At 40.2% G+C, this 57,671-nt stretch carries 49 protein-coding genes (2 of these 49 only partly in view); 31 read left to right on the forward strand and 18 right to left on the reverse strand.

Features of this window, described 5'->3' with window-relative positions:
• A protein-coding gene (locus MUN88_RS10845) for an amidohydrolase family protein (RefSeq protein WP_244714894.1) crosses the window boundary here: on the forward strand, window positions 1-354 show its 3' end. It extends 870 nt beyond the left edge of the window; 354 of the gene's 1,224 nt are visible here — the last part of the coding sequence; its start codon lies off the left edge, out of view; its stop codon occupies window positions 352-354.
• Between the two features lie 113 nt (window positions 355-467).
• On the opposite strand, the gene MUN88_RS10850 is transcribed toward MUN88_RS10845, so the two are convergent.
• Together MUN88_RS10850 and MUN88_RS21885 are read right to left on the reverse strand one after the other, a co-directional pair.
• Window positions 468-1,697, reverse strand: coding sequence for a DUF2207 family protein (locus MUN88_RS10850; protein WP_369809879.1), 1,230 nt, complete (start codon window positions 1,695-1,697; stop codon window positions 468-470).
• 87 nt (window positions 1,698-1,784) lie between these two features.
• On the reverse strand, window positions 1,785-2,165 hold the full coding sequence (locus tag MUN88_RS21885; protein WP_369809880.1) for a DUF2207 domain-containing protein: 381 nt from the start codon (window positions 2,163-2,165) through the stop codon (window positions 1,785-1,787).
• Window positions 2,166-2,409: 244 nt separating this feature from the next.
• Here MUN88_RS21885 and MUN88_RS10855 point away from each other — a divergent pair, with 244 nt between their 5' ends.
• The 12 genes from MUN88_RS10855 to MUN88_RS10910 all read left to right on the forward strand — a co-directional run bounded on the left by MUN88_RS10855 (window position 2,410) and on the right by MUN88_RS10910 (window position 14,702).
• Entirely contained in the window at window positions 2,410-3,168 is a 759-nt protein-coding gene (locus MUN88_RS10855; protein WP_244714896.1) for a PAS domain S-box protein, read from the forward strand.
• 667 nt (window positions 3,169-3,835) lie between these two features.
• Window positions 3,836-4,378 (forward strand): hypothetical protein, encoded by a 543-nt coding sequence (locus MUN88_RS10860; protein WP_244714898.1) that lies wholly within the window; start codon window positions 3,836-3,838, stop codon window positions 4,376-4,378.
• A gap of 685 nt (window positions 4,379-5,063) precedes the next feature.
• Window positions 5,064-5,312: a hypothetical protein gene (locus MUN88_RS10865; protein ID WP_244714900.1), complete on the forward strand. Its 249-nt coding sequence runs from the start codon at window positions 5,064-5,066 to the stop codon at window positions 5,310-5,312.
• Between the two features lie 105 nt (window positions 5,313-5,417).
• A complete protein-coding gene (locus MUN88_RS10870) occupies window positions 5,418-6,155 on the forward strand; it encodes a DUF5808 domain-containing protein (protein ID WP_244714902.1) in 738 nt (245 codons plus the stop codon).
• Between the two features lie 26 nt (window positions 6,156-6,181).
• Complete coding sequence (cysQ, locus tag MUN88_RS10875) at window positions 6,182-6,982, forward strand: 3'(2'),5'-bisphosphate nucleotidase CysQ (protein WP_244714904.1); 801 nt, start codon at window positions 6,182-6,184, stop codon at window positions 6,980-6,982.
• 534 nt (window positions 6,983-7,516) lie between these two features.
• Window positions 7,517-8,077 (forward strand): sigma-70 family RNA polymerase sigma factor, encoded by a 561-nt coding sequence (locus MUN88_RS10880; RefSeq protein ID WP_244714906.1) that lies wholly within the window; start codon window positions 7,517-7,519, stop codon window positions 8,075-8,077.
• The gene (locus tag MUN88_RS10885; RefSeq protein WP_244714908.1) at window positions 8,064-9,041 is read left to right on the forward strand and encodes a hypothetical protein; all 978 of its coding nucleotides are present in this window, start codon (window positions 8,064-8,066) and stop codon (window positions 9,039-9,041) included. Before MUN88_RS10880 ends, MUN88_RS10885 begins: the two co-directional genes overlap by 14 nt.
• Window positions 9,042-9,216: 175 nt before the next feature.
• Window positions 9,217-10,149 (forward strand): LCP family glycopolymer transferase, encoded by a 933-nt coding sequence (locus MUN88_RS10890; RefSeq protein ID WP_244714910.1) that lies wholly within the window; start codon window positions 9,217-9,219, stop codon window positions 10,147-10,149.
• Between the two features lie 33 nt (window positions 10,150-10,182).
• Window positions 10,183-11,064, forward strand: a complete 882-nt coding sequence (galU, locus tag MUN88_RS10895) for a UTP--glucose-1-phosphate uridylyltransferase GalU (protein WP_244714912.1) — start codon at window positions 10,183-10,185, stop codon at window positions 11,062-11,064.
• Between the two features lie 43 nt (window positions 11,065-11,107).
• Window positions 11,108-12,202, forward strand: a complete 1,095-nt coding sequence (gene wecB, locus MUN88_RS10900) for a non-hydrolyzing UDP-N-acetylglucosamine 2-epimerase (RefSeq protein ID WP_244714914.1) — start codon at window positions 11,108-11,110, stop codon at window positions 12,200-12,202.
• Window positions 12,203-12,652: 450 nt separating this feature from the next.
• Window positions 12,653-13,819: a nucleotide sugar dehydrogenase gene (locus MUN88_RS10905; protein WP_244714916.1), complete on the forward strand. Its 1,167-nt coding sequence runs from the start codon at window positions 12,653-12,655 to the stop codon at window positions 13,817-13,819.
• Window positions 13,820-13,967: 148 nt separating this feature from the next.
• The gene (locus tag MUN88_RS10910) at window positions 13,968-14,702 is read left to right on the forward strand and encodes a nucleotidyltransferase family protein (protein WP_244714918.1); all 735 of its coding nucleotides are present in this window, start codon (window positions 13,968-13,970) and stop codon (window positions 14,700-14,702) included.
• A 47-nt stretch (window positions 14,703-14,749) separates the two neighbouring features.
• Here MUN88_RS10910 and ade read toward each other — a convergent pair whose 3' ends face one another.
• Together ade and MUN88_RS10920 are read right to left on the reverse strand one after the other, a co-directional pair.
• Window positions 14,750-16,516, reverse strand: coding sequence for an adenine deaminase (ade, locus tag MUN88_RS10915; RefSeq protein WP_244714920.1), 1,767 nt, complete (start codon window positions 16,514-16,516; stop codon window positions 14,750-14,752).
• A 15-nt stretch (window positions 16,517-16,531) separates the two neighbouring features.
• Window positions 16,532-17,836 carry an NCS2 family permease gene (locus MUN88_RS10920; RefSeq protein WP_244714922.1) on the reverse strand — a complete coding sequence of 435 codons (1,305 nt, stop codon included), beginning with the start codon at window positions 17,834-17,836 and terminating at the stop codon, window positions 16,532-16,534.
• A 165-nt stretch (window positions 17,837-18,001) separates the two neighbouring features.
• On the opposite strand from MUN88_RS10920, the gene MUN88_RS10925 reads away from it, so the two are divergent.
• The 3 genes from MUN88_RS10925 (at window position 18,002) to MUN88_RS10935 (ending at window position 23,456) form a co-directional block, all read left to right on the forward strand.
• Window positions 18,002-19,243, forward strand: coding sequence for a M20 family metallo-hydrolase (locus tag MUN88_RS10925; RefSeq protein WP_244714924.1), 1,242 nt, complete (start codon window positions 18,002-18,004; stop codon window positions 19,241-19,243).
• Window positions 19,244-19,574: 331 nt separating this feature from the next.
• Window positions 19,575-21,077 (forward strand): extracellular solute-binding protein, encoded by a 1,503-nt coding sequence (locus MUN88_RS10930; RefSeq protein ID WP_244714926.1) that lies wholly within the window; start codon window positions 19,575-19,577, stop codon window positions 21,075-21,077.
• Window positions 21,078-21,194: 117 nt separating this feature from the next.
• On the forward strand, window positions 21,195-23,456 hold the full coding sequence (locus MUN88_RS10935; protein WP_244714928.1) for a helix-turn-helix domain-containing protein: 2,262 nt from the start codon (window positions 21,195-21,197) through the stop codon (window positions 23,454-23,456).
• A gap of 43 nt (window positions 23,457-23,499) precedes the next feature.
• Here MUN88_RS10935 and MUN88_RS10940 read toward each other — a convergent pair whose 3' ends face one another.
• Entirely contained in the window at window positions 23,500-25,020 is a 1,521-nt protein-coding gene (locus MUN88_RS10940) for an extracellular solute-binding protein (RefSeq protein WP_244714930.1), read from the reverse strand.
• 241 nt (window positions 25,021-25,261) lie between these two features.
• Here MUN88_RS10940 and MUN88_RS10945 point away from each other — a divergent pair, with 241 nt between their 5' ends.
• The 3 genes from MUN88_RS10945 (at window position 25,262) to MUN88_RS10955 (ending at window position 28,790) form a co-directional block, all read left to right on the forward strand.
• Window positions 25,262-26,128: a helix-turn-helix transcriptional regulator gene (locus tag MUN88_RS10945; protein ID WP_244714932.1), complete on the forward strand. Its 867-nt coding sequence runs from the start codon at window positions 25,262-25,264 to the stop codon at window positions 26,126-26,128.
• Window positions 26,129-26,185: 57 nt separating this feature from the next.
• Window positions 26,186-28,456, forward strand: a complete 2,271-nt coding sequence (locus MUN88_RS10950) for an Ig-like domain-containing protein (protein WP_244714934.1) — start codon at window positions 26,186-26,188, stop codon at window positions 28,454-28,456.
• 100 nt (window positions 28,457-28,556) lie between these two features.
• Window positions 28,557-28,790, forward strand: a complete 234-nt coding sequence (locus MUN88_RS10955) for a TM2 domain-containing protein (protein WP_244714936.1) — start codon at window positions 28,557-28,559, stop codon at window positions 28,788-28,790.
• Window positions 28,791-29,004: 214 nt separating this feature from the next.
• On the opposite strand, the gene MUN88_RS10960 is transcribed toward MUN88_RS10955, so the two are convergent.
• From MUN88_RS10960 to MUN88_RS10975, 4 genes are read right to left on the reverse strand one after another with little or no spacing between them, the layout of a single operon-like run.
• The gene (locus tag MUN88_RS10960) at window positions 29,005-29,520 is read right to left on the reverse strand and encodes a DUF3156 family protein (RefSeq protein ID WP_244714938.1); all 516 of its coding nucleotides are present in this window, start codon (window positions 29,518-29,520) and stop codon (window positions 29,005-29,007) included.
• Window positions 29,521-29,532: 12 nt separating this feature from the next.
• Window positions 29,533-30,948 carry an APC family permease gene (locus MUN88_RS10965; protein WP_244714940.1) on the reverse strand — a complete coding sequence of 472 codons (1,416 nt, stop codon included), beginning with the start codon at window positions 30,946-30,948 and terminating at the stop codon, window positions 29,533-29,535.
• A gap of 17 nt (window positions 30,949-30,965) precedes the next feature.
• Window positions 30,966-31,436, reverse strand: coding sequence for a hypothetical protein (locus tag MUN88_RS10970; RefSeq protein WP_244714942.1), 471 nt, complete (start codon window positions 31,434-31,436; stop codon window positions 30,966-30,968).
• Window positions 31,437-31,447: 11 nt separating this feature from the next.
• Window positions 31,448-33,373: a primary-amine oxidase gene (locus MUN88_RS10975; protein WP_244714944.1), complete on the reverse strand. Its 1,926-nt coding sequence runs from the start codon at window positions 33,371-33,373 to the stop codon at window positions 31,448-31,450.
• A 269-nt stretch (window positions 33,374-33,642) separates the two neighbouring features.
• Here MUN88_RS10975 and MUN88_RS10980 point away from each other — a divergent pair, with 269 nt between their 5' ends.
• Window positions 33,643-34,449 carry a helix-turn-helix domain-containing protein gene (locus MUN88_RS10980; protein WP_244714946.1) on the forward strand — a complete coding sequence of 269 codons (807 nt, stop codon included), beginning with the start codon at window positions 33,643-33,645 and terminating at the stop codon, window positions 34,447-34,449.
• A 165-nt stretch (window positions 34,450-34,614) separates the two neighbouring features.
• Here the strand turns inward: MUN88_RS10980 and MUN88_RS10985 are convergent, their stop codons facing one another.
• Entirely contained in the window at window positions 34,615-35,055 is a 441-nt protein-coding gene (locus tag MUN88_RS10985) for a YtoQ family protein (RefSeq protein ID WP_244714948.1), read from the reverse strand.
• Window positions 35,056-35,539: 484 nt separating this feature from the next.
• Between MUN88_RS10985 and MUN88_RS10990 the strand changes: the two genes are divergently transcribed.
• Entirely contained in the window at window positions 35,540-36,520 is a 981-nt protein-coding gene (locus MUN88_RS10990; protein ID WP_244714950.1) for a tRNA dihydrouridine synthase, read from the forward strand.
• A gap of 66 nt (window positions 36,521-36,586) precedes the next feature.
• Here MUN88_RS10990 and MUN88_RS10995 read toward each other — a convergent pair whose 3' ends face one another.
• Together MUN88_RS10995 and htpX are read right to left on the reverse strand one after the other, a co-directional pair.
• Window positions 36,587-37,144: a YqaA family protein gene (locus tag MUN88_RS10995; RefSeq protein WP_244724459.1), complete on the reverse strand. Its 558-nt coding sequence runs from the start codon at window positions 37,142-37,144 to the stop codon at window positions 36,587-36,589.
• 188 nt (window positions 37,145-37,332) lie between these two features.
• On the reverse strand, window positions 37,333-38,238 hold the full coding sequence (gene htpX, locus MUN88_RS11000; protein WP_244714952.1) for a protease HtpX: 906 nt from the start codon (window positions 38,236-38,238) through the stop codon (window positions 37,333-37,335).
• A gap of 136 nt (window positions 38,239-38,374) precedes the next feature.
• On the opposite strand from htpX, the gene MUN88_RS11005 reads away from it, so the two are divergent.
• The gene (locus MUN88_RS11005; RefSeq protein WP_244714954.1) at window positions 38,375-38,950 is read left to right on the forward strand and encodes a YdcF family protein; all 576 of its coding nucleotides are present in this window, start codon (window positions 38,375-38,377) and stop codon (window positions 38,948-38,950) included.
• 490 nt (window positions 38,951-39,440) lie between these two features.
• Here MUN88_RS11005 and MUN88_RS11010 read toward each other — a convergent pair whose 3' ends face one another.
• Together MUN88_RS11010 and MUN88_RS11015 are read right to left on the reverse strand one after the other, a co-directional pair.
• Window positions 39,441-40,226 (reverse strand): SDR family oxidoreductase, encoded by a 786-nt coding sequence (locus tag MUN88_RS11010; protein ID WP_244714956.1) that lies wholly within the window; start codon window positions 40,224-40,226, stop codon window positions 39,441-39,443.
• A 98-nt stretch (window positions 40,227-40,324) separates the two neighbouring features.
• A complete protein-coding gene (locus MUN88_RS11015; RefSeq protein ID WP_244714958.1) occupies window positions 40,325-40,591 on the reverse strand; it encodes a hypothetical protein in 267 nt (88 codons plus the stop codon).
• A 176-nt stretch (window positions 40,592-40,767) separates the two neighbouring features.
• On the opposite strand from MUN88_RS11015, the gene MUN88_RS11020 reads away from it, so the two are divergent.
• Window positions 40,768-41,289, forward strand: a complete 522-nt coding sequence (locus MUN88_RS11020) for a GNAT family N-acetyltransferase (RefSeq protein ID WP_244714960.1) — start codon at window positions 40,768-40,770, stop codon at window positions 41,287-41,289.
• 284 nt (window positions 41,290-41,573) lie between these two features.
• On the opposite strand, the gene MUN88_RS21720 is transcribed toward MUN88_RS11020, so the two are convergent.
• The 3 genes from MUN88_RS21720 to MUN88_RS11040 all read right to left on the reverse strand — a co-directional run bounded on the left by MUN88_RS21720 (window position 41,574) and on the right by MUN88_RS11040 (window position 46,134).
• Window positions 41,574-44,495 (reverse strand): rhamnogalacturonan lyase family protein, encoded by a 2,922-nt coding sequence (locus tag MUN88_RS21720; protein WP_305852462.1) that lies wholly within the window; start codon window positions 44,493-44,495, stop codon window positions 41,574-41,576.
• Window positions 44,496-44,792: 297 nt separating this feature from the next.
• Window positions 44,793-45,641, reverse strand: a complete 849-nt coding sequence (locus MUN88_RS11035) for a hypothetical protein (RefSeq protein WP_244714962.1) — start codon at window positions 45,639-45,641, stop codon at window positions 44,793-44,795.
• On the reverse strand, window positions 45,631-46,134 hold the full coding sequence (locus MUN88_RS11040; protein ID WP_244714964.1) for an RNA polymerase sigma factor: 504 nt from the start codon (window positions 46,132-46,134) through the stop codon (window positions 45,631-45,633). Before MUN88_RS11040 ends, MUN88_RS11035 begins: the two co-directional genes overlap by 11 nt.
• 186 nt (window positions 46,135-46,320) lie before the next feature.
• Here MUN88_RS11040 and MUN88_RS11045 point away from each other — a divergent pair, with 186 nt between their 5' ends.
• Complete coding sequence (locus MUN88_RS11045) at window positions 46,321-47,616, forward strand: purine/pyrimidine permease (RefSeq protein WP_244714966.1); 1,296 nt, start codon at window positions 46,321-46,323, stop codon at window positions 47,614-47,616.
• A 221-nt stretch (window positions 47,617-47,837) separates the two neighbouring features.
• Here the strand turns inward: MUN88_RS11045 and MUN88_RS11050 are convergent, their stop codons facing one another.
• Window positions 47,838-48,740, reverse strand: a complete 903-nt coding sequence (locus tag MUN88_RS11050) for a polysaccharide deacetylase family protein (protein WP_244714968.1) — start codon at window positions 48,738-48,740, stop codon at window positions 47,838-47,840.
• Window positions 48,741-48,929: 189 nt separating this feature from the next.
• On the opposite strand from MUN88_RS11050, the gene gloA2 reads away from it, so the two are divergent.
• The 7 genes from gloA2 to MUN88_RS11085 all read left to right on the forward strand — a co-directional run.
• Window positions 48,930-49,313, forward strand: coding sequence for an SMU1112c/YaeR family gloxylase I-like metalloprotein (gloA2, locus tag MUN88_RS11055; RefSeq protein WP_244714970.1), 384 nt, complete (start codon window positions 48,930-48,932; stop codon window positions 49,311-49,313).
• A gap of 24 nt (window positions 49,314-49,337) precedes the next feature.
• Window positions 49,338-51,566, forward strand: a complete 2,229-nt coding sequence (locus tag MUN88_RS11060) for a putative bifunctional diguanylate cyclase/phosphodiesterase (RefSeq protein ID WP_244714972.1) — start codon at window positions 49,338-49,340, stop codon at window positions 51,564-51,566.
• Window positions 51,567-51,858: 292 nt separating this feature from the next.
• Entirely contained in the window at window positions 51,859-52,836 is a 978-nt protein-coding gene (locus MUN88_RS11065) for an NAD(P)H-quinone oxidoreductase (protein ID WP_244714974.1), read from the forward strand.
• Window positions 52,837-52,852: 16 nt separating this feature from the next.
• On the forward strand, window positions 52,853-53,710 hold the full coding sequence (gene dat, locus MUN88_RS11070; protein WP_244714976.1) for a D-amino-acid transaminase: 858 nt from the start codon (window positions 52,853-52,855) through the stop codon (window positions 53,708-53,710).
• Window positions 53,711-53,806: 96 nt separating this feature from the next.
• Entirely contained in the window at window positions 53,807-55,456 is a 1,650-nt protein-coding gene (locus MUN88_RS11075) for an L-lactate permease (protein ID WP_244714978.1), read from the forward strand.
• A 209-nt stretch (window positions 55,457-55,665) separates the two neighbouring features.
• Window positions 55,666-57,519: an O-antigen ligase family protein gene (locus MUN88_RS11080; RefSeq protein WP_244714980.1), complete on the forward strand. Its 1,854-nt coding sequence runs from the start codon at window positions 55,666-55,668 to the stop codon at window positions 57,517-57,519.
• Window positions 57,520-57,609: 90 nt separating this feature from the next.
• A protein-coding gene (locus MUN88_RS11085) for a sensor histidine kinase (protein WP_244714982.1) crosses the window boundary here: on the forward strand, window positions 57,610-57,671 show its beginning. It continues 1,660 nt past the right edge of the window; only the first 62 of its 1,722 coding nucleotides appear in the window; it begins with the start codon at window positions 57,610-57,612; its stop codon lies off the right edge, out of view.

The raw sequence follows: 57,671 nt of genomic DNA on the forward strand, positions 1-57,671 counted from the left end.
ACACCCGTCAAGTTATTATTAGAAAAAGGAGCAAATGTTAGCTTCGGTACGAATAATATACAAAATCCTTTTACTCCATTTGGTACTGGTGACCCGTTAGACATCGCTTTATTGCTCGCTCACGTAGCCCAATTAGGAACCCGGCAAGATGCTGAGCTATTACTCGACATGGCCACGGTACAAGCTGCCAAAGCGATCGGCCTAAAGGACCATGGTATCGCACTATACAACAAAGCCGATTTCATTTTATTCGACACCACCAATCCTAGACAAATTCTGTTAGAACGACCTCCACGACAAACTATCTGGAAACGAGGAGTGAAACAGAGGACAATAGTGACAGAAAGACGGTAGTTACAGTTCATGCAACAGAGAATAGTCATTGATGATTCAATTCAAGCTGAGATGTGAGAATTTGGCACACATTCAGCTTGAATTCTTTGATGAGCGCTATGCTTTGCTTACTATTAAAAAGCACCTGAACCGCCACCTCCACCACCGACTCCAGCGCCTCCACCGGCACTGCCACCACTACTGCTTGCAGTAGCCGAAACGGTGGTATCTGCTTTGTCAAATTCATAGGTCAGTGTACTAGCTATCAACACTAACATCACTATGTCATTGGTTTGCGAGTTAGTGTCAGTCAAAGCAGTTGCTGTGAAGCTCTTACTAAGGTGTTCGCTTTTCTTCTGCATTACCTTATGATCAGTACCAATCGCATAAATATAAGCTTGCATTTGTTGATCGCTCATCCAGTCATTCCACTCTCGTTCACTGATATTACTGTATTTTGAATGAAGTTGTTCCCATTGTTGTTTGATGCGTAATCCTTCCACTGTTTTAGGCTGATAGACGACCGCAAATAGTAATAAGATTAAACTGAGAACGATGGAGAAAACCATTGGCATGAAAACGGAATGCACACCAAGAATGATACTGAATGGGATAAGTAAAAGACCAACGATAGCTGTTATCCAGCGCAAGCTTTTTTGTTTGTCAATCAGCGGGTGTTGTTTTATCTCTTTTGTTACAGCTTGGACCCACTTGTGAAAATCACGGTGGTAGTCTGAGTGGTTGTGTTTATCTTGTACATAAGCATTAAGAGCCGATAAGGAGAACACACCATTATTACCCATTTTATGGAATAGCCAATTCATTAAAATGCTTTCATGCTGGTAATCTTGCTTAGAATTGACGCTGACAAATGTACGGTCACCATCTCGTTTGACATATCCTTTTCTAACAAGGTCTAGTAATGCTGCAGATAGCAATTCGCTTTTTGCAGACATATTTCTCATATAAAGTATCGTCGCAGGCAGACTCATCACTAAATTTGATAGATATAGCGATGGAGAATTGCTGCGTTCTGCTTCCCATAATCGTTTTTTCTTTCTTTGCCAAGCCGTCATGAGTAGTATGAGTAAATATATCGTAACGCCACTTACTATATAAGGCGAAATACGTCTCAAAAGCTCCTGTCTATTTTCATAGGCCGCTGCCTCTTCTGCCAATTTTGTCTGAGCCGCTTCCATCTCTTCGCGAATTGTACCTTCGATCATAGTGGAAGCAGAGAACAGTGATGCATCATAAGCCACTCGGATATCTCCATTCCTTTCACTGGGCACTTTACCCATGGCGAAATGGACAACACCGTCTGAAGCAATAGTTGATGTTGCGTAAGCTTCATCATATCCCAAGGCTAGTGCCTCTTCCGTAGATTGGGGCGGGTGGACGTAAATATCCAAGTTTTGATAAGCAGATTCATTGCTGCTGTCAAAGAATGGTCAGTAAAATTGTGCCAGATCTGTGTAAACTTCTACTCCATTCGTAATCGTGTAAGAAAGATCCACGGTAACCTCCTGATCCGACCCGCTTCGATAGATTTTATATAGATTTTTTTCCTGTTCCTCATGTAACGATGTGTTGTTCTCCAATGCTTGGAAATCTATTATTTGTGTCTTTTCTTTCGGAATAAGTGTCCGGGTGATGCCATTAAACTCATCTTCAAATTGATAGGTGTGCTGCTCGGTTACTTCCACATCACCATTTTTCTGTAAGTAAGCGTTGATTTCTGTATTTTCTATAGAATAGTCCACGGCAAAAACATGTCCTGGTAGTGCAAACATTGAAACAAGAATAGCAAGTAGTATCACTATTTTTTTCAAATCGTTCCAACTCCTCTCTATGCTTTATACGGCCGAATGGTATGAAAGGTTTCACCTGGCTTGCGGTGACAAAAGGACTTTGTGTAAAGATACAAGGCGTTTCAGCTTCTCATTATGGAGAAAAACGAGATATGGGTCAACAGAACCGGTCCCCTTTCAAAAAAGAAGGAACTAAGGTCTCTGGAATATTCTTGTCAATATGATAAAATGATAAGAATATTCTAGCTGTCAAGGAGTGATTCCATTGGTTTCTTCTGATAAGCAATTAACGATTCCGGAAAGGGAAAGAATGCATCATCATATTGTGGAGTGTTCTTTTGAAACAACGGTTATCCATTCTAATCATACCATTCTCTACATAAATGAAGCTGGCGCTGAATTTTTCGGCGGGAATAAAGAGCAATTAATTGGTGCGAATGTGGTGGAAGTATTTACGGAGGAATATAGGGATTTTATTGTGCAAAGGATTCAAAGAGGCCAAGAAGATAAACAGGTTGGCAAACTGGTAGAAACAGCAGTGTACAGAATGGATGGTAAGGTTGTAGAGGTAGAACTTTTCTGTCATCCGGTTATATATGGAGAAACAGAAGCCATGCAATCAACCATTCGTGATATCACAACAAAAAAACAGATGGAAAGAGAATTGAACAAGGTGATGATGCCTATTGTCCCCGTAAAAGAAGGCATTGTTATTCTTCCTCTTGTCGGCGAAATTGACGCTTCACGTTCTAAGTATCTTAAGGAAAATTTTTGTGCTAATTTCTCAAACGATAAAGTGAAACATCTGATCATCGATGTTTCTGGTATATATGCGATGACGAAAGAAGTCATCGAACTAATGAATAAATTTGTAAAAATGTTAGTTCTAATGGGAATAACGACGATATGCACAGGGATCCGCCCGGAAATAGCCTGGAATATCGTCAACACGAACAGCAAACAGTACATGTTAAGCATTCCAACGATGGCCACTGTTAAAGAGGCCATTGACTATTTAGAATGAACAGTGAAAAAGCTCAAGTTGCCATGCGTGCAGCTTGAGCTTTTTCATGATATCGGGTATGTCAACTAACTATGTGGTAATTTTGAAATGTTTGATAGGTATAAATGATATTTAATCTATAAATATTGTTCATCATTCCATATGCTAGCTATTACATGGTGCATCGAGAGTTTTTGGAAAGGAGCCAAAAGTGAGAAGCGGTGTACCAAGATTTGTAGGGTTTAAGCGGAAAGGAACCAAAAGTGAGAAGGAGCGCAGGTAGATTTGTTGCGGTTAACCGGAAAGGAGCCAAAAGTGAGAAAGAGTGCACCGAGATTTGTAGCGTTTAACCGGAAAGGAGCCAAAAGTGAGAAAGAGTGCACCGAGATTTGTAGCGTTTAACCGGAAAGGAGCCAAATGTATGGTGTTGCCCGGCTAGTTTTGTCTCCTTATAGAATCTGTATGATAGAGCAGGTCAACTATGCAGACTTCCGCAAGCCTAGCCCTGCAGGACAAAAGGATCGGAACAAGAATAACATGCAGTGAATCGTGTTTGACTTTGAATGTGAATGGTATGAAAAAGTTTGGTAGCGAACGAAAATGTAATCCGAATGATAAACCCGTTGAATTTGTGATACACTTCAATAAAAGGCCAGCGCATCGTAAAAGGGCTAAGGAGTGAGACAAAATGAAACTGATTCCTATCTATACAGAAAATATTAAAAATAGACGCAATCATACTATTTTCTTAGATAAAAAGAAACGAACCACATATAAAGCGTTTCACAAAGAAGAAAAAATAAATCATACATATTATTGGATTGGTTTTTTCATTGTGATTGCAATTATGAGAGGTATTGAAAGCATTCAACTCCATATTCCAACAGCAGTAAGTTTTGGCAAAATCGGAATTGGCGTTATTTTAGGAATGTGGGCAGACAGGGTATTTTACCAGAAATACATATATGAAGAAATGAAGGAGATTTATTTAACAGAGTCAATGATTGAGCAATATATTGACCAAGGCAGGAAACTTTTTCAATTTGAAATAGGAATCGTAGTTGGATGTTTTCTTGTTTTTCTAGTTTTAGCGTTGGTTTTTATTTTGGATCAATCTTTAGTAGTATTAATTTTTTCGTTGTTTTTCTTTGTGATTTTTAGTGCCTATGTTTATCGCATGCCAATGGCCAGAATGAAACTTTATCGAAAAAACAATAGGGAGCGGACATGATGAAATTAGTAACAATCAGAAGTATTCTCGTCCAAAACACCGAGGAGCCTTTTCACCTTTCGAGATGGGAAATTATATAATGTTGATACCAATATTTCGAGATACAGATATTTATAGCCTATTTTATGACCCAAAAGCAAACAGGCTTTATAAATTTCACTATAGAAAAAATCGTCTGTCATGTATCTGGGTCTATTTTTTCTCTTATTATATGGATCGAATTCTTTAAACAATGTATACCAAGAGGTTGAGAGTTTTTTTGCGCAGATTCTTTTATGCTTGATTGCTATTATAACTTGTTATGGCATTGCAAAATATATTGATCACCAAACGTATGAACAGCGTAGTAATAGTCATTTATATTTTGACATCGATTCGATGAAGCAATACGCAACAGAAGGGTTGCAACAGTTTAAGATCGAGTTATTTCTGGGAATGTCAATATCGGTTTTATTCATGACAGCCGGGTTTAGTTTGTTTTTGATAGTTAATCATTTATAGCTATTAATCGTCGGTTGTTTAGGGCTAGTACCTGTTTGGATTTTTTTATTTACGAAGCCGTTAAAACGATATCAGTTGCTTAAGCAGTTTAAGAAGAAAGAACTTCATCTGTGAATGATTTCGTGATGTATGTTGTGTGACGGAATGGTAGAATAAAAGTAGAAACCTGATGGAGGTGGCGGTCATGGAATTCTCTACTTTATTTTTTACACTTTTGTTTGTGAGTGTCATGCAGATTGCAATTCCTTTTGTGGTGAAGCGTACCGTGGTATTTGGTGTGACGATTCCATTAGAGGAAATTAGTAATCATTCGGTGAGACAATATAAAAAACGGTATGCAGGTATAACCACTGTGGTTGGGCTTGTTGCGCTTGCGAGCCTGATCATAGTATTTCAAATGGAGGGAATCAGTACAAATCAAATGGTAGTGTAAGGCAGTTTTCTTCCTTTTGTCGTGTTGCTCGGAGGTATGTCCCTTTATTTTTATTTCCATTTTAAAATGATGTAATTAAAGCAAGTCAGTAATTGGTCCGAACAGTTGACACAACCACAAATTGTCCATGATGCAGAGCAGGCCGGAGATGAAATGTTACCAGCTATTGTGCAGTTAGTTCCGATTATTGTTACGGCGGCAACGATGTTCTTGACGATTCGTTTATTCGATCAGCTTCCAACACATTGGGGTCCGAATGGTCAAGCGGACGCATATAGTGATAAAACATGGCTGACTGCTTTAGGGTTACCGCTGATATTATTTGTACTGCAGACGATGTTCTTCAGTATTCACACGTCCACCAAACGGTCTGGGATTAAAGTGAATGCAGTCCGTTACACCTCTGCCAAACTACGTCAATTCCGCTTACGCAAATATACCAGCTGGTTCATCCTGGTGATCAATTTATTGATGACGATGCTGTTTACTTTTTTACAATTAAATTTGTTGTATGAGAAGTTGTTTAGTAATTTGATGATGATGCTTGTGCCACTAGGTTTTTTATTGCTTGTCCTGATTAGCACGATTCTTTTGGCAATAAAAGTTGGCAGTGTGGATTCTGATTTTGAAGGAAAAATGCCGACTGAACAGAAGTCCGTCGATATTTACGACGATGATCGGTACTGGAAAGCGGGTTTATTTTACTTTAATCCAGATGATAAGTCAATATTTGTGGAGAAACGCTTTGGCATCGGCTGGTCGATCAATTTCGCCAATCCGGTTGGTTATTTGCTTGTGATTGTCCCGGTTGTGATTATAATAGTGATATCTTTTTCGATATGATATGAAGTGAGAGGGGAGAACTAATCATGAATGACTACCTATATGATCTGTTTCGGATTTGCTGTGATGCAGGTTCGGAGATAATGGATGTGTATGCAGAAGATTTTGAAGTAGAGAAAAAAGAAGATCAATCACCTCTGACGATGGCCGATAAACGGGCGCATCAGGTCATTGAAGAGGGCTTAAAAAAGTTAGCAAAACCGCTTCCTGTTTTAAGTGAAGAAGGGGAACAGGTGCCATATGCTACGCGAAAAAATTGGGAGCAATTCTGGCTGGTAGATCCTTTGGACGGTACCAAGGAATTCGTCAAAAAGAATGGTGAATTCACCGTAAATATAGCACTAATCAATAAAAGTTTTCCGCAATTGGGAGCCATTTACGCACCAGCCTTGGATACGTTTTATTTTGGTGAAGTGGGCGTGGGCGCATATAAATTAAACGGTGCATCCAATGTGAAGCCTGCTAACTTAGAGGAGTTAATAAGTAAAAGTACACCTCTCCCAGAAGTGCATGATACGAAGGTAACCTATGTAGTAGCAAGCAGGTCGCATATGTCGAAGGAGACGGAAGCTTTTATTGACAGCTTAAATGGAGATGTGCAAGTAGTCTCCTCGGGCAGCTCGCTTAAATTTTGCCTGGTTGCAGAAGGAAAAGCCGATTATTATCCACGCTACGCTCCAACGATGGAATGGGATACAGGCGCCGGGCAGGCGATTGTTGAAGCTGCCGGTGGAACGGTAAAACGTTTTGAAGATGATCAGCGGTTTTATTATAATCGAGAAGATTTGTTGAACGGATGGTTTTTGGTAAGTAAATCATATGGATAATGCAGGGGCTGAGTTATAACAAAAGTATGCCAGTTAAAAAGAGAACCATCACGATATAAATATGTATAGTCGTAGTTACAGTTAATATGGAGTGGAATCAAACTCTGAATTAATGAGAACTAGCTTAGCTGTGATATCATTTTGACATATTTTATCTGCAATCACGTCCGCAATCCAGCGGAAGTGATTGGCTTGCGTTGTGGCGTTTGCTCTACAACTGATTATCCACGAAGTTATTTCCCAGTTTAACTTTACACGAAAGCTCGACGTTGTGAAAATTTAGAGTGTACCAAGTATAAGAAAAACTGCGGCGCTCACTGAAAAACGGGGTGAATGTCGAGTTTTTTAACCAACATAAAAGTAAAGGCCGAACGAATTACGTTCGGCCTTTACTTTTATGTTGAATAAGTTGCTTATGTTTCAGGATCTTATAAAGAGGTAATAGTCTCATCGATCAATGTACATACTTTTTTTCTAAAATTTTGAAGAAAAAACAGAAGACTCATCGTCTAATCTATAAAAGGGGGGATTAAATTGGAAATAAATCATGAATATGAAGGGATTGAAAACAATGAAATCCTGCTAACCCATCTTATGGATGAATTTGGATCAGATTTAAAGAGAATTGCTTATTCCTTTGTGAAAGATAAATCACAGTGCGATGACATTGTTCAGGAAGTGTTTATTTCTTGTTATCGAAATTTAGATAAATTCCGGTATGAATCAGAATATAAGACATGGTTAATACGAATTACGCTTAATAAGTGCAAAGATTATCACCGTAAATGGAGCTTTCGAAATATTAAATATCAATCATCTGTACTACAGAATATGGCATCTGATCATCACAAACCATCAGCTGAGGATGAGTTAATAAAGAAAGAGAATGCAAGTGAATTATTAGATGCTATTTCGTCTTTAAAACCTAAATATAAAGAAATTATCATTCTTTATTATGTGCAGGATCTAAAGCTAAAAGAAATCAGCGAGGTAACAAGGCTTAATTTTCATACATCTAAAACAAGATTTGTAAGAGGAAAAGAACTTTTAAAAAAAGAACTGGAAAGGAGAGGAATTTTAAATGGATTCATTTGATAAGAAAATCAAAAATAATCTGAATGAGCATTTAACTGGTCATATCCATTTTTCAAATACTGAGAAATATCAGGTTATGGAATCAGTAAAAAAGAAAAGGATTCCATTTTTTATTCTGAGTTTAACTAGCATTGCCGTTACGTGTATTATCCTTGTACTTTCAACTATTCCATTTTGGAGGGAGACACCATCAAACGAAATCTTAAAGCAAACTATCTCTCCAATATCCAAAACGACATTGTCAATGAAAGAAAAATTACCTGAGAGTTTCTTTCTAGTAAGGGATTCAGAAGAACAAATGATTAGTAAAGATGACGAGGAAAGTCAGAATGATCAAATCGAGGAACGAACAGAAGAAACAGAAGATAAGTCAAAAGACTCAAACAATGAACAAGTAGAAGAAGATAAAAATGACTCAAATAATGAAGATACTGAAAGTGGTAAAAAAGCCGAAAATACTGATAATCAGACAAATGACAATGAGAAAGATATTAAGTCAGGCGCCGAAGAAAAAGAGTCGGACGAAGAGAATCAGCAAGAGGAAGAAGTAGCTAATGATGCTGTAGATCAAGATGTTTTTATCAATCTAGTAAAAAAATATAACAATATGCATATTGAATTAGTTGAAAATACAGAAGAGGATCCTGTTCCAGATTATAACAGAGCGAAAAATTTCAACTCCAAAGACGAATATTTTAAGCATCTATCACAGTTTATGACATATGAAACGGCGGCAGATGTGTGGAAAGGTTTCTTCAAAGAGGAAGGTGGTCACTTATGGGTCTTGGCTAGAGATGGTCACCCGGATTTTGTGTTGGATTACGAGTATTCTGTGAAAAAGATTTCTGATACAGAATATTTTATGTATCAAATAAATCAGAGTCAACTTTTTACAGGAGGCAATTTTGAAATTTATTTCTCAAAAATTGATGGCAATTGGATGATCAGTAAGGTCGTTTATTAATTCGTTTAAAAATTTGAAGAAAGATAATTTGTCTATTATAATATTTGGTATTGATTAGGAGAGAGGGAGATACCCTCTTTCTTTTTATATCACCCCAGTATTTAGCTGATTATAGTTGATGTGGTATACTTATTGCTATAAACGTTTTGCATATTGCAATAAAGGAGCTTATCGAGTGAGAAAAAATAAAAAAAAGAAAAAGCGTCTTCTCAAGATATTAGCAGCTTTAACGCTCATTATTATTTTATCGATTGCGGGATATCTTTATTCGATATACAGTAAGGCGCAGCAAACAGTCGATGAAAAAGTACACCAGGAAGTTGAAACGATCGATACAGACATAACCGATAAAAAAGTGAAAGAACAGCAGCCTTTAAATATTTTATTGCTGGGTGTTGATGAAAGAAACTCAGACAGTGGTCGGTCGGATGCGTTAATGGTACTTTCTTTAAAACCTGGTTCTGATGAAATGCAATTGGTCAGTATTCCACGTGATACTAGAACAGAAATTGTCGGAAAAGGATTTGAGGATAAAATCAATCATGCTTATGCATACGGCGGAGTGGATATGTCGATTAATACTGTAGAGAATTTGCTAGATATTGATCTGGACTATTACGTTCAAATGAATATGGAAGGTTTATCGGATTTAGTCGATGCACTTGGCAGTATCACGGTGAATAATCAATTAGACTGGTATGATGAGGGCTATTATCAGAAAGACTATCATTACCAAAAAGGCGAAATTCAACTGGACGGTCCTAAAACGATGGGATATGTTCGAATGAGACATTTAGACCCGAATGGTGATTTTGGCCGGACGGAAAGACAGCGCCAGGTAATCAGAGCCATCATTGATAAAGGAGCGAGTTTTCAGTCTGCAGCTAAAATTAACGAATTGATCGACGTACTCGGTAATAATGTTTTGACGAACATGAAGTTTAAGGATATGACGAATCTCTTTGCCAATTATCGTGATACAAGAAAGAATTTTGACAGTTACATGATACAAGGTCAAGGAAAAAGAATTGAAAATGTGTATTACTTGATAGTTGGTAACGAAGAATTACAAAAAGTTCATGAAATGCTAACAAAAACAACATCATAAAAGATCTGCGAGGAATATCTAGGAGGCATAAAAATGAAAAAAGTCAGAAAAGCGATTATCCCTGCAGCTGGTTTAGGTACGCGATTTTTGCCGGCAACCAAAGCAATGCCAAAGGAAATGCTGCCAATTGTGGATAAGCCAACGATACAATATATTATTGAAGAAGCTGTAGAATCTGGAATTGAGGATATTATCATTGTGACCGGTAAAGGAAAACGTGCTATTGAAGATCACTTTGATCATAATTTTGAATTAGAAGATAACCTGATGAAAAAAGGTAAATATGAATTATTAGAAAAAGCCAAACAACCATCTAAAGTGGAAATACACTATATTAGACAAAAAGAACCTTTAGGATTAGGACATGCAGTATGGTGTGCACGTAAATTTATCGGCGATGAACCTTTTGCCGTACTTTTGGGTGACGATATTGTGAAAGCAGAAAAACCGTGCTTGAAGCAAATGATAGAGCAATATGAGGAAACAGGCGGTTCGATCTTAGGTGTTCAGCAAGTACCAGTAGATGAAACACATCGTTATGGAATAGTAGATGTAGAAAAACAAAATGGAGATTTATACGCGATCAATAGTCTAGTAGAAAAACCGGAACAAGGTACAGCACCTTCCAATTTAGCCATAATGGGACGCTATGTATTGTCTCCTAAAATATTTGGCTATTTGGATGCGAAAGAAATTGGAGCTGGCGGTGAGATTCAACTTACCGATGCTATTCAGCAGTTAAATCAAAATCAGAGTGTGTTTGCGTATGATTTCCAGGGAAAACGATACGATGTAGGAGAGAAATTAGGTTTTGTAAAAACAACGATAGAATTCGCATTGGAAAATAAAGAGATCGGGGAAGATGTCTTACATATTCTCCAAGATTTGGTCGATCAAAAATCAAAAACAGTATAGGTGATTCGATTATTTATAAAAGCCAGAGAGGTAGTGAAAGAAAATGAAAAAAGTGATGGTCGTTTTCGGAACTAGGCCGGAAGCAATAAAAATGTGTCCATTAGTAAAAGAATTGGAATCACGTAAAAATTTAGAAACAATTGTATGTGTGACAGGGCAACATAAAGAAATGCTTCAGCAAGTGTTAGATGTGTTTGATATTGAACCAGATTTTAATCTGTCCATTATGAAAGAAAAACAGACACTATTTGATGTGACAACAGCGATTTTGGAAAAAATGAAAGCTGTACTGGATGAAGTGAAACCAGATGTTGTATTGGTACATGGCGATACATCCACGACATTTGTCACATCATTAGCGTGCTTCTATTCTCAGATTCCAGTTGGCCATGTTGAGGCTGGTTTAAGAACGTATAACATATACTCACCATATCCGGAAGAATTCAATCGTCAGGCAGTCGGTCTTGTAGCGAAATATAATTTTGCACCGACAGAAATGTCTCAAGAAAACCTGGTGAACGAAGGAAAAGATCCTGCATCTATTTATGTAACAGGTAATACAGCTATCGATGCGTTACATACTACGGTACGCGAGGATTATAAGCATGATCAGCTCGAATGGGCAAAAGGCAGCCGGTTAATCATGATTACCGCTCACCGTCGTGAAAACCTTGGTGAACCGATGCGTAACATGTTTAGAGCGATTCAACGGATTATTGAGGAGCATGAGGATATCAAAGCAATCTACCCTATCCATATGAATCCGGTGGTCCGCGAGGCAGCAACTGAAATTCTTGGGAATAATGATCGTGTTCGTATAATTGAACCATTAGAAGTGATTGACTTCCACAATTTCTTGTCAGCATCTTACTTAATTTTGACAGACAGTGGTGGTATTCAGGAGGAAGCACCGAGTCTTGGGAAACCAGTACTTGTGATGCGTGACACAACTGAACGACCAGAAGGTGTGGCAGCCGGTACATTGAAATTAGTAGGAACTGACGAAGAAAATATTTACAACAATTTCAAGCTGTTATTAGAAAATAAGGAAGAATATGAAAAAATGAGTAAAGCCAGCAACCCGTATGGCGACGGCCTTGCCAGTAAACGCATTGCTGATGTATTGGAAACTGAATAATTTTTGTGGAAAGCCTGTTCCTTTTTGGGACAGGCTTTATTAATATGTTTGGAAAGAATGAAGTTTCTCAGCGTACAAATTCGACTCAAGGGGCGAATTTTATATTTCCCCAGAAATTGGCGATAAGTCATGTTTTTTATGAATCTCATGGACAAAAAATCAGCAAAAACGACATGCACCCTCAGTAAGAATCATTCCTTTCCAAAGAAATCTATGGAATCAATAATACTGCAAGAAAAAATCCTGCTAATATTATAATGCCCCTATATGCAAACCTACTCACACTCCAATCATAAAACAGCGATTCTACAAGCTGATTCGTCGACTTTATCACCAGCCCATATATTTTTGCAATGTCCGAGAAAGTATAAACTTTATGTAAACTATTTCATTTTTAATCAAATTACTAAAAAAAATTAGTAAAATAAATAGTAAGTAGGAGGGATGGATATGAAGATCACCGTCGTTGGGATTGGTTATGTAGGTTTATCTAATGCTATGTTACTTGCGCAATACCATGAGGTAACAGCTTTAGATATAAATAAAGAAAGAGTAGAAATGGTAAATCAAAGGAAATCTCCCATCACAGATCAGGATATAGAAGCTTTCTTCGAAAAGAAATCATTACATTTATCCGCAACCACAATCGCTAGTGCTGCTTACCAGGACGCAGAAATAATTATCGTCTCAACGCCAACCAATTATGACCCGGAGCGTAATTTTTTTGATACAAGTTCGGTGGAAAAGGTCGTCGCTGATATCGTGAAATCGAATGAAAAAGCAACGATTATTATCAAATCAACTGTACCTGTGGGGTTCACTGCAGAAATATGTAAACAGCACGATACCGACCGGATTATTTTTTCTCCCGAATTCTTAAGAGAAGGACGGGCGTTACATGATAATTTATATCCATCACGCATTGTGATTGGTGACAAATCAGAACGAGCGGAGATGTTTGCATCGTTATTAGTAGAAGGGGCGGAAAAAGAGGAGATTGAAGTACTCTATACTAATTCAACTGAAGCAGAAGCGGTCAAATTATTTGCGAATACGTATTTGGCGATGCGCGTTGCTTTCTTTAATGAATTGGATACATATGCAGAAGTGAGAGGACTGGACAGCAAACAAATTATTGAAGGGGTCAGTCTCGATCCGAGGATTGGTAATCATTATAATAATCCATCATTTGGCTATGGTGGCTATTGTTTACCGAAAGATACGAAGCAGCTCCTCGCCAATTATCAGGATGTACCAAACAATATGATGCGGGCAGTAGTGGACGCAAACCAAACCCGAAAAGATCATATTGCAAATCAAATTATCGAAAAACAACCGAAAGTCGTCGGTATTTACCGCTTAACGATGAAAACAGATTCCGATAACTTCAGGGAATCTGCTATTCAAGGTGTGATGAGACGGATGATGGAAAAAGGCATGCGAGTGGTCATCTATGAACCTGCCATTCAGCAGAAACAGTTTTTTGACTGTGACGTGGAGGCTGACTTAGAGATTTTCAAGCAAAGAGTTGATGTGATTGTTGCCAATCGTGTAACAGTAGAACTAAAAGATTGTATAGATAAAGTATATACGCGCGATATTTTCTCACGCGACTAATCATAGTCACTTTCTGTTGATGTGCAGGAAGTGACTTTCTTTTGTTAACTGGTAGTGTTGGAGGCTTTGGGGAAGGTAAACTCGAACATGTTGATAAGTTTATGGTAGAATCAGGAGAGAGTTCGACGTATAGCAAGGAGATGGTTTGATGAAGTGTATCATATTAGCTGCCGGATATGCGACAAGATTGTATCCCTTAACGAGGTATAAAGCAAAGCCATTGTTAGAAGTGGCGGGAAAATCTATCTTAGAGCGAATCATGAAAAAGGTCGACGCAGTGCGCGAAATTGATCAGGTGTGGATTGTAACGAATAACAAATTTGCCGAAAGTTTTCAAGACTGGTCGAATCATTATACAGGTGCCAAACCAATCAAGGTGATCAATGATCAAACGACTTCTAATGAAAATCGCCTCGGGGCAATCGGAGATATCCAGTATGTATTAGAGCAGGCGAACATTAGTGATGATGTAATGGTTCTTGCCGGTGATAACTTGTTCGATTTTCAATTAAAAGATTTCGTCTCCTTTTGTACGGAAAAAGGTACCGATTGTATTAGCTGCCATGCTTTAGAGGATCTGGATGAGCTGCAAAGAACAGGGGTTGTGGAAGTGGCGGAGGATGGGAAGGTACTTTCATTCGAAGAAAAGCCGCCAAAGCCAAAATCACAGTTAGCAGCACCACCTATTTATCTGTATCGAAGAGAGACGTTACCACTTTTTGCGAAGTACCTGCAAGAGGGAAATAATCCAGATGCACCGGGGCATTTTGTTCCGTGGCTGATTCAGCAGAAGGACGTTTATGCTTATCAATTTGCAGGATATCGATATGATATTGGCACGTTGGACAGTTATGAGACAGTGCAGAAGATGTTTGCTGAGTAATTAAAAAAGCGATCCTTCCTTCAGGAAAAGATCGCTTTTCGTATGTCTCAGTCCATAAACAAAGGTACAATCTCCTGCCTATCGACATCCACTAGCCCCAGGTCCGAAATTTTGGCTTTTGGTATCACGGGCAGGGTTACTGCGATGAGACGGTGGATCGGATTCTTGCCAGGCATGATGTCGTCTTGCAATAGGTTAACAAATGCATCAATTTTTGGAGTCAGTTCCTCAGCAGTGTCTGTACTCATCAATCCCGCTACTGGCAACGGCAGTTCAGCTACGATTTCACCGTCTTTCACTGCGACCATCCCACCATTCAATTCTTTAGCACGATTAGCTGCGATCGCCATGTCTTTTTTGTTTACACCTAGTACGGCTAAGTGATGACTGTCATGGGCAACAGTAGTAGCGACGGCACCTTCCTTAATACCATAACCAGCTAGTATGCCAACCGTTTTATTGTGGTTTTTGCCATGGCGATGGAAGACGCCAATGTAATTAAGTGGTGCTTTTTTACCTTGATAACTTTCTAAACTTAGCTCACCATTTATAATTGGCAAGGTTGTTTCGATAAAATTCGTTGGAATGCCAGGCGCAAAATCATATTCGATCACACGAACGTTGGCTTCCTCTAACGATTTGTCTGTGACGTCAATCGTGAAATCATCTTCTGTGATGTCGTCGACTTTTACCGTGTTGAAAAAGTGCTTCGGTGGTGCTAATTTTGGCTGTTCGAACTGGAGCTTTCCTTCTGTTACGACATGATTTCCAGCTGTGAAAACATCTGAAATTACCATATCCTCCAGGCTATCGAGTAAGACGATATCTGCAATTCTGCTTGGTGCGATCGCTCCGATGTCTTTTCGTTGAAGGCGCTCAGCCGCATTTAATGTACCGAATCGGATCGCGTTTACCGGATTAATTCCTTCTTCTATTGCACGGCGGACGACATGATTCATATGACCTCTTTGCACGAGATGATTTGCTTTTACATCGTCGGAACAAAGACAGACATTGGGGAGGTAGCCTTTATCTTTAATATAAGCTGCAATAGGACTCATATTTAATGAGAAAGAGCTCTCACGGATTTCGACGTACATACCTGCCTGTATTTTTTCTAACGCTTCTTCACCTGTTCTGCTTTCGTGATCAGAGTCAACCCCAGCTACGAGATAAGCTGATAAGTCTCTACCGGTTACAGTTGGAGCATGTCCTTGTGCGATTTTACCTGCCTTTTTGGCAGCTTCGACAATCTTGATCATTCTTTCATCTTGTTGAACGACACCAACATAATTCATGACTTCGGCAAGACCATCAATGCCATCCCATTGAAGCAAACGCTCGATCACTTCTGGCGTGAAATCAGCACCCGCTGTCTCCACTTTGGGAGCTGACGGGACACACGATGGCAAATAAGTTAAAATTCGTAAATCTACTTCTTTACTGGCATCGATCATATAGGCAATGCCTTCTTCTCCTAACACGTTCCCGATTTCGTGGGGATCGGTGACAATCGTTGTTGTACCGTGGGGCAATACCGCTTCGGCATAAGCCCCAGGCGTTAACATACTGCTTTCGATGTGCAGGTGCGTATCAATTAAGCCTGGTATCGCAAATTTACCTTGTCCATCGATCACCTGATTGGCTGCCAGACTTGTTTCACCAGGTCTCGTCACATGTACAATTTTGTCCTGGTAGATACCGATTGCTGCTGGGTAGATTTCACCAGAAAATACATTGACTAATTGAATGTTCTCGATAGCCAGGTCTAATGCAGCCTCGCCTCGTGCTGCGGAAATGATTGGATTTGTCATGGTAAACCTCCTCTTTTATTTAAGCCATAGATAGTAAATAAGCGGAACACATAGGATGAAGAGTCCGATTGGTACCTCTTTAATTTTTCCTGCAAATAATTTAGCTGCTACGTAAGAAAGAACACCGAACACAATTCCGTTTGCGATACTGAAAGAGAAACCAGTAACGATGACGGTGATAAAAGCAGGCATGGACTCATCAACCTCGTCAAATTCGATATTTTTCAGTCCGGAAAGCATTGAAATACCAACGATGATAAGAGCCGGTGCTATCGCAACACTAGGAATCATTAATAATATTGGAGTTAACAATAAACAAAGTAAAAAGATAAATCCAGTTGAAACCGAGGTTAAACCAGAACGACCGCCTGCTTCGACACCACTAGCGGACTCGATATAGGTCGTTACTGTAGTGACACCCATGAATGAACCACCAACAGATGCTACAGCATCTACTAAGAAAGGCTTTTTAATATCAGGTAAGTTTCCGTCTTTGTTGAGCATTCCTGCTTTTCCGCCGACACCTAGTAACGTACCAACTGTAGAGAAGAAGTCTCCGACAAAGAAGGTGAACATTAATGGGAAGAAGGACCATTTTAATGCTTCCATCCAGTCAACTTGAAATACAATGTCAGATGGACTTGGTGGCAGTTCAAAGAAACTGTCCGGCATTTGCGTAATGCCAAGCGGGATACCAATGATCGTTGTAATAAAAATTCCGTATAATACGGCGCCTTTCACTTTTCGTGCCATTAAGCCTAAAATAACAATTAAACCAATAAGAGCGAGGATTACATTTTTATCATGTAAGGAGCCTAATGTTAAATTCTCACTATCGATATTCAATACGACTAGTCCAGAATCAGTCAAACCGATCGCTGCAATGAAAATACCAACCGCAGCTCCGATAGCAAGCTTGATATTCTTCGGAATCATTTCGGCAATCGCATCACGAATACCGAGCAGTGTTAAGATTAGAAAAACAACACCAGAGATTAGAACCATACCTAGAGCTGTTTGCCAGGTAGCCAACCCAGCTGCGACAATCGAATAAGCAAAAAAGGCATTCCCGCCCATACCGGGCGCTAAGGCAAACGGACGGTTGGTAAAAACTCCCATTATGATCGTGAAAATACCGGAGACGATAATAGTAGATACCATAACCGCACCAGCAGGCATGCCAGCTGCTGTCATTAAACTTGGCTGAACAATGATGATATATGCCATTGTAATGAAGGTTGTTAAACCAGCCATTAATTCTGTGCGTATATTCGTGTTTAACTCTTTTAAATGAAAGAGCTTTTCTAGTAGTTGACGCATGTGCGATTTCCTCCTATAAGTCATGTAATTATTATATTTTCCTCAATTATATACAATATTCGACATAAAGACAAACGTTTTTTAATTTTATTGTCATAATGTTCGTTTTTAGGTCGCGAAAGGTGTATAATGAATCTTAAGTTTTATACGGAAAAGGGGCATAAAATGCATTGGGATCAAGCTAAAGAAACATTTATTTATCAACAAACCGAAGCGAGCATCAAATGGCTTAGTCAATTTAGTAATAGTGATGGAGAAGGCGTTACTCGTCTTGTGTATACAAACCCCTGGCTGCTGGCACAATCAGCTTTACAGGAAAAATGTGAAGCAATGGGACTGGAAACGAGAATGGATCCGGCGGGTAACGTGTTTGCTTCTTTCAAAGGTAACGAACAGGGAGTGGTGTTAACTGGATCCCACATAGATACCGTAAAAAATGGTGGCAAATATGACGGCGCATACGGCATTGTAGCAGGTCTTGTTGCTATAAAATTTTTACAGGAATATCTGGGGATTCCTAAGAAAACAATCGAGCTGGTTTCCTTTTGTGAAGAGGAGGGCAGTCGTTATCCATTGACGTTCTGGGGCTCTCGATTAATCACGGAAGAGGTAGATGCTATTCCATCCGTTCAAGAAGACAAAGGGCATATTACGTTGAAAGAAGCGATGAATGATGTCGGCCTATCTATTGACGAGCTAAGCTTGATCAAAAAAAGAAACGATATCCAGGCATTTATTGAACTGCATGTTGAGCAAGGAATGAGACTGGAGGCGAACGAAAAACAGATCGGTGTTGTGGAACAAATTGCGGGTGTACATCGCTTTACTGTCACTGTTACGGGACAAGCCAATCATGCGGGGACAACGCCAATGACAATGCGGCAGGATGCGGTATATGGTGCCAGTCAAATGATTCAGTGGGTAACAGAGCAGGCGAAACAATATGGAGAGCCGTTTGTTGCAACTGTCGGGCAAATGAGTGTAAAGCCAAATGTGCCGAACGTGATTGCAAATGAGGTCACTTTTACAGTAGATGTCCGTTCTCCTCAACCTGATACATTACAAACGTTTAAGGAAGAAATGACCACTGTATTTAAAAAAATTGCAGTTGTGAATGATTTAGATATTGTGGTTGAACAATGGTTAGCAACACCACCTATTATGATGGATTCAGAGCTGACGGCGACAGCAAAAGCAATTTGCGATGAGCAGCAATTATCCTATCAGATGATGACAAGCGGAGCAGGGCATGATGCGCAAATTATGGCTAAGCATTATCATACTGCATTACTGTTTGTACCAAGTTACCGAGGGATTAGTCATTCGCCGTTGGAACATACAAGTACAGCGGATCTGGCAGCAGGGGTAAAAGTGTTGGTTGAATTATTGTATCGGCTTGCTTATTGATGTGGTTATGCCTGTATTTATTGTTCGTGATTTATCAAAAATGATTCGGAAAGCTATATCATAAAAAGCTTTCTGAATCGTTATATTATCTTTAAAAGAAATAACAAATAGAGTTTCTGTGTACAAAAGTGAGGAAACAATGCTACTTCATTATTTTCAGAAGAAACAAAAGAAGCAAAGTGTCATAAGTTTAGAAAATAATCATTATATTGTCTATCGGCTATAATTCTTAGTTAGTTTATTGCAGTTACTTGATAAGACAAAATTATGATTATATACGGAATGTAAGAATAGATTTTACAATGTGAATAAATAAAGAAAGGGTGATTGTATGTATAAGATGAAAACTGTTATATTATTCATGGTATTATGTATTGTTTTATTTGGTTGCAGCAATAATGAAAGCGCTTCTAATAATGGGGAGGGAAACACTGGAGAAGGAAATGAAGATTTAAATGAAATTACAATTTACACACCTCTGCACAGTGCAGAAACACCTGATTCAAAAATCGAAGGAACAATTGAAGAACTGACTGGTGTATCCCTTAATTTGCAATATATTCCCGCTAACAATTATCAAGATAGGATGAATACTTCATTTGCAACAGATAGTATGCCAGAGGTCGCGAATATTCCTATAGAGGGTATATATAAAGAGGCAATTAGAGACGGGCAATTTTGGGAGATAGAACCTTACTTAGATGAATTTGAGAATTTAAAAAAATTAAAAGAAGAGATATTAGATAATACAAGGGTGGATGGCAAATTATATTCTTTATATCAAGGTCGTCCTTTATCTAGACAAGGAATTATTTATCGAAAGGATTGGGCGGAAAACTTAGGACTAGATACACCTCGAACAACGGAAGAATTTTATGACATGTTAAAACAATTTACAGAAAATGATCCAGATGGAAATGGTAAAGACGATACAATTGGATTAGCTGACCGAGGCGATTTAGCATATGGATCTTTTAATACCATAGCATCATGGTTTAATTCACCTAATGAATGGGGAGAAAAAGATGGTGAATTATTACCTTCATTTATGTTTCCGGAGTACAAAGAAACATTAAATTTTATGAGAAAGTTGCATAAAAATGGTTATATCAACCAAGATTTTCCTGTAACTAGTAAACCAGATCAACAAGATATGATTAAATCTGGTAAAGCAGGTGCCTATATTGGATGTATGTGTGATGTTAGTGCGCTTCAAAGTGATGGATCGGTTAATAATCCAGATATGGAATTAGATGTCCATAATCAAATAAAGGGTCCTAATGGGGAGTACCAAATATGGTCCATTCCTGGTTATAATCATCCTTATTTCTTTCCAAAATCTTCTGTAGAAACAGAGGATGAATTAAAAGTTATCTTAGGTTTTTTTGATAAACTAATGGAACCAGAAGTAGCGAATACGGTGTACTGGGGTATGGAAGGGGAACATTATAACGTGGAAAATGGGAAAGCAGTTGCAATTGAAGATACTGGAAAATTGGATAGAGAGGTCATACCTTATCAAACGCTGGAGGTAGGAGAACCTGATACCAATGGAAGGTATGAGGGAAGTTTTCCGTTAGAAGCAAGAGAGAAAGCTAATGAATTATTTAAAGATAACGAGAATTATTTGATCAAAAATCCTACCATTACGTTGGATTCTGAAACATATGATCTTAAGAGTGAAGAATTAAATACGATTATGGTAGATGCAACATTTAATTATATATTAGGAGAAATCGATGAACAGGGTTTTGATGAAGCAGTCGAAAAATGGAAATCATCAGGAGGAGAAGATGTGGTAGAGGAGTTCAATACTTCATATAAAGAGAGTTAATTTCATGAAATATAAAAAATAGCTGTGATAAGCAGCTATTTTTTATATTTAAAAGGTAAGTGTGGGTTTTTATGATAAACTAATTTAAAAATGTATATCCTGATGGGAGGCCAAGTATTGAAAAAAAGTTCGAAATTCTATATGAAGCTTTTGTCATTTGCATTGTTACTTGGGATAATCCCTGTAGTACTTGTTGGTATTTTTTCATATATTAATTCTGCGAACAGTATGCAGAAACAGGTAGAGAAAGAGAAATTACATAATGTCTTACAAACACAACTTATGTATGAACAAGCTTTGAGGCAAGTAGATCAATCATTAACAAACTTCGGCATGTCATTACTTAGTAATCAATTATTAGAAGAACCATTAAAACCAAATCAATTTCCTTTATACAGGGAATTAAAAGCCGAATTGAATAATTTACAACGGTTTGAAACTGGAGTGACAGATATCGTTTTTATCAATAAAGATTACGAATGGTTGGTTAGAAATAGAGGTTTAACGCAATGGAACCAAGAGGATCTGGCCGATATTCAGGAAATTGAGAGACTTAACAGTAATTCAACCTGGTTAGTTAATGAGGAGTATCACTTTGGTGTAGGAGCAAATGCTAGTACTAAATGTAAGCGTTATCTGGAAATGGTGAAAAGTTTACCTTTAAATAGTAGTCATGTGAAGGGATATGTCATTGCCATGCTTCCTCTTTGTGAACTGGATAAACGTATCTCTGTTGATGGTGAGAATGGCATGACTTTAATTGTAAATGAACAAAATGAAATTGTTATGTCTCATGGAGATCAAAGCTTAGATGAAACGTATTTAAAAAATCAGTTATTAGAAAGAATAGATAAACGAGAGCAACATCAATTTTTAATGCCTTTAAATAAAGAGAAATATTTAGTTACTTATCGTAAATCTAATTATAATAGCTGGTTCTATATTAATTTTGTGAATATCGATGAAATAAAGGAAACCTCTCATTCCATTGGTTGGTTTACATTAATGGTCTGTATCATTATTTTGTTAGGATTAATCGTTGTTGCCATTATTGGATCTGGGAAACTGTATGCACCAATTGGAAGGTTAATTCATTTATTGAAAGAGACAACGGGAGATTCAAAGAGTAATGATTTTGGGGATGAGCTTGTTGCAATAGAGAGTCATATTCATTTAATATCAGCGGAAAATGAAACACTAGAAGGTAAGATGAGATCACAAAATAGACAATTAAATCAATTTTTCGTAAATAAGTTAATCCAGGGTAAGGCTACTGAAAAAGAAATACATGAAAGAATGATAGAGGGAGAGTATGAGGAATATACGGTTATGAGTATACGTATTGATTCTTTTAAAGATACAGGGTTTACTCATGACGATCAGGATATGATTCTTTTTGCTATTCAATCGATAGTGGAAGACTTAATTAATGAGAAACAAACATTGCTTCCAATAGTGATAGAAAATAAACAAGTAACGGTTATAAAAAGCACGGTTCAGGAAGGGGCTATTAAAAATGAACTCATCCATTTTATCCAAGAAAAAATTAAATTGATCTTAAAAATACCAGTAAGTATAGGTGTAAGTAATAGTTATGCAAATTTGAAAGAGTTAAATAAAGCTTACCAGGAAAGTGAGATTTCACTTAGACAAACATTAACCCTGGGTCAGGAGAAAATTATTTATTACGATACTGTACAGTCCTCTCATTTAGTAAGAAACCTTTATCCTAAGCAGATTCAACATGAATTATTTGAAGCAATAAAGTCGAATAATAAGCAATTAGCAGACGAGAGATTAGGTGATATATTTGATCATATATTTGCTAATAAAATAAAGGATGAACAATATGAAATGACAATCATTCGTCTTTTGAATAATTTATTTGAATTAGCAGAGAATTTATTAATTGAAATCGAAATTAAAGATGAAAGTCATTCATTGATTCATAAACTATATCAATTCCGCTCAAATGAAGAAGTTGAAAGTTGGTTCAAGTCGCATATTATTTATCCAATCATGGAAGCCTTCAATCGAAGAGCTGATAAGCAGTACCGTTCCATTTCAGATCAAGTCATCCATATTATTCAGAGAGAATTTGATCAGGATTTAACCTTGGAAAGTGTCGCATTAAGGTTGCATTATAATACAAGTTATCTAAGCAGTTTATTTAGAAAAGAAACGAATTTATCTTTTAGTGAATATCTATCACATTATCGTCTAGAGATTGCTAAAAAACTTTTGGAGGAGACATCTATATCAGTTAAAGAGATTGCTGAGCGATTACGTTATAATAACTCACAAAATTTTATACGTTCCTTCCGAAAAAAAGCAGGTATAACTCCCGGACAGTACCGAAAAAAGATGAAAGAAATATAAAAATTAGAGAGCCCCTCCATTAATGGAGGGGCTCTTATCAATATCAGTTATTCTGATCCTGATAACCTTCCGTATATTCATCAATCACCTGCTGGCCACCAGATTCTTTCCAGCGTTCGATCGCATCGTCAAAGCCAGCTTCGTCAATTTGACCTAAGAAGTATTGATATGTCGCATCTTCCATGATTTGATTTAATGTTTCCGATTTTTCTGCCCATGTTGGCGATTCTAGGGACGCGGTTGGATCATGGACTAAGTGATCATTATTATCTTCATACAATTCATCGGCCTTTGCTCTTGGTTCATAGTCATAGTAACCAGTGTAGCGGCCATTTGTTTCAGGTTCACCAATTTCAAATGGTGTATATGGTCTAATTTCAAGATTGTACGCTTCTTCATTTTCTTCTTTCACTTTTGCAAAGCCATCGACCACTTCATAGTGTTCGCCTTCCACACCCCAGTATAGAAGGTTGGACCCTTCTGGTGTCATTAAGAAATCGAAGAAACCGAGAATGCCTTTTAGTTCTTCTTCTGTTTCCACTGACTGTTTAGGGAAAATAAGCATACTGCCATAGCCCGGAATGGAACGGGTACGATATTCACCATCTGGACCTTCAATATGATTGTGTACATCTAATTCAACATCCGGATTGATAGCAACGGCATCACTGTACATCGGCTCAACATCGCCCATTGTACCAATATAAACCCCGGCTGTTCCATTTTTCAGAAGCTCCTGCTGATCTGTTTTACTCGTTACAGGTGCATCTTTATTAATGTAGCCGTTATCGAACAAGCTTTTGAAGTAATCCATCGCTTCACGGTATTCAGGGAACATAAACTGTGGCAGCAATTGCCCATCTTTTTCTCCCCATCTATTTGGAGCACCATGCCAGGTGGCGAAGTTTTCGAATGTCCCAAGGATTTCGCGATCAGTTAAACCGATCGTGTCATCTTTACCGTTTCCGTCTGGATCATCTTCGGTAAATGCTCTCATCATTTCGTATAATTCATCAAGGTTTGTAGGGGCATCCAATCCTAGATTATCTGCCCAGTCTTTACGGTATATCAACCCTTGGCGAGATAAGGGACGTCCTGCGTAAAGTGTATAAATCTTGCCATCAATCATCGTATTCTTTAAAATATCTTTATTCAATTTATTTAAGTTAGGAAATTCCTCTAAATAGGGACCAATTTCCCAATACTGCCCATCTCGGACGGCATCTTTCTGTTGGTCAAGCGTGACATCTTTCAGCAAAAACACATCTGGCAAATTTCCGGTTGCGATCTGAGTGTTGAGCGTTTCTGCGTAGTTGTTATCTGGTACCCATCGGATGTCCAGTTCAGTATTTGTTTTTTCTTCTAACAGTTCTTCAAGACGCCCATCCGGGACTTCAGGGACGTGGAGGTTAAACATCATTGAAATTTCTTGTGGTTCATCACTGCTGCTTTTTTCTGATTCATCTGTCGAATCCGTTGAAGCGTTTTCATTTTTGGAACAAGCAAATAATAACACGAAACAAATTAATGAAAAGCAAAGCATGATAACTTTTTTCTGTTTCATCCAAGGCACCCCTTTTTTAATATAAATATATGACAACGTTGTTAAAATGATGGAGCGAAGAATCACTCCTCCTTTCTGGTATCTTTACTATATTTTATCAATCAGGAGCTTACATATTTTTACGATTTTAATCAAAAATGCTTACATTTTCTAATACATTACAATAGACATAGGTCGTCTTTACCTTTCCATATCTTGGGGTATTCGGTATACTTACATATAGATGAAGGAGGGATTGTGTTTGGCGCAAAAAGTGAATGTATCCTTGAGGAATCAGTCTTTTTATCTGGATTATTCCGGACCGCATAAAGCCGTTAAAGATATGCAGCATTTTCATCTTCACCAGGATTATGAGATTTTCTATATGCTGGAGGGTGAGAAGCTTTTTCTAATGGATGGTGAACAGTTCATCGCTGAGAAAGATCAAATTGTGTTTATTGATAAAAACAGGTTGCATAAGACACTGGTAACCGATCGGAATTATCAGCGAATCGTCATCAATTTTCGTGATAGCTTTTTATTAAAAGAGGATCATTATTTACTTCAAGCACTGTTTAACAAAGGAGCCTTACTGTTAAATGTGCACAATGCGTCTGTATTCCGGTTACTTTTAGAAAATATGGTGAAGGAATATTACCTTGATAATCGGGATCGCAAACGATATTTGCAGCTTCTATTGACACAATTCTTAATTGAATCCGAGCGTTTGTTGCACATTCAACCTCAGCCACAGGATAAACTACGCCCCCATTCCCAGCAGCATGAGACAGTCGATGCAATCATAACCTACATTAATGAACATTTTGCCGAAGATATTACTTTATCGGTTCTTGCTGAAGCGTTTTTTCTGCATGAACAATCAATTAGTAAATTATTTAAACAGACCATTGGCTATCGTTTCACCGATTATTTGAATGCGGTAAGAATTTCGAATGCCAAGCAGTTACTGATGGAAACCTCGATCAAGATCAATCAGATAACCAAGAAAGTGGGATATACAAACCATGTTCACTTTTGGCGTATTTTTAAAAAGATGACAGGTATGTCGCCAAATGAGTTTAGGGAGGAGCATCAGATGAAATGTAAGCGTTTAACAGAGAAGGCGTAAAAAAAGGTAATCTATCTGTTGTTAGAATGATAGTAACAATAGATGGAGGTGTAAAACATGAAGAATAATAAGCACTACAGGTGGCTGATCGCCGTAATTTTCGTCATGATCATGTCCTCTGTGACTACGGAAACGGTAAACGCGCAAGCAGATGTACTTGCTTTTCCAGGAGCAGAAGGCGGTGGGAAATATACTTCTGGTGGTAGAGGTTACGATGTATATGAAGTAACGACGACTGAAGATTACGGAGAAGGTGAAGCTGCAATTTCTGGTTCTTTGCGAGATGCCGTCAGTGAGGATAACCGGATGATAATCTTTCGGGTTTCTGGCACGATTCAATTGGAACAGCCTTTAAATATCGCTAGAAAAAATATAACGATCGCTGGCCAAACAGCTCCAGGCGATGGGATTACAGTCTCAGGTTATGGGACTAATATTAGTAATTCCGAGAATATTATCATCCGGTATATGCGTTTTCGCCCTGGAAGCACGAACTTGCATACCGAGTTTGATGCTTTTGGTGGTCGCGATATCAAGAATGCGATGATCGACCATGTCTCAGCCAGCTGGGGAATCGATGAGGCATTTTCTTTTTACCGAAATGAAAATACGACCGTTCAATGGAGTGTGATCAGTGAAAGTTTATTAATTTCTGGTCATACGAAAGGAAGACACGGATATGGCGGGATTTGGGGTGGAGAAAATGCTACATTCGTAAATAATTTACTTGCCACACATATTAGCCGTGTTCCGGCACTTGGTAACACAGGGAATGAGCTGCATCCTGTATCACATGCGGATATTGTGAACAATGTCATATACAACTGGGGCTTTAATTCAACCTATGGAGGGGAAAACCAGAAAAACAATATTATGAATAACTTTTATAAACCAGGTCCTGCCACGTACGATAATGTCAGTCAACGCATTATCAGTCCTGGACGTGATGGACAGCCCGGGTGGTTCTATATTGCAGACAACGTGATGGCAGGAAATAAAGAAGTTACGGAAAATAACATGTTGGGTGTTGAAGATATTAAAGAAGATGTCACGTTTGGAGAAGAGCCATATCCCGTTGCTGGACATGATCAACTGGCTATTCGATCAGCAGAAACAGCTTATCAGGAAGTCCTGGATAAAGCGGGTGCAACATTGCCGAAGCGTGACCCGGTTGACGCACGGGTTGTACGTGATGTCAGGAACGGTACAGGACGTATTATTAATAATGAATGGGAAGTCGGTGGTTTTCCTGAGATGAAATCTGCAGAAGCACCAGTCGATTCCGATCATGATGGTATGCCGGATAAGTGGGAGAAAGACAAAGGATTGAATCCTGATAACAGTGAAGACGGTAAAGCCATCACGTCATCAGGCTATTCCAATCTTGAGCTCTACTTGAATAGTTTAGCAGATATGGACCATGAAGCAGCTAATCCAGACGGTGTACTAGCTTCACCACGAGCACATAGTGTTCATAAGGCTGGTAAGGATATTCATTTTAATGTAAATCTTGAAAATAAGCAGGATATTGTTAGTGTCGAATATTATCGTAATGATCAAAAGATAGGTGAAGGTACAGGTAGATCGTTCGGCTTTACTTGGGAAGACGCACCGAATGGCACGTGGTATGTATCGGCAAAAATTACCGATAAGGATGGAAATGCTACGCAAACCACTTCGGCTCCAATTTATGTGAATACGATGCCTCAGTCTGGAGAGTGGAAGTCAAAGGATGTCGGTGCGGTGGAAGTGAAGGGGAATGCAAGTATAGAAAATGATCAATTGACAGTAAAGGGTACAGGGCGAATCATAGATGACAAGGATGCCTTCCAGTTCGTTTATCAGCAATTGATGGGCGACGGCACGCTGACTGCCAGGATTTCCGATGTAACGAAATTAAATAATAATGCGATTTCTGGTTTAATGATTAGAGACGGGCTTTCACCAGATGCCAAAACCGCAATGATTAGTACTTCTGTAGTGAAAGCAGACCGCCAAGACACGCTGTTTGCCGTTCATTTTTCTTCCCGATCTGAGAAAGGTGGAACCATTGTTGCACCAGGTGAACATGATCGCCCTGAAGAAAACGGTGTCCCGTCCCTGTTAAATACGAGCATTCCCTATTGGCTCAAGATTGAACGAGTGGGAGATAGTTTAACCGGTTATGCATCTGCAGATGGTGAAAATTGGGTAGAAGTTGGCTCGAAGGAAATAAACATGAAGAAAAAGGTTTATATCGGTTTTGCAGTCGATGGTGCGAAGAATCCGAACGAATTGATTCATTATACGACTGCTACATTTAGTGACATTACGTTAGAAGAGGAATAAGATAATAAGGTTGATTTCCTGTGTGGAGATCAGCCTTATTTTTTATTTGCTTTTTCACATGCTTAAATAAATGTGAACTTATAATATTGGAGGAACGCAAATGATGGAACGTAATATAGCTCTTGCTTATATACTATGGTTTTTCCTTGGTCAAATCGGTATTCACCGTTTTTACACCGGAAGAATCGCAAGTGGAATCACGCAACTTTTACTAGGTATTATCGGATGGGGAACGACATGGCTGTTTATCGGCTGGATCCCACTCGTTTTCCTTTGGATATGGTTGTTTATCGACATTTTCCTAATTCCAGGAATGTGCCGTCGACCGCGTTAGCTAGAAGCTATTGCTGTTGCAATAGCTTTTTTATGGAGGAAGGCGGTTATTTGGAAGTTCAAATACCTGCAAAGAAAGGAGAAACTTCAGGTGAAAGTGTCCTATTAGCCACATTAAATGCTCTAATGTCACCTATTTAGTAAACAGACTCTTACGAATAGCTTCACTTGAAAAGCGCCCATAAAAGAAAGGATCTTATGGACGCTTGTAGCAGCTAAGCACTCTGTTTCATTTGCCATTCCACCGTCGTATGTTCGACGAGTGCAAGGATTTGTTTTAACAGCTGAACCTCTTCCTGTTTTAGCTTAACAAAATATTGCACCGGTGGCAGTAAGGTAAAGAGATAGCTGCCAGGAATCGGGATAGCGGTTATCACCCAGTTGCCGTCTACTTGCTTCAGTTCTAGCGATTCCAAATCTACTTGCTGGATCATTTGTTTCAGCTTTCTGTTTTCATTTAACGCATCACATAATCTATGCTTCCCTTGCCATTTTTTCTTGCGATAATTCCACCTGAGCACATCGTTTATCTTGATAGAATTAGATGGAAATTGGTAACCGATGACCATTTTGTAGATTTTAGATAAAAATTTCTTGTGTAAGCGGAAAGTAAATCGCCAGTTAGGCTCTTGCATATAGGTGAGCTCTTTTTTCCCAGCTGCTGGCAGAGAAAACATGGCAAGTGCTTCATGAAAATATTTGATCGCGCGTTTTTCAATGTTGGTAAACATATGCGACACCTCTTAGAAACTTTTGGCTTCTGGTTCTAACACAAATTCATCGCTGCTTGATTCCGTATCGTTGGCATGGCGTTGTGCTTCAATTGGAACCGGTTTGAATAGTGGCTGTTTTTTATATTTGAGCCATAAGAAGGCATAAGCACAAATCCCAATAATAAATGCTCCGGCGATAGTATAAATCTGTGTTTTGATGATGGGATCTGGATGAATGGTCACAATCATATAAAGACAAGCAAGAATCCCAATGATTTGTGTATATGGATAAAAAGGTGTTCGGAATGGGCGTTTGAGATCCTTATATTTATTGCGCAGTATAATGACATCTAACTGGGCGATGATATAGGAGATTAACCATGTCGTACAAGCAGATAAAATCAGAATGTTTAAGGTAGATTCACCAACCGTGATGATAAATAACGGTAAGCTGAACAACGCATAGACAGCTATAATGCTGACCCAAGGTGTCCGGTATTTCGGATGCAGATAGGCGAATATTTTTGGCAGCAGACCATCACGTGCTAAGCCATAGAATAATCTCGGAACAGCAGCGAAGTTGGAGTTAATCGAGCTTGCTGCAGCAAAAATAGTCACAATGATCATTAAGGTTCCGCCAACTCCGCCTAACATGGCGCGTGCCCCATCGATTTGCGGTGTGCCGGAGCTTGCGAGTACGCTCGGATCAATGTAGTGAATGATTGCCTGCCCAAATAGCATGTCGGCCACAAAGATCGAAAGCAGACCATAAATCATTGCCCGCGGAATATTTTTGTTGGGGTTTTTGACTTCTTCCACCATTGGTACAACAAATTCGATCCCGATAAAGAGCCAGATGCCAAGCGCTAATGATTGGAAGACCGTATTCCAGCCAGCCGGGTTAAAGGTGGTTTCGATTGGTTCTGTTGCAGTGAAAACGTCGAATATTCCAAATAGCCCCAATACGGATAAAATAATCATAATACCAAGGGTTAAGACTACCTGAATCGAACCGAACACTTCTACACCTAAAAGATTAGCGATTAAGAAAAAGGTCAATAAAATGATGGCGACGAGTGTTGTGTTAATTTCCGGCCAAAGCGTCTGGGTCGCAAAACTCGCCGTTAATGTCTCGGCTGCACCTACTGTAGCGACTAATACAAAATAGCCGGATAAAACAGCGATGATTGACATGAATTTACCCATCGCCACGGAGGTGTAATCGCCTATCATTCCTGCACCAGGTAAAATGGACGCTAGTTCTGCATAAGATAAAGCAATAATAATACTGATGACCATTGCTAGAAAAGTAGATACAATAAAAGCTGGACCGACCATACCCATACTGTTACCAAGTGTAACCATTGTGGAGCCTGCAACTACTAACCCTGTAGCAGTTGCATAGGCTTGCCAAAAACCTAGTTTGCGTTTCAGTTCGACCATCATTATCTCCCTTTCTTTTTTTACTCCGCCAATTTGATGGACGGAGTAGTTAATGGATTTGTTTTTGGTTTATACGCTGAAAGTACCCATTGAACAGAGATCATAAAACTAAGAAACAGTCCGTCTGTAATAAGCAGAAACATGGAAGCGTCAACGGCCATGTGGATCATTTCACCGGTCATGGCCCCCATCACACCTCCCATCAGTCCTTCTGCCATGCCGCCAAGACTGGCAATCGGATGAAATGGTTTACCAACAATAAAGCCGATCATCATACCGAATATACCGGCCAACAGCGAAGAAGTTGCTAGATTGTGCATGAACATAATACCGAATACAATACCAACAGCTAAGGATGCAATCATACTAACTGTCATGATGATAATATGGACATGCATGCCCGATTGACTAATGTCCGTTTTCTGGCGATAAATACGGACAATACTGAAGACCGTGACGATAGTGATAAATAATAAACTAACATTTAGCATGTTTTTCCCTCCTATGAACATGATGATGGATCGCAATGTTTCGGCTGAGATGGTGGTACATCAATCGATGGATTTTGTTTAAAAAAGCCTACCGGTCTCAGCATAAAACCCATATAAGCAGTCGGCATGACAGGCCAATCTTCCGGACGAGTTATGTGATGGTGCCCCATCGTATACCAGACAACGATATCGTCATTGTCGATATTGCGGTTTTGCTGTACCCATTTTGGTAAGCCATCTCCACCTTCATGCTGATTTGGATAGTCCCCTGCAGCATATTTTTCTTTTTCATCATAAGGGGTTACCCATAAGTGATGGTTGATAAATCCTGCACGTTTCATGAGGCTCGAATCTTTGTGTGCGTAAGGGTAAGCATTCTCTCCCGACATGATTTTGTAGCCGACTGGCTCTCCTACCCAGTTTTTCTTATTTGGATTAATGATTTTCCAGTAGCGGGCTGATTCCAGATTCATATTGCGCATTGCTTCTTGTTCGTTTTTTAATGTATGTGATTTCGCGATAAATGCATTGCCGAATGGGTTATGTGGTCCGGACTTTTCGCTTTCGGTATTCACTTCGACTACGGAGTTTTGTACACCGTCAACCATCATATCGAGACGCATATTAAAGAAATGCTGGTGATTAGGCCCATCTAATTGTGGAGCGAGCAGGTTACCGTATGGCGATTTTTCTCCTGGCAGAACAGCCTTCGTATGTAGAATGCCTGTCAATTTGACTTCGAATTCTACATTCCCATCCTGATAAAAATACCAGAAGAAGCCATATTCATAGTTTCCAACTGTTGAAATACTCGAAAGTGCTAGTCTTCTAGAGCGACGCACATCAACTTTTTCAGTACGGAAATCAGTGTGTTTCCACAAAATGCCGTAATCTTCTTCATGGAGACATATGGCATTCTGAATCGTGGCAGGGTTTCCTTTACTATCGGTAAGATGAGCGTCAAAATATTGGATCTCTCCTAAGCAATCACAGCCTAGTGTTAATGGATTAGCAAGCATCCCAATCCCGTATTCTCCGACATCGAACGCGTTGTTCCGATTGACGGGATCCCCTGGGTCACCATATGGAACGACCATTTCCGAAAGGGAAGCACGATATAGGACTGGTCGCTCCACTCCATCGTCGTTATAGCTGACAGTGTGCAAGACTAAGCCTTCACGTGGATTGAAGCCAAAGCGGATTTTCCATTTTTGCCAATCAATTTCATGGCCGTTAGTGGTAAAACTTGGTCCTTCAGGCTGAATGATATCTAACGGTTTAATATCGTCGCGCAGCTTCTCGACCCCGTCTGTCGTATATTTTCCATCGTTCGGTGGCAATGGGATGACGTCATGATCGACGACTTTAATGACTTCCATTTTGTTCAGATCGACGAAAGCGTGCAAACCAGAAATCGGTCTGGCATATCCATTGTCGAATCGATCGGTTTTCAACCAGCAAATTGTACGGGCAATTCGTTTGCCTTTTTCTTCTTCTATTCCAAAGTTACCGGCACTCCATGGATCGGCCATGATCAGATCAATATCTTCTATTCCTCGTTTTCGGAAAGCTGCCTGCATTTCTGGATTATTTTTAACGACTTGTTCGCATTGGAGAAACTCATCTGCCATAATTCCTGGCTGTACGTCGGGGATATGTTCCCATTTCAATACTTTCTCCCGGCTGATCGATACAATTGCTTCATATGATTTTTCTTCTTTGTTGTCGATTAAGGTCATGAATGCTTCCCGTTCGATCGGGTCTCCTTCTTTAAATTGCAGCACACGCTCTTTCGATGGTTCATATAAACTGACACTAACGAAGCGAAAACTTTCACTTAAGTTCTTTTCCTTCTTGATTGTGTGAGTAGCAATAGTAATTTCTGCAGTGTTTAATGGCTCAAGTGGGTGGTTCACTTTGATTATTGTTGTGCTCATTGTTAGACTCTCCTTTTTTTGTGATTAATTCTATTGTAAGAAAGGATGGAAGGGAAGTATTGCAGAAAACGGAACAGCGTAGAAGGAAGAAGATATCGTGAATCGGTTACATCGTTGTGATATAAGGTCTTTGTCTATTTGAAAAAGGGCATAAAATAGCGTGTTTTGTACATTGTTTCTTGTTATGAAATCTGACGGAATCATGGTGTTTGTAAGTATTTTTCACTACTTTAAAGATAAAAGGAACTGTTCACGGAGGTGCGGAAGTAATGGAGTATTCGACCAAGCCATATATGCAGCCCCATTTCTATTATGATTCGAAAAACTATCAGGAAAGGTTGAAAGTGTATAAAGGGATAGCATTTTTATATTATCAATTTACATTAGACAACGATGCCGAACATTTAGCAGCTGTTCCGGATGGTTGTCTGGATGTGCTAGTAGCATTGAATCAGAGGAAACCCTCGATGCTGGTCTATGGCAGTCTACTGCTATCTAAATTTGTACCGATGCAAGCTGGTATCTCATATTTCGGGGTTCGATTACCTCCAGGGTGTGGTATTGATATGCGACATGTCAAAATGAAAGAATATGTTGAAAATGTTATGGACTTAGCTGTCATTTTACCGAATGGTGCAGAAGTAGCTGAACGGATGTTAGACAAGTCGTTATTCGATGAGCGCATTACTATTTTCGAAAAGTATATTGGTGAAGTGATTACAAGTCAGCATAGCAGTGAACCGTTAACGGACTATTTATTGCAAGAAATTATTCGGTATCACGGAGGAAAATCAATTCGTCAATTAGCGCAGGATACTCAATATTCGGAACGGTATATTCGTAATAAAGTGATGGATCGCTTGGGGATATCGCCGAAGGGATTCAGTAAAATAGTTCGTTTTCAGCACGCATTAATGATGCTGAAACAAGGATACGAGATGGAGGATATCGTTTTTGAAAACCACTATTATGACCAGGCTCACCTGATCCATGAGTTTGAGGATTTTGCCTATATTACCCCAAAGGATTATTTGAGCTATTTGCAGCAAAACAGAAAAAGAAACGCTGCAAAGTGAAACTTGCAGCTCGAATAATCTTACAATTACGCATGATGCAGTGGGAGCAAAGTGATTCCATTATTGAAAATGCTTAAGGATTAATGGAAGAATACTTCTTAGGGACAGAAATTTTAAAAAGGAGGGGGCATATCTCCCTCCTTTTAAACGAGGCTTTAAACATAGTTACTCATAAATATAGCCGATCACTTCAAGTGCCTGATCAATCGTTTCGACGGTGATGTTCGCTTTGTTAGACAATTCTTTTAAGGGATGAATCAATGATTCCGGACGAACAATAATAGTAGGTTTGTTCATGGCGATCGCTGTGCTGGCATCCATCGCAGTGTTCCATTGTTTGTAGCTTTCACCAAATAACGCGATGACGATGTCGGATTTTTGCATTAATACTTGAGTGCGTAAATTGTTGATTGCAGAGGCGGCATCGTCTTTGTAAAACTTGCCTGGCTGTTCTCCCAGAATATCCTCACCGATATTGTCGGATCGTTCATGATTGGTTTGTGGTCCGACAAACGTTAATGATAAATCTTTTTGTTTTGCCTTTTTCTCTACTTTCAGGCGCCAGTCATCATGAATCTGACCTGCTAAATAAACGGTTAACTCCATCTGATCACTCCTAATGAAAGATTTTCTTTCCTCTATCGTAATCAATGTGAGCTTTCACTTCAAAGGAAATGGCTAAGCTAAAAATACTTAAATCCTATTGCTATGCCAAATAGGTATGTAGGAAGGGAGCTCACCTTCCTTGTTATGTTTCCAATAAAATTTCGCCCAGTCATCCACATAATTTTGCAGCCAATTTTTCGTTAATTTTGTATTTTGATTAATAGCTCCTTGAACCAAACAATCACTTCATTAAACCTAACAAATTTGCTTGCAGTTTCATGTTGGAGGAATCACCTTGGGCAACCTGTTTTTTATTTATTTTGGCGGCACCGTCTCCCTTTTCTCCTAATTTTTTATTTGTAAATAGAGAAACAAGGATTGATAAAAAGGAACAAAACATGGTATAAGTATTAAAGAAGCAAAGATATTTTTGCTTCTCATTTGAGTGGTTTGACCTGGTAACACAATGAGAGGATTGGAATATATGACAGAAAATTTTTGGCGTGATTTACCGCGCCCGTTCTTTGTACTGGCACCAATGGAAGATGTGACAGATGTTGTATTTCGCCATGTAGTAAGTGAAGCAGCCAGACCTGATGTTTTTTTTACTGAGTTTACGAACACGGAGAGCTACTGTCACCCAGATGGAGAAGCTAGTGTGCGTGGGCGCTTGACTTTTACAGAGGATGAACAGCCAATGGTGGCGCATATATGGGGAGATAAACCCGAATTTTTTAGACAAATGAGTATTGGCATGGCGGAAAAAGGTTTTCGTGGTGTCGATATTAATATGGGATGCCCTGCTCAAAATGTAGCAACCAACGGGAAGGGATGCGGTCTGATCCGTCGTCCGGAAGTTGCAGCAGAGCTAATACAAGCAGCAAAAGCGGGCGGATTGCCCGTAAGTGTGAAGACAAGGCTAGGATACACGGAGGTAGACGAGTGGCACGACTGGCTCAAACATTTATTGGAGCAAGATATTGTGAATCTTTCCATACATCTCCGTACCAAAAAAGAAATGAGTAAAGTCGATGCACACTGGGAACTGATTCCCGAAATAAAAAAACTTCGAGATGAAGTGGCACCAGATACATTGTTAACGATAAACGGTGACATCCCGGACCGTCAAACTGGTTTAGAGTTAGTGAATAAATATGGTGTCGATGGCGCTATGATTGGGCGTGGAATTTTTACCAATCCATTTGCCTTTGAGAAAGAGCGAAAAGAACATACGAGTCAGGAATTGCTCGATCTCTTGAGATTACATCTGGATCTCCATGATAAATATACAGAAATAGAGCCTCGTTTATTCAAACCGCTTCGTCGCTTCTTTAAGATATATGTACGTGACTTTCGAGGAGCAAGTGATTTAAGAAATCAGCTGATGGAGACAAAGTCAACGGATGAAGTTCGTGCACTGCTCGATGATTTTGAATGGAAGCATCAAGATAAGGCAAGATCGTAGAAGATTCCCTAACATCAAAAAAGAGCAGGTATTTTCCTGTTCTTTTTTCTTTCAAAAAAATAGTCGTTACCGAACCTTTTTCTTTCCCTTTATGATAAATACTAACACCACTAAAGGCAGAAGTGTCATGGCAATCATCCAAATAGAGGACGACTGATTGTTCATGTAATGTTTCGCCTCTTCCCCAATAAAATAAATAAAAACCGGAATCGGGAAAAAGCGAATGATCCGTCCGATGATGGAGCCGATTAGAAACGGTAAGAAAGACATTTTTAAAGCACCACCCAAAATCGCAAACACTTTAAAAGGAATTGGCGTAATACCGGCTATAATTAAGGCAATGATCCCGTATTTCTCGAATAATCTTTCTGCCTTTTTGATTGTTTTCTCCTTAATCCATCTATGTAAAAGTGGTTTTCCGATATAGTAACCAAGTGTATAACCAAGCATAGCACCCAGAATGGAGCAAAAAACCGTAATGCTCGCTAACCAAAAGGAACTGTATGGATTATTTCCCGATAATGGAATGAGAAATACATCTGGTGGAATGACAAAAAAGGCTGATTCTGTAAACGCTGCAATAATGAGTCCCCATATTCCCAACTGTTCTAATATCTCAGTCATTTTTTGCAATGGCGATCCTCTTTTCTCAAACGAAATTAGGCTGAACTGAACCATGCTTTTTTCATAAAAGTATCTTTCTTCGTAAGTGTAACAACACTACAGTCATTTTACCATATGTTTACTTCAACCATTCCTATTAAAAAACAGACCAAATCATTTGTGATTTGGTCTGACAATGCTTCTCCTCATTACTGTTCCAGCTTTGAAATACGATCATCAAGCGGTGGGTGTGATGAAAATAAAGAGAAAAAGCTGCTTTTACTGCTGATTTTCATTGTTTGTACGGCAGAGTCATCAGAGTAATCCTTGACATTCGCGCGGTCTACATGCATTTTTAGTGAGCGTAAGGCGTGGGCCATTTTGTCACGTCCAGCAATAGCTGCACCGCCATTGTCGGCGTGGTATTCACGATGACGGGAATACGCACTGACAACGAGACTGCCGAGAATCGAGAACAGGATTTGGAACACGATAATGGCAGCAAATTCCACAATCCATTGTAATTCCGAACGTACAAGGCGAGAGACAGCGATCGCAACGATTCGTGAGAAGAAGACAACAAATGTGTTGACGATACCTTGCAACAGCGTCATCGTGACCATATCGCCATTCGAAACGTGTGCGACTTCGTGGGCAATTACTCCTTCGATGGCATCATCATCCATTGAATGTAATAAACCACTTGACACAGCGACGAGCGATCTTTTTTTCGATGGCCCGGTAGCAAATGCATTGACTTCAGGTGACTGATAGATACCGACCTGTGGCGTGTGACGTAATCCTGCCGCACGTGCCAGACGTTCTACTTTTTCATACACGATTCGTTCTTCCGTATTGGCTGGACGATTTGGATCGATTACTTTTACTTTCATCATCATTTTGGCAATCCAACGTGACATGGCAAGTGAAATGAAAGATCCGGTGAAGCCGACAACCAGACTGAAGATCATCAGTGTACCATAATCTATTCCGCCGTTTCCTAAACGGTAAGATCCATTAATTCCTGTGTATTGTGTGATGACAGACCAGACAATGACGATTGTAGTCATCACCAGAATATTCGTTAACAAAAACAATAAAAGACGTTTGCCCATTTATTATCCTCCCATTACAGCATAATTTGCTTATATCATACCATATAAATAGATCATAAGCCTATTACAATGGCTTTTTCTTTTGTTACTTTTACTATATGATAAAGAAGAAGTGGCATGCTGGGGGAATCGAATCGTGATAAAAAAATGGTTGATGTTGATTATACCGCTTTTTTTACTAGTGATGTTTTTCTTTCTTTTTTTTCAATTGCATCGTTTGCTTGTATTAGAACAATCGCCGAAAAAGGTGGATGCAATGATTGTCTTGAGTGGTGGAACTGGAGATAGGGAAGCCGAAGCAGCAAAGCTCTATCATGAAGGATACAGTGATACGATTATTGTCACTGGCGCACTTGTCGGCTGGGAAACCTATACGTCTGATATTATGCGTGAGCATTTGATCAAGCTAGGTGTTCCGAATGATGCGATCTTTGATTATAAAGAAGTGACAAGTACAAGAGAAGAAGCGGAGCTGTCGATACCGCTTTTACGTGAGTTGAGGGTGGACTCTTTAATGGTGGTAACGAATAAATATCATTCTTCTAGGGCGGCATGGATCTTCGAGCGAACATTGAAGAAGGAAGGAATCGAGGTTATTTCGGTACCCGTTCGTGACGATGTCTTTGACCGGAATTGGTGGAAGCAGCATGAGACGAGAAAACAAGGAGCTACTGAAGTATTGAAAGCTGTTTGGGAGTTGTTTCGTTTATAGGAAAGACACTTTACTTGATAAAAGGTTTCTTTTCTTACACGTTACGATCAGAGTATAAGAAAAGAACTCTTATGAAAGGGATCAAGATTTTATTATTCGATTTGTATCGTTTAGAAAGAAAGGAACCAAAAGTGAGGAGCAGCACAACAGGATTTGTATCGTTTAGAAAGAAAGGAACCAAAAGTGAGGAGCAGCACAACAGGATTTGTATCGTTTAGAAAGAAAGGAACCAAAAGTGGGGAGCTGCACAACAAGATTTGTAGCGTTAATAAAGAAAGAAGACAAATGTATGGTGTTGCAATTAGTATTTGTCTTCTTGCAGAGACTGTACCATAGTAGTGTTGGCCAACCACATTCCAAGCGGGACGAGAAGTGGTTGGCAGAAGGCGTCTCAGCACAGACAAAATAAAAAATGACATCTCCGTTAGCTGACATAATACGGATTATAGGTAGCTGTATATATTAAAGTTATTTGGAGCGTCGTTCTTACTTAGCGTAACAACGATTCTGCTCCATCGATAAACATTTCGGTACCCGTGATGTGACTCGCTTGTTCGGATGCGAGAAAGGTGACAAGGTCTGCTACTTGTTCCGGTTTTCCAGGACCGTGCTCTAACGGCTTATCGCCTTCGGGGTATTTGACGGGGATGTTGATTTTTTCTAATTCAGGTGTTTTCTCTGTGTTTTTGCCTATGTCCGTTTCAATGGCGCCTGGACAAATAATATTGACCCTGATTTTATATTGCGCTAATTCGAGCGCTGCCATTTTCCCGAAAGCCATTTGACCAGCTTTTGACGTACTGTATGCAGCCATGCCAAAATTGGAGAAAATACGATTACCATTGACGGAGCTCGTGATGATAATACTTCCACCGTTATTTTTCATGAAGGGGATCGCATATTTTACGGTATGGAAGGTTCCTTTTAAGTTAGTGTTAATAGTTTTGTCCCAATCCTCAGGGTTCAAATCTTCGATTGGTGCCAGCACCCCGTTGATACCACTATTGGCAAAAATAATATCAATCTGTCCCAAATGATCCGCTACTTCCTGCATCGCATTTGCTACCCGCTGATGATCCGAGAGGTCTACATCTGCAATCATTGCCTTTCCACCTAAGTCTGTAATTTCGTCTTTGACTTGTTCTGCCTGTTCTTCTTTCAGGTCCATCAGACAAACCTTTGCGCCCTCTTTCGCAAGTGCGATCGCAGAAGCACGGCCAATACCAGAGCTCCCACCCGTAACAACAGCTATTTTATTTGTAAAACGGTTACCCATTTTCTTTCCTCCTAGCTTTTTTTCATCCTATTCCCGATTTTCATGGGTTTACACATGTTAGTGCAGAAATAAAACCGGGAAGAGAAACTGCCCGGTTGTTATTGAATGATATTCTCGATCGCTTGTTTCTGCTGTTCATAATCGCGTCGTACTAAATCCATGGCACCTTGGTCGTGCGTTACTTTTGCCGCTTGCTCAATGGAACGCTCTGCACGTTCCATTGAATGTCTGACTTGTTCTAAAATGTCATCATTGAGGTGACTTTGCGCTTGCTGTACGGCATGCTGTAAATGAAGAATCGACTGTTGCGCCTGTGCAAGCTGGTTCTGATCCTGTAAACTGGAGATATTGTTTCCTTTTTCCAAGATGAATTCCTCCTTGATATAATCGTACATTGTTTAATGTGCGATGGTGGGGGGATTTTATGCATAATTTGTGGAGGTAAAGGTGTTGTGGCGTTAGGCTGTTATCTATGATAATAATTGCATCCATATTTTTGGGGGGGATGCAATCAATCAACGAATATGGAAGGAGTTTGCCTGTGGTTACCATATTAAGCAATCAACACCCATTTATTATCCGGTCCGCACAAGAATCGGACGCAAAGGAGCTGGTGCAAGTTCGTTTGCAAATGGATGGGGAGACAGAAAATATGGATCGAGAAAAAGGGGAAGCCTATTTAGATGAAGCAGCATTCAGACAGCTCATTAGAGACGATCGTAAATACGAAAGCCATCTTTTTTTAGTCGCCGAAATGAATGGGAATATTGCAGGGTTCTCGCGATGTGAAGGCAATGAGTTAAAGAGGTTAGCTCACAAAGTAGAGTTCGGAGTAGGTGTATTAAGGGAATATTGGGGATATGGCATTGGCAGGCAGCTTTTGGAAGAATCGATTCAATGGGCCTGGGCACATGCGGATATTAAGAAAATGCAATTAAGTGTACTGGAGACTAATGATAGAGCAATTGCCTTGTACAAAAAGTTAGGTTTTGAAGTAGAAGGTCAGTTGAAGCAGGATAAGCTGCTTTCTGATGGAAAGTACTATGATACTATTTTGATGTGAAAATGGTTGAGATGAGATAAAGGGAACAAAAGTACAATGGATTGAACGGTGATTTGTTTCCTTTATCCATGAATGGAGACAAATGACGAAGTGAGTGGCAGGAGATTTGTATCCTTTATAGAGGAAAGGTGACAAATGTAGGGAAAATGGAAAGAGATTTGTAGCGAATAACCTGAAAGAATACAAATCTGATCGATGCGGTTAACGTTTTAGCGCAAATGAAACTTGAAAAGTAATGCCTTTACAAAAAAGCAACCTGCCTCACAGCAGGTTGCTTCGTCTGATTACTTATGAAGATTTTTATCACGTCCGAATAAGCGGTCGCCCGTTTCAATAGCTGGGCGTGGTGCTTCTTTCATGTCATAGCCTAGGAAGAAGCTTGTATGTGGCGGCTGATTATAAGCGACATTCTGCCATGCGACACCCATACGGTAAACCGGATCGTGCATCAATGTGTAGATTTTTTCTTCTGATTCACTGGTTGTCGTGTAAATCCGTAACGCTTCACTATCTCCTGACGGCCAGATCACTTCTTCGCGCCAGTCACCAAAAAGGTCAGCTTGAAGGGAAGGATTACCTTTAGTGTAATTATTGGTTCGGGTTCCTTCAGGAGTTAAAAGGTTCACAAGTTCATTTTTTTGATAATCCCATTTATCGATACGGCCAACACCATATGGGTCACTACTGGAATCAAAGGTATGATCGAGCAGTTCTCTGCCAAGATCGCCATCCCACCAGACGGCATGGTTGACAGATCCCGGAATTGATTCGGAAATGATGTCACCGTCTACTGCATGTAAGCCGGTTCCTTCACTGCCATCCCAAGAGGCAGATGTCCAGAACTCTGCGCCTTGATAGCGTGGATCAATATCAGCGATAAGGCCTCTGCCGACATCTTTACGAACATTAACACCGTGAATTAATTCGCCGGTTTCCGCGTCACGAATGCCATACCCGATCGGAATTTGCGTGTCTTCGTGCGGTTGGAAAATTTCAAGGCCAGGACGATTTGGATCAAAATCGCTGACATGTAAGGCATCACCATGACCCCACTCGGTAGTGTAGAGGCCGCTGCCATCATCGTCGACCACCATGGCGCCATAAATGATTTCGTCTTTACTGTCTTTATCAATATCTGCTACGGAGAGACTGTGATTACCTTGTCCTGCATAATCCTGATTGCCTTCATCATCTGTATCAAATACCCATTGTCTTGTCAGTTCGCCATCTCGCCAATTGTAAGCCGCGATGACGGTACGAGTATAATAACCGCGAGCCATCAGTATACTAGGTCGTTCACCATCCAAGTAGGCAACACCTGCTAAAAAGCGGTCAGCACGGTTACCGTAGTCATCACCCCAGTCGTTTAAATTACCTCGTGGTGGGTAGTAATCTGTGGTTGTTAGTGCTTTACCTGTGTCACCTTCAAATATGGTTAAATACTCCGGTCCTTGCAGCACATAACCACTACTATTACGCCAATCTGCATTAGCATCTCCAATTACATTACCTTGACCGTCCATTGTGCCATCTGCCGTTTTTAAAACGACTTCTGACTTGCCGTTGCCATCAAAATCATAGACAAGGAATTGGGTATAGTGGGCACCTGCTCGAATATTTTTACCAAGGTCCATTCGCCATAATTTGGTTCCGTCTAATTCGTATGCATCCAAGTATACATTCCCGGTATATCCAGATTGTGAGTTGTCTTTGGAGTTAGTGGGGTCCCATTTTAGAATAATCTCATATTCGCCGTCGCCATCGAGATCCCCAACACTTGCGTCATTGGCACGATAGGTATAATCGACACCATCCGGAGTGGTACCACCAGCTGGTTTATCCAGTGCTACGCTTAAATAATTTTCTGACCAGACGTTCACTTCTTTCGTTATTTTGTCACCACTGCCTTTGATGATTTTTACTTGATAAGTAGAATCTGCTGTCCCATCTTCATCAAAAAAGTTAGTGCTGTCCTCGATTGGTTTTTTGTTTACTTTTTTACCATCACGGAAAAGGTTAAACTTGACATCTGTCGGATCGGTTCCGAGCATTTTCCAGCCAACATATACACCATCACCCGATTGAACGGCAACAAGTGCACGGTCCAACTGCTCCATTTGTCGTTTCTTTACTTCTGTAACAGGGGATTCAGCCGTATCAGAGGCTTCGGAAATTCCTCCTGCATTGACCGCCCGTACCTGATAATAATAGTTGCTATAAGTCAAAATAGTATCGTCAGTGAAGCTTGTTTCTGTGGTTGTTCCAATTTTCTCGAAATCTACTGTTCCTTCCGGATAATCATCAGGATTATATTTGGCACGGTAAATATAATAAAGCAGCGTGTCATCGGATGCTTCCCAGTTAACAGTTACCTGATCGATGGACGCGTTTTGTACCGCCAGATTAGTTGGAGGCTGTGGTGCTGTTTCATTTTCTTTGATTAACGAGGCGGTAACTTCATCACTTTTATCCGATTCGATGCCGGAAGGATGTACGAGTGAAACGGCATAGGTGTATCCGTAACCGAGTTCAACGGATGAATCTGTATACGCGTTAGCGGTTGTTTCATCGATTTTACTGAAGGAATCTTGATTTGGTCCCTTGCGATAAATGTTGTAGTGACTCGCGTTGTCATCTGCTTGCCATGACAATGCGACTTCACTATCCGCTGTATAGCTAATGGAATCGACGCTTAGGTTCTCGACTTGAGCTAATGGCACGATTTCCAGGCCATTAATGCGTCCATTTTCTCCAATATCAATCGTTAACTGGCCATCTGTGATCGTAATATTTTCGGTGAGTTCAGCGAACTCACCTCCACTGGAAGTGATATTGCCATAATCTTCCCCGTTGATCACGAAACTGGAGCGATTAAAAGCAATTTCATCCCCTGCGATGATTCTGACAAAATAATCACCATTCGGAAGGTCTAATTGAAAAGAATAGTTACTGTTAATGACAAAGTCTCTTTTTAAGTCATCGGGATTGCCGCGGTCCCGCATATCGATACTTTTACTTAAACCATAGCCCTTGCTTTCATCATAAACAGTGGTATTGGCAACTTGCGTATAGCCGGCTGCAACGGGACTGCCTTCTGAACCAAAATCAAATAAATAGCTGTTGTCCTCTTCTGCTGCCTGGGACGGATTAGCTGGTAATAGTGCCGCAAGCAGAACGATAATAAGGATGCTGGATATGTTTTTCATCAGATAAACAAACCTCCTAATTGATTTTTTGTGGGAACGGTGATGTTAGGCGGGATTCACCTCCTTGTTCAGAAAAGATTTCAGTCATGGGACCAAAGTATGATAACGCTTACATTTTTTCTTGAGAGAACCATGACCTGATTTTTATTGTGGGGGAATCTGGATGCGATCATAGATTAGAGGAGAAATAGTAATTAGTCAAGGGGAACACTGATATTTGAACGGAAAACACTGAAAATTGATGGTTAATGGTATGAAATATGAAAGGAAAAAGCTGTCTTCGAAAGACAGCTTTATTTATTGAATAGAATCAAGAAATATTGGTTTTCTAGCACTTATCCCATCGCCGGCATCACCGATGTATTCATATTCAATGACTAAAACGTTATTATTAATCTGATAGACATAATATCCAAAAATTTCATTTGAACTTGCATTATGTCCACCTTGATGAAGACCTTCATAAGGATTTTCATCCGTTGTTTCCGTTACATCATCCACATCATTATATTGCTCTCGATACTCTGTATTTAAATTATCCGAAATATTTTCAATCGTATTATTCTCGACGACGTGGAGGCTGATGGAAATGTACTCCTTATCGTCGTGATGTCGAACTGATTTCCCTTCGATTGCATATTTGTCTAATAATTCCGGCATCGAATACGTAATACCGTAAGGATCCATTCGATATTTTTGAAGAGTAATTTCTTCCTGCATACCTTCATTCATTATAGTGGCTTCCTCTGTCCCGACTTGATCCACCTTAAATTCCTCAGGACTAACATCCTCTTCACCAGAATCAGCATCATCTTCTTCCGAATTTTGCTCTTCATCAAGAATCGTTACATCATCGGAATCTTGTGTATCGTTTTCACCAGGCTGGCTTTCTTCGGTGGGGTGCTCATCAGCGGGCAAGGTCAGTTGATGTTGATTAATCATGCTGTAAACCAATATACCACACAGTAGAACGGCTGCTGCAGACGTAAACCAAATGAAGGTGTGCTTTGCTTTGGAGCGGGCCTTCTTCTTTTGTGCATGTTTTTGCAGGGCCATTTTCATCTTGTCCTTTTGTGTATCATTGATTTTGGCATTTGATTTCAAGTCTTTTAACTCCTTTATTAAATCGTCTTCGTTATGACTCATAATGAACCTCCTTTACATGCAGTTTCAGTGCTTTTAATGCGCGGTGGAAGGTGACACGTACTTTCGATTCGGTCCACCTCAGAACGTTGGCTGTTTCCGACACTGTTAATTCTTCGATGCCACGGAGGATGACCACGTCACGGTAATCTTGTTTTAGCTGGGCGATTGCCCGGTGCAGTTCGAGTTTTTTCTCATTTAACAAATGTTTATCTTCTGGCGAAATGTCTATTTTATGTTCATACGTTTTGATTAGTTTTCGCCAATCCTTTCGTTTTTGTTTTCGCGCTTCATCGATCGCCAGATTACGGGCGATCGAAATCAGCCATGTTTTAGGGCTGGCATCACCCTTGAAGGAATCATAGCGATCAATCGCTTTGATGAATACCTCTTGGACTAAATCTTCAACATCTGATGTGGAGGTGTAATATATTAAAAAACGGTAGACATCATCTGCATAAGCGTCGAACCAATTGGTAATTAATTCTTCATCCATTTCTTAACCTCCTTGTTCTTTCATCTTCGGTGTTCTTACTTATTAGACGCACCATGACATGAAACATTACAGTTTTCGATAAAAAAATACGATTCATTCGAAGTTAACGATGAACAAGTAGCTTGGTCGATCCTTTAACTTAATGATATGATACATAAGGAATCAATGGAAAGAGTAGGAGCGTTTATGTTGAAAAAAACATCATTTTTACAAACATCAATGGAAACATTTCAATGGTTTATCTTTTTATTAGCAAGTTCAGTGGCCTTACCCATCGTCGTAGGAGCCATGTTTGATTTAAGTTTTCCGGAAATAGCCGGGTTGATGCAACGGACTTTCTTTGTCGTGGGGCTGGCTTCTTTTCTGCAGGCAATCTTTGGACATAAGATGCCGATTATGGAAGGTCCTGCCGGCATTTGGATTAGTATTTTTTCCGTTATGGCTGCCACAGGCATACAGAATGGTACAGCATATGGGGACACGTTACGTTTATTGGAAACGACCATGATCCTGACAGGGGTTTTCTTATTTCTGTTCGGTGCTTTGAAGTTGACACAGTATGTGCTGCCAATTTTCACACCGTTAGTGACAGGGACTTTCTTCTTACTGTTAACGGTTCAATTGAGTGGGACGTTTCTCGAAGGAATGCTTGGACTGCAAGGTGGCTCGGAAAATATTCAGGTAAAAGAAGCGCTGATTGCAACGTTAACCTTCATGATTGTGTTGGGATTATCGATTTTTTCAAAAGGCTGGTTAAGTAATTATTCGATGCTTATCGGTATATTTGTCGGATGGCTTATCTTCGTGCTCGTGAACGGGGAGGCACCAGTTGTCGGTGATGTGGCACTGTTTGCATTGCCTGATGTGTTCGCGTTTGGTATGCCGGAGTTTAACATTAGTCTTATTCCGATCGCATTTATTACAGCTGTCATTCTGCTTTCGAACATCGTCGCTTCTGTCGTGGCGGTGGATCAAATATTAGGGAATAAAAAAAGTGATCGAAAAAAAGAGATTAATCGTGGAACGGTAGTATTTGGACTTAATCACGGCTTGGCAGGGATGTTCTCAGCCATTGCTAATGTGCCGCTCTCTACGTCTGCCGGTTTTATAGAACTGACTGGACAGAAACGAAAAACGCCATTTATTTATGCATCTTTTCTATTAATGGTCGTGGCCTTCTTTCCGGTGATTGTCTCGTACATATCCAGTATTCCATCACCGATCGCCAATGCAGCATTGATGGCATCGTTTATCCAACTAGTAGGGTTAGCGATCCGCAATGTGAACTATCATCCGCTTGATAACCGTCGGGTAACAATTCTTGGGATTGCCTATCTTGTCGGGATGGGAACGATGTTTCTGCCGGCTGAGGTGTTTTCCGAATTGCCGCTGCTCGTACAGAATGTGATGAGTAACGGTCTGTTGGTCGGAACCTTCCTTGTGATGATAATGGAGCAATTGTGGAAAGAAGAATCACAATAGAAAAAGCAGTTCTGATAAATTGGCCTGCATTCAAACGACAATAGCAAGATGTGTTGGAATGCAGGCCATATTCGATCAAAAAAGCTTGGGTTACAGCGAATTATGAATGAAAGCAGTCCTCATTCAATCAGAAGCGTCTCTTCTGCACCTCCTTTTGATTGAATGAGTTCATGTTTCAAACAAGCCACCACTCACCGCTGGAATCCTTCCAGTGCATATGATCACCCTTCGAATCCAATTTTTTCTTTAAAATCCTCTAAAGAGTCGTCTGGCTTCACTTCTCTCCTCGGAATCTCATAGATGTTCGTTCCGGGAACGACATCAGCCGGGTTGACGGTAAACGCCATATGGATGCCGAGATCTTTTAAAATATCGACGACTCTATCATTGTACGCGCCGTATGGAGCAGCGAAGGCTTGTTTATTGCCATCCAAATTGTAAATACTTGTTGCAATATCCTTTTTAATAAGGTCGGATGTCAGGGCGACTAAATAGGCTTTATCCCGATTGGTTCGTTTATGAAAATGGTACGTGTGGCTTTCGAATTCGAAAATGTCGCAGCTGTTTTGCATGTCCTCTAACGTGTAGTACTGGTATTTGCTTGGGTCATACTCATAGTCTTCTTTTCTGACAGCACCGGTTATCACAAAGCTTGCCGCATTAAAGCCGTTGGCACGAAGAGTCGGTGCTACTTCCAATGTGTTCTCGATAAAGCCATCATCGAATGTAAGCACAACACTCTTTTCAGGAATATCCAGCTTGCCATCAATAAATATTGCCAGTTCCTTTAACGTCAACGTCGTATAACCCTCTTCTTTTAAAAATTCAATCTGTTCTTGAAAATCGGACTGTAAAATCACTTCGGAAATTAAGTTTCCATTATATTGTTTATGAATCCTGCTGATGGCATCCTCCGGAACGACCCGGTGATACATCAATACCGTTACCTTCTCTGCTTTATTTTGCTTGGATACATTGAAATCACGGACCTCGTCTGTCCATCGTTGGCATTCATTGATGTCGAATGTTTCATTTCTGGGAAATAACTCGCTGTCAGGCATAGCCATCGCAGGTTGACTACTTAGGATAAACAATCCAATCATCATGAGTATCGTCTTTTTCATATCGTTTGCTCCTTTTGACAAAGTTGTAGCGGTAGTTTTTGTTGTACAGACTCGTTTCATTCGAAATAAAAAATGCGTGATACCGGTAAAATTCGTCAGAATAATGGAAAAGTTATCCTATTGTTGATTAGCTGTAAAAAGCTCTCTCATTTTATGGTAAAATAATAGCTAAATAAAGGAGTGCTTGTTATGTTTAATGGAGTTCATCACATTGCAATTATTTGTTCCAATTATGCTGTTTCTAAAGATTTTTATATAAATAAGCTAAGGTTTACTGAAATTCGTGAAGTATATCGTGAGGAACGAAAGTCATACAAGTTGGATTTAGCCCTAAATGGTACCTATATGCTCGAATTATTCTCTTTTCCGGATGCCCCTGAACGTGCCAGTTATCCAGAGGCACAAGGACTTAGACACATTGCATTTACCGTTGACAACATTGACAGAACAGTAGAAAAGCTTTATGAAAAAGGTATCGAAGCAGAAGTAATTAGAATAGACCCGATTACTGGGAAGCGATTTACTTTTTTTCAGGATCCTGATCAATTACCTATCGAAATATACGAAAAATAGATATGTGGAAAAGGTGGTGAGTCTGTGCATAAGGAGATGAAAAATTTATTAGGGATACTGGTGCTGATTACAGCTATCTATTATTTACTGTTGACCTTGTTGGAAGCGGAGTCCCTTCTACGTGATGTCCTGTCGATAGCTGTGCCGGTAGTGGCCGTATCCATAAGTGGCAGATGGATTTATCAAGCATACCGCCAATCGGATCAAATCCAGCGACGATTTTGGATGTGGATAGGCTTATCGCTGGCAGCATTTGTGGCAGCAAACCTAATCTGGCTTTTCGAAATACTCGTGAGTGGAGAAAATAGTTTTCCAGCTCTGTCTTTGGTAGCCTGGTTTGCAGCATACAGTCTGTTATTGCTTGCCGTTTTACATAAAATTAAATTGATCGAAACGGATGTGTCGACGAGTCCGTTTTTGTTCAATATTTTCATCTTTATGATTTTTATCACCGTTATTTGTATTCATTATCTTTTTCAACCGGTTATTTTTTACGCGGATCATTCGTTGTGGTTACAGGGAATTATTATTGCTTTACAGGTTTGCTTATTAGTAATCATGTTCGGCATTACGACATTATACTATTTAATCTTGTTCAGTAAGCAAAGAGGGGCCATGACATTCTTAATCGCTGGTGTTTTTTTTCATATCTTGGCGATTATGTTATTGGTGATTGCAGAAATGAATCAATGGAAGGCTTGGTATGATCTTATTGATGCATTATGGTTATTTTCCTTGCTCTTGATTGGTACCTCAGCGAAACTGACACATCTTCAGCTACCAACTATGGATTGGAATCGCTTCAAAAATGAAGAACGAAAGGTTACTTTTTTTCCTTATTTATCGGTGTTAGTCCTTATGCTGTTCTTGTTGCAAAGTTATCACTGGGAATGGAATGCGCTTAGCATCGGCTTAATGATTGTCTTTATCATGCTGGTAGCAAGGCAGCTGTTGGTGATGAAAAAGAATACACAACTGGTTCGCGAATACCGTTATCTTGCTTATCATGATGCATTAACCGGATTAAAAAATCGTGTCAGTTTTACCGAAGATTCTAAGAAATTACGTAAAAAGGGTCAGCCGCTTGCTGTTCTGTTAATGGACCTTGATCGCTTCAAGAATATTAATGATAGTCTTGGACATCAGGCTGGTGATCAAGTCTTGCTTGAAGCGGCGATACGTCTGCGCAAAGTTGTGGAGGGAGGCGCGGAGGTATACAGGATTGGTGGCGATGAGTTTATTATGCTGGTTCCTCATGCTTCGGTGGAGAAAATGAAGGAAGTATCCAATGCCATTCTGGCTGTCTTTTCCAGTTCTTTTCACCTGGAACAATACGAAGTTAGTCTGACGCCCAGTATAGGCATCAGCTTTTATCCGGAAGATGCGTTGACTGAAGAGCAGCTGATGAAGCATGCTGATGCGGCGATGTATCAGGCAAAGCGTCTCGGTAAGAATCGTTACTACTTTTTTGATGAAGTATTGCACCGACGAATCATGCGTAAGCTGACCTTAGAGATGAAACTAGAAAAGGCAATAGTGGAGGATCAATTTACGCTGGTTTATCAGCCGATTGTCCGTCTTGCCTCTGATACGCCGGTTGGGGTGGAAGCATTGGTAAGATGGGATCATCCGACTATGGGGGATGTATCGCCAACGGAATTTATTCCGGTTGCAGAGGAAACCGGCCAAATACATAAAATTGGGGAATGGGTTTTACGTAAGGCTTGTCTGGAGATAAAACAGCTGCATGAAGCGGGCTACCATGACTTAACCGTGGCCGTGAATGTGTCGCCAAAACAGCTAGAGCGTCGTTTTGTGAAAACAGTGGAAAATGTCTTGGAAGAAACCGGATTACCGCCACAATACCTGGAATTAGAAATCATTGAGAGTCTCATGCAAAATATTGATACGTCAAAAATGATACTGCAGTCCTTGCATGATTTAGGAATCGGTATTGTGATTGATGATTTCGGCACAGGGTATTCCTCACTCTATCTGCTAAAGGAGCTGCCGATCGATAAATTAAAGATCGATAAACATTTCATTAAAGGTGTAGAGGACAAAACCAGTTTGGCAATTGTCAAAACAATGGTCGATATTGGTGCCAATCTTCATTTGAAGGTAGTGGCGGAAGGAATCGAAGCGGAGTGGCAGCGAAATATTTTACATCGTCTGTATTGTGATTATGGACAAGGTTATTATTACTCGGAGCCCGTTTCCTTGAAGGATTTAAAAAAGTATATCCGATCATAATAATGTATCCGATCGGTGTGCATTGTTATAATAGAGGAGGAGGGATGATGAGTTGAATTTCTTTAAACGCTTATTTCAACCGGTAAAATGTGCAATGTGTGGCAAGAAACCAGTCAAACCCACTTACTATTATAACGATCATGATGAGAAGGTGCCGGTCTGTTTCAAATGCGTAACATACGCAGAGAGACGGGCTTTTCGAAAAGCGTAGAGTGTTGTTAGAAGCCTCTGCGTTTTTTCCTTATACGTCAGGTTTTGTAAACGAAGAATTTGATATAGAGGAGGAATGAAAATGAAAGCAGTAATAACAAAAGAACCAGGTGGTGCAGATCAACTCACCTATGTTGAACAAAATGATCCAACAGTAGCTTCAGGAGATATGCTAATAGAAGTGCATGCTACAGCGGTGAATCGTACCGATATTTTAAACCGTGAAGGGAAAATAGGCTATGCGGAGAATCCGATCATTGGCGTCGAGATCGCTGGCGTTGTCGTAGATCCGAATGGCCATGATCAGTTTACCGTCGGAGAACGTGTGATGGGATTGGTCAACGGTGGTGGGTATGCAGAAAAAGTAGCCATGCCTGTTGATCGCGCGATGAGTATTCCATCCGATCTTTCGTTTGAACAAGCTGCAGCAATTCCGGAAGTGTTTTTGACCGCCTATCAAACGCTTTATTGGATCGGAAAATTGCAGAAAAGCGAAACCGTTCTGATTCATGCTGGTGGAAGTGGTGTCGGCACGGCGGCTATTCAACTAGCGAAGAAGCTGTCGAACGCCCGCGTTATCGTAACTGCTGGATCGGAAGAGAAAGTAGATTTTTGCAAGAAGCTCGGAGCGGATGTTGCAATCAATTACAAAACACAGGCATTCGAAGAAGAAGTATTACAAGCAACCGACCAAAAAGGTGCCGATGTCATTCTTGATTTTGTCGGTGCGAGTTACTGGCAGAAAAACTATCGAAGTATCGCTGTTGACGGACGCTGGGTGCTAATCGGTGTGTTAGGGGGCAGCAAGGTAGATTCCATTTCATTAATGGATTTGATGGCCAAACGAATTCAGCTCACCGGAACGTTGTTAACGCCAAGGAGTGATCCGTATAAAGCAGAATTATCAGATGACTTTCTGAAAAAGACAAGTGAATATTTTGAGGATAAGTCGATCAAGCCGGTAGTGGATCAAGTATTTCCAATTGAAGAAGTGGCAGATGCCCATCGCCATATGGAATCCAACAAAAACATCGGCAAAATTATTTTGAAAGTACGATAAAAGGGAGGCTGCTGGTGTGACGGAATATATGTTATGGAACCATAAAATAGTGGAAAGAAAGCAGGAAAACGCGCTCGTATCTTTTGAAGACCGTGGTTATCAGTTCGGTGATGGTGTATATGAGGTAATCCGTTTATATGATGGTAAGTTCCATGTGTTAGATTGGCATTTAGACCGTCTTTTTTATTCGATGGAGCAGTTAGCCATTCGTCCACCTTTTTCACGACTAGAGATCAAAGAGTTGTTGAAAAGACTTGTTGCGGCAAATGATTTTACAGTGGACGGAAAACTATATCTCCAAGTGACACGGGGAATGCAGCCACGCGACCATGTCTACGCAGAGGATCTGGATGCGATCTTTTATGCGACCGTAAACAAGTTCGATCAGCCTGTGGAGATGTGGGAGAACGGCGTACGTGTGACGTTACAGGAGGATATTCGCTGGCTTCGCTGTGATATTAAGTCTCTGAATTTATTAGGGAATGTGCTGGCGAGAACGAAGGCGCAGCGTAATGGATTCTACGAGCCGCTTTTTCACCGGGATGGAATTGTCAGAGAGTGTGGGGCTTCCAATTTTTATATGATAAAAGACGGAATGATACATACTCATCCTGCCAATAACTATATTCTTGGCGGTATCACCAGAAAAAAGGTAATCAAGTTAGCGTCAGAGCTTGATATCCCAGTCGTGGAAGAAACGTTTACTGTCGATGAACTGCAAAAGGCAGATGAGTGCTTTTTGACTGCCACACCTATGGAAGTGGTGCCGGTCACACATATTGACGAGAATTCGGTTGGAAACCAAGCGGTCGGTCCAGTCACCAGACAGTTACAGCAATATTATCGCAAACGTGTCTATGACGACGTGGAATAATGTTCACAAAAATGCCCACTTTTAACGTAGTGGGCATCATTTTTTTGGTAAAGTTTGTGATATAATGAACATATGACAGATAGTGAGGTGAGTGTGATGATGACGATTGTAGCATTAACACCTATTTTGGCTGTTTTTCTCTTCTTGGTTATACTTCGAATGCCTGCGATGAAGGCGATGCCAATTAGTCTGGTGGTGACAGCTGTTCTTGCCTTTTTCTTTTGGAAGGTCCCTGCCATTCAGATTAGTGCATCAATTATGGAAGGCGTTTTAATTGGTGTTTCTATTTTATACATCGTATTCGGTGCCATCTTATTATTAAATACATTACAAAAAAGTGGCGCCATTGATACCATTCGAACTTTTTTCATGGGAGTAACTCCGGATCGACGCGTGCAGTCAATTCTGATTGCCTGGTTATTTGGCGCTTTTATTGAAGGATCTGCCGGATTCGGTACACCAGCGGCAATTGTGGCTCCGTTGTTAGTTGTGCTGGGATTTCCACCATTGGCTTCCGTGGTGCTGGCGTTGATTGCGGACAGCAGTCCTGTTTCATTTGGCGCGGTTGGTACGCCGATAATTGTCGGTGTTCAGCAAGGATTAATGGAAGGCGGAGACATCGCACCGTTAGCGGCTAATTTTTTAGGAACTACTTCGCTGGATACATACACCAAAACATTAGCCAGTCAAGTGATGCAGTTTGACCTTATTACAGGGACGATTATGCCATTGATTATGGTCGTCATCCTCACCCGTTATTTCGGTGAAGAAAAATCTTGGAAACACGGCTTCGTCATATGGCGCTTTGCTTTGTTTGCTGGCCTCAGTTTTACTGTGCCGGCGTTCATTGTCGCAACGGTGATCGGTCCAGAGTTTCCGTCCATTGTCGGTGGTTTGGTCGGATTGGTGCTTGTCCTTTTTGCGATTAAGAAAGGGTGGATGCTGCCGAAAAGCCCTTGGGATTTTGGCAAACGTGAAACATGGCCAGCTGGATGGCTGGGGGATCTGGCCATTGCTGAAAAAGAAAAAATGCAATCCATGTCGTTAGTAAAAGCGTGGATGCCTTATTTATCACTTGGTGTATTATTAGTGCTGAGCAGATTGAACGCACTCCCATTCAAACAATGGCTGACAAGCGCTAAAGTAGGATGGGAAAATATTTTTGGAACGACGATATCGGCCGTCTTTGAACCGCTATATTTACCTGGAACGATTTTTCTGGTCGTCGTGGTCATCACCTTTTTTTACCATAAAATGAGTCTGGGCGCATTTGGCCAAGCATTGTCTGTGTCAGGAAAAACGTTAATCGGAACGTCGATTACGCTGTTCACCGCTGTTCCGATGGTGCGCATTTTTATTAATTCCGGTGTGAATCATGCCGGATTGGAAAGCATGCCTGTCGAGCTCGCCTATCAAGCCTCGGGTTTACTAGGGAGCAGCTGGCCATTGATGGCGCCGTTTATTGGTGCCCTAGGTTCCTTTATCTCTGGTAGTGCGACCTTTAGTAATATGATGTTCTCCTTATTCCAGTTTTCCGTTGCCGATCATGTTGGGCTCGATCCAACTCAGATCATCAGCCTGCAAGTTTTAGGTGCAAACGCTGGCAACATGATTTGCGCCGTTAATGTAGTAGCAGCAGCCTCCGTCGTTGGATTAATCGGAAAAGAAGGGCAAATCATCCGCATGACACTCATTCCAATGGTGATCTATTCCATAATCGCCGGCATATTCGCATTTCTCTGGTAAACCTCACGAAAACTGTGGGGTTTTTTGTGTGGATAGATAAGGAAAGCTTATGGACAACTTTTTGGGGAAGAGGAAGAAAGTGTCCGTAAGAAGGAATCTAATGCACACTCTTCTTGAGAAACATACAAAAACAAGATCTAGGGAGGCTTCTTCCCGTCCACCTACTTTTGTATTACAATGAAAGAAAGTGTATGACGCTGGAGGTTGCTATGGCTTGGATTTTATGGGCTTTTTTATCAATATTAATGGTGACAGCCCCTTTTCAAAAAGGATTATATTTTGATGCGGATTTTTACCCGGTACACATTCTGATCTATTGCATCATGTTCGGATGGATCTTCCATATGATTCGTGCGAAACAGCTGGCAGTATGGGGATCATTCGCATTTCTTCTTATCATTCCGATCTGTTATCTCGTGTCACTGATTCAGGCAGTTCATCCTCAAGGAGCATTTGACATGCTGTTTCGCTGGACGACGTATATCAGTTTTTTTCTATTATTAGTCTGGTGTATGGAAAAAAGGCAAGGGCTGAAAACGCTCATGCCTGTCATCTTCTACCTAAGCGGGATAGTAATCATGCTGCATATGCTGTTCAATCATTGGAGACTGCTGCAAAATGAGTTCGTTATCTATCAAGAGCGTTTTGCTGGAGTTTTTCAATATCCGAATACATTTGGCATGGTGATGGCAGCTTTCTGTTTGTTCGGTCTGATCATGCTGATGAAACAACATCCGATGTGGCTGACACTATTTTATGCTACTCCATTACCGCTTTTTTTTGCTAGTTTTCTAGCCTCCTACTCGCGAGGGATGCTGCTCGTGTTACCGGTCATTTGGCTGATCGGCATCTGCTTGCTCACATTCCGGCAGCAAGTCCGATATGCACTGGCATCCGTTCTCACCATCGGCACAGGATATCTGATTTTTCTGACGTTTGATGTGGTACCGGTACTAATCTTATCCGTTGTCAGTGGGATGCTGATGTCACAGACAAAATCAATCCGAAAACAGCGGCATCGCTTACTTTTACCGGGAATTAGCCTGCTGCTTATCGTTCTGCTTGTAACCGACTTGTCGAAACAGGGATTCGTGTACCAGCATCTCCCGGTTAACTTCCAGGAAAAAGTGGCCAGTATCAGCAGCAGTTCAACTGCACAGGAGCGGCTCTTAATGTATGAGGATGTGCTCACTGCCAGTATGGATTCGCCTTTGTTCGGACGTGGCGGCAACGCATGGGAATCGATCTACCGAAATTATCAGCAAGTTCCTTATCAAGCAAAAAAAATACATAATGAATACTTAGAAATGATAATAGATATAGGATATATAGGTTTCGTTCTTATCACCACCATTTTTATTTTTCTAATCATGGAAATCTGGCGAAAACGGCATCAGGATCCACTTCATATTGCGGCGCTTCTCAGTTTACTAGTGATTTTTTCACATAGTCTAGTAGACTTTAACGCGGCATATGGCTTTGTTGGTTTGATGGTGTGCTGGTTATTCTCGATGGCACTTTCTGATCGAAAGGTAAAGCAAATGTTCACGGTGCATCGCATAGCCTTGATCGTTTACGTATTTTTACTAGCCTTCACAACGGTATATAGCACCCGCTTTATGTTAGCAGAAAAAATCTATCAACAATCACCATCACAAGCAATCGCCTATAATCCTTATCAAAAAAACTACTGGCTAGAGCTAGGCGCACCGGAACAGGTGGAAGGATTGGTAAAAACAGAGCCAGAGAATTCACAGGTCTGGTATCATGCCGGAAAGATTTTAGTATCAGATCACCAACGTGAATTGGCACTTTCTTATTACAAAAAAGCTCTAATGCTGGACGATTATGATACGAATATTTACCGTGCGATTATTTTTTTATCATCCGAATTGACAACGGATACGAAGCAGTCTGTCTATGCGCAAGAGGCGATAAGAACATACGAAAAAATGCAACTAGCGTATCGGCAGATAGAAGAACATGATCATGGTGAAGCGCACAATAATCGCGATTTTTTCATTCCGAATGCTGTTAATAAGGAAATAGAGAAGCTGCAGTAAGTTAGTTGTTGGTGGTATGATGAAACATGGAGGCGTTCTCCATGTTTTTCATGCTAAAATGAAAGCGCTTCAAAAAGGGGGTGATACATCATGAAAAGTCCTTTCTCATTTGAAAATATTAGCTTAAAGAATCGGATTTCCCTTGTCTTTGC

The sequence above is a fragment of the Gracilibacillus caseinilyticus genome, assembly GCF_022919115.1.
Classification (GTDB): domain Bacteria; phylum Bacillota; class Bacilli; order Bacillales; family Amphibacillaceae; genus Gracilibacillus; species Gracilibacillus caseinilyticus.

Coding starts and splice junctions, on each gene's coding strand:
- MUN88_RS10860 (WP_244714898.1), top strand. CDS start 3,836: ATGAAACTGATTCCTATCTATACAGAAAATATTAAAAATAGACGCAAT.
- MUN88_RS10865 (WP_244714900.1), top strand. CDS start 5,064: ATGGAATTCTCTACTTTATTTTTTACACTTTTGTTTGTGAGTGTCATG.
- cysQ (WP_244714904.1), top strand. CDS start 6,182: ATGAATGACTACCTATATGATCTGTTTCGGATTTGCTGTGATGCAGGT.
- MUN88_RS10885 (WP_244714908.1), top strand. CDS start 8,064: ATGGATTCATTTGATAAGAAAATCAAAAATAATCTGAATGAGCATTTA.
- galU (WP_244714912.1), top strand. CDS start 10,183: ATGAAAAAAGTCAGAAAAGCGATTATCCCTGCAGCTGGTTTAGGTACG.
- wecB (WP_244714914.1), top strand. CDS start 11,108: ATGAAAAAAGTGATGGTCGTTTTCGGAACTAGGCCGGAAGCAATAAAA.
- MUN88_RS10905 (WP_244714916.1), top strand. CDS start 12,653: ATGAAGATCACCGTCGTTGGGATTGGTTATGTAGGTTTATCTAATGCT.
- MUN88_RS10910 (WP_244714918.1), top strand. CDS start 13,968: ATGAAGTGTATCATATTAGCTGCCGGATATGCGACAAGATTGTATCCC.
- ade (WP_244714920.1), bottom strand. CDS start 16,516: ATGACAAATCCAATCATTTCCGCAGCACGAGGCGAGGCTGCATTAGAC.
- MUN88_RS10920 (WP_244714922.1), bottom strand. CDS start 17,836: ATGCGTCAACTACTAGAAAAGCTCTTTCATTTAAAAGAGTTAAACACG.
- MUN88_RS10925 (WP_244714924.1), top strand. CDS start 18,002: ATGCATTGGGATCAAGCTAAAGAAACATTTATTTATCAACAAACCGAA.
- MUN88_RS10930 (WP_244714926.1), top strand. CDS start 19,575: ATGTATAAGATGAAAACTGTTATATTATTCATGGTATTATGTATTGTT.
- MUN88_RS10940 (WP_244714930.1), bottom strand. CDS start 25,020: ATGAAACAGAAAAAAGTTATCATGCTTTGCTTTTCATTAATTTGTTTC.
- MUN88_RS10950 (WP_244714934.1), top strand. CDS start 26,186: ATGAAGAATAATAAGCACTACAGGTGGCTGATCGCCGTAATTTTCGTC.
- MUN88_RS10955 (WP_244714936.1), top strand. CDS start 28,557: ATGATGGAACGTAATATAGCTCTTGCTTATATACTATGGTTTTTCCTT.
- MUN88_RS10960 (WP_244714938.1), bottom strand. CDS start 29,520: ATGTTTACCAACATTGAAAAACGCGCGATCAAATATTTTCATGAAGCA.
- MUN88_RS10965 (WP_244714940.1), bottom strand. CDS start 30,948: ATGATGGTCGAACTGAAACGCAAACTAGGTTTTTGGCAAGCCTATGCA.
- MUN88_RS10970 (WP_244714942.1), bottom strand. CDS start 31,436: ATGCTAAATGTTAGTTTATTATTTATCACTATCGTCACGGTCTTCAGT.
- MUN88_RS10975 (WP_244714944.1), bottom strand. CDS start 33,373: ATGAGCACAACAATAATCAAAGTGAACCACCCACTTGAGCCATTAAAC.
- MUN88_RS10980 (WP_244714946.1), top strand. CDS start 33,643: ATGGAGTATTCGACCAAGCCATATATGCAGCCCCATTTCTATTATGAT.
- MUN88_RS10985 (WP_244714948.1), bottom strand. CDS start 35,055: ATGGAGTTAACCGTTTATTTAGCAGGTCAGATTCATGATGACTGGCGC.
- MUN88_RS10990 (WP_244714950.1), top strand. CDS start 35,540: ATGACAGAAAATTTTTGGCGTGATTTACCGCGCCCGTTCTTTGTACTG.
- MUN88_RS10995 (WP_244724459.1), bottom strand. CDS start 37,144: ATGACTGAGATATTAGAACAGTTGGGAATATGGGGACTCATTATTGCA.
- htpX (WP_244714952.1), bottom strand. CDS start 38,238: ATGGGCAAACGTCTTTTATTGTTTTTGTTAACGAATATTCTGGTGATG.
- MUN88_RS11010 (WP_244714956.1), bottom strand. CDS start 40,226: ATGGGTAACCGTTTTACAAATAAAATAGCTGTTGTTACGGGTGGGAGC.
- MUN88_RS21720 (WP_305852462.1), bottom strand. CDS start 44,495: ATGAAAAACATATCCAGCATCCTTATTATCGTTCTGCTTGCGGCACTA.
- MUN88_RS11035 (WP_244714962.1), bottom strand. CDS start 45,641: ATGAGTCATAACGAAGACGATTTAATAAAGGAGTTAAAAGACTTGAAA.
- MUN88_RS11040 (WP_244714964.1), bottom strand. CDS start 46,134: ATGGATGAAGAATTAATTACCAATTGGTTCGACGCTTATGCAGATGAT.
- MUN88_RS11045 (WP_244714966.1), top strand. CDS start 46,321: ATGTTGAAAAAAACATCATTTTTACAAACATCAATGGAAACATTTCAA.
- MUN88_RS11050 (WP_244714968.1), bottom strand. CDS start 48,740: ATGAAAAAGACGATACTCATGATGATTGGATTGTTTATCCTAAGTAGT.
- gloA2 (WP_244714970.1), top strand. CDS start 48,930: ATGTTTAATGGAGTTCATCACATTGCAATTATTTGTTCCAATTATGCT.
- MUN88_RS11065 (WP_244714974.1), top strand. CDS start 51,859: ATGAAAGCAGTAATAACAAAAGAACCAGGTGGTGCAGATCAACTCACC.
- MUN88_RS11075 (WP_244714978.1), top strand. CDS start 53,807: ATGATGACGATTGTAGCATTAACACCTATTTTGGCTGTTTTTCTCTTC.
- MUN88_RS11080 (WP_244714980.1), top strand. CDS start 55,666: ATGGCTTGGATTTTATGGGCTTTTTTATCAATATTAATGGTGACAGCC.